Annotated in this window: 51 protein-coding genes and 1 pseudogene (1 of these 52 cut by a window edge); 11 read left to right on the plus strand and 41 right to left on the minus strand. The window is 41.5% G+C overall.

What is annotated here, in order from left to right:
• Window positions 1-418 carry the 5' portion of a large conductance mechanosensitive channel protein MscL gene (gene mscL, locus FTV38_RS03615; RefSeq protein ID WP_180021397.1) on the minus strand. Its footprint begins 14 nt before the window's first position, so the window shows 418 of its 432 coding nt (coding positions 1-418); its start codon is at window positions 416-418; its stop codon lies beyond the left edge, outside the window.
• Window positions 419-708: 290 nt separating this feature from the next.
• Complete coding sequence (gene typA / locus FTV38_RS03620) at window positions 709-2,544, minus strand: translational GTPase TypA (protein ID WP_111884800.1); 1,836 nt, start codon at window positions 2,542-2,544, stop codon at window positions 709-711.
• A 173-nt stretch (window positions 2,545-2,717) separates the two neighbouring features.
• Between typA and FTV38_RS03625 the strand changes: the two genes are divergently transcribed.
• From FTV38_RS03625 to FTV38_RS03635, 3 genes are all read left to right on the plus strand, one after another.
• Window positions 2,718-4,088 carry a uracil-xanthine permease family protein gene (locus tag FTV38_RS03625; RefSeq protein ID WP_180021399.1) on the plus strand — a complete coding sequence of 457 codons (1,371 nt, stop codon included), beginning with the start codon at window positions 2,718-2,720 and terminating at the stop codon, window positions 4,086-4,088.
• Between the two features lie 66 nt (window positions 4,089-4,154).
• A complete protein-coding gene (locus FTV38_RS03630) occupies window positions 4,155-5,189 on the plus strand; it encodes a methyltransferase (protein WP_180021401.1) in 1,035 nt (344 codons plus the stop codon).
• Window positions 5,189-6,652 carry an amino acid permease gene (locus tag FTV38_RS03635; protein WP_180021403.1) on the plus strand — a complete coding sequence of 488 codons (1,464 nt, stop codon included), beginning with the start codon at window positions 5,189-5,191 and terminating at the stop codon, window positions 6,650-6,652. The genes FTV38_RS03630 and FTV38_RS03635 overlap by 1 nt, the downstream gene beginning before the upstream one ends.
• 242 nt (window positions 6,653-6,894) lie before the next feature.
• Here the strand turns inward: FTV38_RS03635 and ligA are convergent, their stop codons facing one another.
• The 5 genes from ligA to FTV38_RS03660 form a co-directional block, all read right to left on the minus strand.
• Entirely contained in the window at window positions 6,895-8,928 is a 2,034-nt protein-coding gene (ligA, locus tag FTV38_RS03640; RefSeq protein WP_180021405.1) for an NAD-dependent DNA ligase LigA, read from the minus strand.
• A 98-nt stretch (window positions 8,929-9,026) separates the two neighbouring features.
• Window positions 9,027-10,079 carry a cell division protein ZipA C-terminal FtsZ-binding domain-containing protein gene (locus FTV38_RS03645; protein ID WP_180021407.1) on the minus strand — a complete coding sequence of 351 codons (1,053 nt, stop codon included), beginning with the start codon at window positions 10,077-10,079 and terminating at the stop codon, window positions 9,027-9,029.
• A gap of 1 nt (window position 10,080) precedes the next feature.
• Window positions 10,081-13,530: a chromosome segregation protein SMC gene (smc, locus tag FTV38_RS03650; RefSeq protein ID WP_180021409.1), complete on the minus strand. Its 3,450-nt coding sequence runs from the start codon at window positions 13,528-13,530 to the stop codon at window positions 10,081-10,083.
• Window positions 13,531-13,540: 10 nt separating this feature from the next.
• A complete protein-coding gene (locus FTV38_RS03655; protein WP_180021411.1) occupies window positions 13,541-14,236 on the minus strand; it encodes a GntR family transcriptional regulator in 696 nt (231 codons plus the stop codon).
• A 147-nt stretch (window positions 14,237-14,383) separates the two neighbouring features.
• The gene (locus tag FTV38_RS03660) at window positions 14,384-15,196 is read right to left on the minus strand and encodes a sulfite exporter TauE/SafE family protein (RefSeq protein WP_180021413.1); all 813 of its coding nucleotides are present in this window, start codon (window positions 15,194-15,196) and stop codon (window positions 14,384-14,386) included.
• A 29-nt stretch (window positions 15,197-15,225) separates the two neighbouring features.
• Between FTV38_RS03660 and FTV38_RS03665 the strand changes: the two genes are divergently transcribed.
• From FTV38_RS03665 to FTV38_RS03675, 3 genes are all read left to right on the plus strand, one after another.
• Window positions 15,226-15,981, plus strand: a complete 756-nt coding sequence (locus tag FTV38_RS03665) for a biotin--[acetyl-CoA-carboxylase] ligase (RefSeq protein WP_168378524.1) — start codon at window positions 15,226-15,228, stop codon at window positions 15,979-15,981.
• A gap of 22 nt (window positions 15,982-16,003) precedes the next feature.
• Complete coding sequence (locus FTV38_RS03670; protein WP_168378523.1) at window positions 16,004-16,732, plus strand: type III pantothenate kinase; 729 nt, start codon at window positions 16,004-16,006, stop codon at window positions 16,730-16,732.
• A 225-nt stretch (window positions 16,733-16,957) separates the two neighbouring features.
• Window positions 16,958-17,635 carry a hypothetical protein gene (locus FTV38_RS03675; RefSeq protein ID WP_180021415.1) on the plus strand — a complete coding sequence of 226 codons (678 nt, stop codon included), beginning with the start codon at window positions 16,958-16,960 and terminating at the stop codon, window positions 17,633-17,635.
• A 147-nt stretch (window positions 17,636-17,782) separates the two neighbouring features.
• On the opposite strand, the gene FTV38_RS03680 is transcribed toward FTV38_RS03675, so the two are convergent.
• Window positions 17,783-18,376 (minus strand): alpha/beta hydrolase, encoded by a 594-nt coding sequence (locus FTV38_RS03680; protein WP_180021417.1) that lies wholly within the window; start codon window positions 18,374-18,376, stop codon window positions 17,783-17,785.
• 283 nt (window positions 18,377-18,659) lie between these two features.
• Entirely contained in the window at window positions 18,660-20,063 is a 1,404-nt protein-coding gene (gene ffh, locus FTV38_RS03685) for a signal recognition particle protein (protein WP_078191163.1), read from the minus strand.
• A gap of 138 nt (window positions 20,064-20,201) precedes the next feature.
• Here ffh and FTV38_RS03690 point away from each other — a divergent pair, with 138 nt between their 5' ends.
• The gene (locus FTV38_RS03690) at window positions 20,202-21,011 is read left to right on the plus strand and encodes an inner membrane protein YpjD (protein ID WP_078191164.1); all 810 of its coding nucleotides are present in this window, start codon (window positions 20,202-20,204) and stop codon (window positions 21,009-21,011) included.
• Between the two features lie 150 nt (window positions 21,012-21,161).
• Here FTV38_RS03690 and FTV38_RS03695 read toward each other — a convergent pair whose 3' ends face one another.
• The gene (locus FTV38_RS03695; protein WP_067761877.1) at window positions 21,162-21,371 is read right to left on the minus strand and encodes a cold-shock protein; all 210 of its coding nucleotides are present in this window, start codon (window positions 21,369-21,371) and stop codon (window positions 21,162-21,164) included.
• 449 nt (window positions 21,372-21,820) lie between these two features.
• Here FTV38_RS03695 and FTV38_RS03700 point away from each other — a divergent pair, with 449 nt between their 5' ends.
• Entirely contained in the window at window positions 21,821-22,753 is a 933-nt protein-coding gene (locus FTV38_RS03700; RefSeq protein WP_180021419.1) for a tRNA-dihydrouridine synthase, read from the plus strand.
• A 56-nt stretch (window positions 22,754-22,809) separates the two neighbouring features.
• Here FTV38_RS03700 and FTV38_RS03705 read toward each other — a convergent pair whose 3' ends face one another.
• From FTV38_RS03705 to rpe, 9 genes and pseudogenes are all read right to left on the minus strand, one after another.
• Window positions 22,810-23,178: an SseB family protein gene (locus tag FTV38_RS03705; RefSeq protein WP_180005011.1), complete on the minus strand. Its 369-nt coding sequence runs from the start codon at window positions 23,176-23,178 to the stop codon at window positions 22,810-22,812.
• 62 nt (window positions 23,179-23,240) lie between these two features.
• Window positions 23,241-23,887, minus strand: a pseudogene (locus FTV38_RS03710) (NERD domain-containing protein).
• Between the two features lie 45 nt (window positions 23,888-23,932).
• Entirely contained in the window at window positions 23,933-24,415 is a 483-nt protein-coding gene (locus FTV38_RS03715; RefSeq protein WP_180005010.1) for a methylated-DNA--[protein]-cysteine S-methyltransferase, read from the minus strand.
• A gap of 37 nt (window positions 24,416-24,452) precedes the next feature.
• On the minus strand, window positions 24,453-24,770 hold the full coding sequence (gene sugE / locus FTV38_RS03720; protein WP_078191206.1) for a quaternary ammonium compound efflux SMR transporter SugE: 318 nt from the start codon (window positions 24,768-24,770) through the stop codon (window positions 24,453-24,455).
• Window positions 24,771-24,825: 55 nt separating this feature from the next.
• The gene (locus tag FTV38_RS03725; RefSeq protein ID WP_180005009.1) at window positions 24,826-25,143 is read right to left on the minus strand and encodes a multidrug efflux SMR transporter; all 318 of its coding nucleotides are present in this window, start codon (window positions 25,141-25,143) and stop codon (window positions 24,826-24,828) included.
• Window positions 25,144-25,443: 300 nt separating this feature from the next.
• Window positions 25,444-26,445, minus strand: a complete 1,002-nt coding sequence (locus FTV38_RS03730; protein WP_180021421.1) for a copper resistance protein B — start codon at window positions 26,443-26,445, stop codon at window positions 25,444-25,446.
• On the minus strand, window positions 26,432-28,414 hold the full coding sequence (locus tag FTV38_RS03735; protein ID WP_180021423.1) for a multicopper oxidase domain-containing protein: 1,983 nt from the start codon (window positions 28,412-28,414) through the stop codon (window positions 26,432-26,434). The genes FTV38_RS03730 and FTV38_RS03735 overlap by 14 nt, the downstream gene beginning before the upstream one ends.
• Window positions 28,415-28,460: 46 nt before the next feature.
• Entirely contained in the window at window positions 28,461-28,976 is a 516-nt protein-coding gene (locus FTV38_RS03740; RefSeq protein ID WP_180021425.1) for a hypothetical protein, read from the minus strand.
• Between the two features lie 613 nt (window positions 28,977-29,589).
• On the minus strand, window positions 29,590-30,276 hold the full coding sequence (gene rpe / locus FTV38_RS03745; RefSeq protein WP_078192356.1) for a ribulose-phosphate 3-epimerase: 687 nt from the start codon (window positions 30,274-30,276) through the stop codon (window positions 29,590-29,592).
• Window positions 30,277-30,879: 603 nt separating this feature from the next.
• Here rpe and FTV38_RS03750 point away from each other — a divergent pair.
• Complete coding sequence (locus FTV38_RS03750; RefSeq protein ID WP_078191173.1) at window positions 30,880-31,176, plus strand: DUF2218 domain-containing protein; 297 nt, start codon at window positions 30,880-30,882, stop codon at window positions 31,174-31,176.
• Between the two features lie 31 nt (window positions 31,177-31,207).
• On the opposite strand, the gene FTV38_RS03755 is transcribed toward FTV38_RS03750, so the two are convergent.
• The 9 genes from FTV38_RS03755 to FTV38_RS03795 form a co-directional block, all read right to left on the minus strand.
• Window positions 31,208-32,269, minus strand: a complete 1,062-nt coding sequence (locus FTV38_RS03755; RefSeq protein ID WP_180021427.1) for a M48 family metallopeptidase — start codon at window positions 32,267-32,269, stop codon at window positions 31,208-31,210.
• Window positions 32,270-32,283: 14 nt separating this feature from the next.
• The gene (locus FTV38_RS03760) at window positions 32,284-33,390 is read right to left on the minus strand and encodes a YjgN family protein (RefSeq protein WP_180021429.1); all 1,107 of its coding nucleotides are present in this window, start codon (window positions 33,388-33,390) and stop codon (window positions 32,284-32,286) included.
• Window positions 33,391-33,520: 130 nt separating this feature from the next.
• Window positions 33,521-34,366 (minus strand): S-formylglutathione hydrolase, encoded by an 846-nt coding sequence (fghA, locus tag FTV38_RS03765; protein ID WP_180021431.1) that lies wholly within the window; start codon window positions 34,364-34,366, stop codon window positions 33,521-33,523.
• A 28-nt stretch (window positions 34,367-34,394) separates the two neighbouring features.
• Window positions 34,395-35,786 (minus strand): C13 family peptidase, encoded by a 1,392-nt coding sequence (locus FTV38_RS03770; RefSeq protein WP_180021433.1) that lies wholly within the window; start codon window positions 35,784-35,786, stop codon window positions 34,395-34,397.
• Between the two features lie 125 nt (window positions 35,787-35,911).
• Window positions 35,912-36,730 carry a class I SAM-dependent methyltransferase gene (locus tag FTV38_RS03775; protein WP_218945800.1) on the minus strand — a complete coding sequence of 273 codons (819 nt, stop codon included), beginning with the start codon at window positions 36,728-36,730 and terminating at the stop codon, window positions 35,912-35,914.
• Complete coding sequence (locus FTV38_RS03780) at window positions 36,724-37,548, minus strand: undecaprenyl-diphosphate phosphatase (protein ID WP_180008558.1); 825 nt, start codon at window positions 37,546-37,548, stop codon at window positions 36,724-36,726. The genes FTV38_RS03775 and FTV38_RS03780 overlap by 7 nt, the downstream gene beginning before the upstream one ends.
• A gap of 12 nt (window positions 37,549-37,560) precedes the next feature.
• A complete protein-coding gene (gene tsaB, locus FTV38_RS03785; RefSeq protein ID WP_180021435.1) occupies window positions 37,561-38,226 on the minus strand; it encodes a tRNA (adenosine(37)-N6)-threonylcarbamoyltransferase complex dimerization subunit type 1 TsaB in 666 nt (221 codons plus the stop codon).
• 162 nt (window positions 38,227-38,388) lie between these two features.
• The gene (locus FTV38_RS03790) at window positions 38,389-38,919 is read right to left on the minus strand and encodes a gamma carbonic anhydrase family protein (protein WP_180021437.1); all 531 of its coding nucleotides are present in this window, start codon (window positions 38,917-38,919) and stop codon (window positions 38,389-38,391) included.
• A gap of 35 nt (window positions 38,920-38,954) precedes the next feature.
• On the minus strand, window positions 38,955-39,563 hold the full coding sequence (locus tag FTV38_RS03795; RefSeq protein WP_078191182.1) for a CoA pyrophosphatase: 609 nt from the start codon (window positions 39,561-39,563) through the stop codon (window positions 38,955-38,957).
• A gap of 126 nt (window positions 39,564-39,689) precedes the next feature.
• Here FTV38_RS03795 and FTV38_RS03800 point away from each other — a divergent pair, with 126 nt between their 5' ends.
• On the plus strand, window positions 39,690-40,238 hold the full coding sequence (locus FTV38_RS03800) for an NUDIX hydrolase (RefSeq protein ID WP_078192366.1): 549 nt from the start codon (window positions 39,690-39,692) through the stop codon (window positions 40,236-40,238).
• Window positions 40,239-40,305: 67 nt separating this feature from the next.
• On the opposite strand, the gene FTV38_RS03805 is transcribed toward FTV38_RS03800, so the two are convergent.
• The 6 genes from FTV38_RS03805 to FTV38_RS03830 all read right to left on the minus strand — a co-directional run bounded on the left by FTV38_RS03805 (window position 40,306) and on the right by FTV38_RS03830 (window position 48,655).
• Window positions 40,306-42,321, minus strand: a complete 2,016-nt coding sequence (locus FTV38_RS03805) for a hypothetical protein (RefSeq protein WP_180021439.1) — start codon at window positions 42,319-42,321, stop codon at window positions 40,306-40,308.
• A 22-nt stretch (window positions 42,322-42,343) separates the two neighbouring features.
• Complete coding sequence (gene filE / locus FTV38_RS03810; protein WP_257228639.1) at window positions 42,344-43,675, minus strand: putative pilus assembly protein FilE; 1,332 nt, start codon at window positions 43,673-43,675, stop codon at window positions 42,344-42,346.
• 32 nt (window positions 43,676-43,707) lie between these two features.
• Window positions 43,708-45,372, minus strand: coding sequence for an OmpP1/FadL family transporter (locus FTV38_RS03815; RefSeq protein WP_180021443.1), 1,665 nt, complete (start codon window positions 45,370-45,372; stop codon window positions 43,708-43,710).
• 12 nt (window positions 45,373-45,384) lie between these two features.
• Window positions 45,385-46,584, minus strand: coding sequence for a hypothetical protein (locus tag FTV38_RS03820; protein WP_180021445.1), 1,200 nt, complete (start codon window positions 46,582-46,584; stop codon window positions 45,385-45,387).
• Between the two features lie 60 nt (window positions 46,585-46,644).
• On the minus strand, window positions 46,645-47,478 hold the full coding sequence (locus tag FTV38_RS03825) for a C39 family peptidase (RefSeq protein WP_180021447.1): 834 nt from the start codon (window positions 47,476-47,478) through the stop codon (window positions 46,645-46,647).
• Window positions 47,479-47,674: 196 nt separating this feature from the next.
• Window positions 47,675-48,655, minus strand: coding sequence for a DUF6160 family protein (locus FTV38_RS03830; RefSeq protein ID WP_180021449.1), 981 nt, complete (start codon window positions 48,653-48,655; stop codon window positions 47,675-47,677).
• Between the two features lie 255 nt (window positions 48,656-48,910).
• Between FTV38_RS03830 and pabB the strand changes: the two genes are divergently transcribed.
• On the plus strand, window positions 48,911-50,251 hold the full coding sequence (pabB, locus tag FTV38_RS03835) for an aminodeoxychorismate synthase component I (protein WP_180021451.1): 1,341 nt from the start codon (window positions 48,911-48,913) through the stop codon (window positions 50,249-50,251).
• Window positions 50,252-50,370: 119 nt separating this feature from the next.
• Here pabB and hisC read toward each other — a convergent pair whose 3' ends face one another.
• The 7 genes from hisC to FTV38_RS03870 form a co-directional block, all read right to left on the minus strand.
• A complete protein-coding gene (gene hisC / locus FTV38_RS03840) occupies window positions 50,371-51,468 on the minus strand; it encodes a histidinol-phosphate transaminase (RefSeq protein ID WP_180021453.1) in 1,098 nt (365 codons plus the stop codon).
• A 181-nt stretch (window positions 51,469-51,649) separates the two neighbouring features.
• Window positions 51,650-52,951 (minus strand): histidinol dehydrogenase, encoded by a 1,302-nt coding sequence (gene hisD / locus FTV38_RS03845; protein WP_180021455.1) that lies wholly within the window; start codon window positions 52,949-52,951, stop codon window positions 51,650-51,652.
• A gap of 203 nt (window positions 52,952-53,154) precedes the next feature.
• Window positions 53,155-53,856, minus strand: coding sequence for an ATP phosphoribosyltransferase (gene hisG, locus FTV38_RS03850; protein ID WP_180021457.1), 702 nt, complete (start codon window positions 53,854-53,856; stop codon window positions 53,155-53,157).
• Window positions 53,856-55,112, minus strand: a complete 1,257-nt coding sequence (gene murA, locus FTV38_RS03855; RefSeq protein WP_078191193.1) for a UDP-N-acetylglucosamine 1-carboxyvinyltransferase — start codon at window positions 55,110-55,112, stop codon at window positions 53,856-53,858. Before murA ends, hisG begins: the two co-directional genes overlap by 1 nt.
• 6 nt (window positions 55,113-55,118) lie before the next feature.
• A complete protein-coding gene (gene ibaG, locus FTV38_RS03860; protein ID WP_078191194.1) occupies window positions 55,119-55,370 on the minus strand; it encodes a BolA family iron metabolism protein IbaG in 252 nt (83 codons plus the stop codon).
• Between the two features lie 135 nt (window positions 55,371-55,505).
• Window positions 55,506-55,838, minus strand: a complete 333-nt coding sequence (hpf, locus tag FTV38_RS03865) for a ribosome hibernation-promoting factor, HPF/YfiA family (protein WP_078191195.1) — start codon at window positions 55,836-55,838, stop codon at window positions 55,506-55,508.
• Between the two features lie 168 nt (window positions 55,839-56,006).
• Window positions 56,007-57,461 (minus strand): RNA polymerase factor sigma-54, encoded by a 1,455-nt coding sequence (locus tag FTV38_RS03870; RefSeq protein ID WP_180021459.1) that lies wholly within the window; start codon window positions 57,459-57,461, stop codon window positions 56,007-56,009.
• Between the last annotated feature and the right edge of the window lie 210 nt (window positions 57,462-57,671).

Consider the following 57,671-nt stretch of genomic DNA (forward strand, 5'->3'; position numbering starts at 1 on the left):
TTAATTCATCACGAATTTCACGTAGCAATTCGATATCTTCTGGTGTTGCTTCTGGAGCTGGCTCTTCAACTTTTTGACGGCGCACTTTGTTCATCAATTTCACTAACCAGAATACGACCCATGCCAAAAGCAAGAAGTTGATTAAGATAGTTAAGAAGTTACCGTAAGCCAAAACATTAAGGCCTGCATCTTGTGCAGCTTTGAGCGTGGTGAGGTTATTTGGATTATCGCCTAATACAACGAACCAATTTGAATAATCAACGTCACCACCAAGGATCCAAGAAATAAAAGGCATGATAATGTCTTTTACCATGGAATCGATGATTTTACCGAAAGCACCACCAATGATGACACCGACAGCCAAGTCCATCACGTTGCCTTTTATGGCAAATTCTCTAAATTCTTGAATAATACTCATGTGATCTCCAGAAATTTTTTCAGCTTTAATTTTGTGACGAAGTATACATTATATCTGTATAACTATTTCCACCTAATTTACTTGGTTTATATTAGATTCTAAATACCATGTATAAAAATTCACACAAAACATTTTTGATTTTGGTAATACATTCTATTAAAAAGGATTTATCAAAATTATACATGTCGAATTAAATGAATAAAGTCATTCAATTTTTGCATTTTTATTCAAAACACCCATGCATAAAAAAACCGCTAACCTAAGTCAGCGGTTTTTTTGAAACTGTAAAATTAACCGTTACGGTTACGTTTACGTTCGTTTTCAGTCAACCAGCGTTTACGGATACGGATTGACTTAGGTGTTACTTCAACTAATTCGTCGTCTTCAATGAATTCAAGCGCTTGTTCAAGCGTAAATTCAATGTGCGGAACAAGAGTCAACGCATCATCAGTACCAGAAGCACGTACGTTAGTTAGCTGTTTCGCTTTAGTTGGGTTAACAGTCATGTCGTCTGAACGTGAGTTAATACCAACGATCATACCTTCATAAACTTCTAACTGAGGTTTAGCGAATAGACGGCCACGGTCTTGTAAGCTGAATAGTGCATAGCCCAAGCAAGTACCTTGAACCATAGAAATCAACACACCGTTTTGACGTTTCGCAACAGTACCTTGTTTCATTGGACCGTAGTGCGAGAAGCTTGAAGTCATGATACCTGTACCTGAAGTCATTGTTAAGAATTCAGAACGGAAACCAATCAAACCACGTGAAGGAACAGTTGCTTCAATACGGATACGGCCTTTACCGTCAACTTCCATATTGGTCATTTCACCTTTACGGTGACCCATTTGTTCCATTACAGCGCCTTGGTGCTGCTCTTCAACGTCAAAAGTTACGTTTTCGTATGGCTCTTGTTTTTCACCATCAATTTCTTTGATGATTACTTGTGGACGTGATACGCCCATTTCGAAGCCTTCACGACGCATGTTTTCAATAAGAACTGAAAGGTGAAGCTCACCACGACCAGACACTTTGAAACGGTCAGGACTGTCAGTATCTTCAACACGTAATGCTACGTTGTGAATCAATTCGCGATCTAGACGTTCACGGATATTACGTGAAGTTACGAATTTACCTTCTTTACCAGCAAACGGTGAGTTGTTTACTTGGAAAGTCATCGATACTGTAGGTTCGTCTACAGAAAGTGCAGGTAAAGCTTCAACTGCTTTTGGATCACAGATTGTGTCAGAGATATGAAGTTCATCAATACCCGTTACACAAACGATGTCACCAGCAGAAGCTGATTCAACATCGATACGCTCTAATCCATGGTAACCCATGATTTTTAAGATACGACCGTTACGTGTTTTACCGTCTTTGTCGATTACAGTTACAGGAGTGTTTAATTTCACTGAACCACGTTGAATACGACCAACACCGATAACACCTACGAAGCTGTTATAGTCAAGTGAAGACACTTGCATTTGGAATGGACCGTCAACGTCAACCGCTGGTGGTTCAACGATGTCTACAATTGTTTCGAACAATGGAGTCATGTCTTCAGCAAGTTCTTCTGGAGATGGACCAGCCACACCACGAAGACCTGAAGCATATACAACTGGGAAGTCTAACTGTTCGTCAGAACCACCAAGGTTGTCGAACAAATCGAACACTTGGTCAATTACCCAGTCTGGACGAGCGTTTGGCTTGTCGACTTTGTTAATAATTACGATTGGTTTCAAACCACGTGCGAACGCTTTTTGCGTTACAAAACGAGTTTGTGGCATTGGGCCTTCTTGAGAGTCAACAAGAAGAAGTACGCAGTCAACCATTGACATTACACGTTCTACTTCACCACCGAAGTCGGCGTGTCCCGGGGTATCCACGATATTAATACGGTATTCAGTGTTAGTACGCTTGTCTAACCATTTGATTGCAGTGTTTTTTGCAAGAATGGTAATACCACGTTCACTTTCAATAGCGCCAGAATCCATTACACGTTCGATCTCGCCTGCGCGATCGCCAAGAGCACCTGATTGCTGTAAAAGTTTGTCTACAAGAGTAGTTTTACCATGGTCGACGTGCGCGATGATGGCAATGTTACGGAGAGTTTTAATATCTGACATGTGAATTCGATACGCCTAAAGTTTGAGGGCAAATTATACAGAAAAAATATAGATTTTAGTAGTGACAGTTTATTGACAATCGCATTTTTTTTGACGACTGGCACGCTTTTGGTTTTGTAAAGCTGTGTAAACAGATTAGAATAGCGCCACCTAGCCTTAATTTTCAGTGCCGCATGTCTGATTTAAACCAATCTCCCGAAGCAAAAGATCAACTCGATTTAGTCTATGGATTGAATGATCGACCAAAACCTTTTATTGCTTTTCTCGCTGCGTTCCAACATTTATTGGCCATTATTGTCCCAATTGTGACGCCGGGTCTGCTGATCTGTTTGGCACTTGGTGTGTCAAAAGAAGACACCAATATGATTCTGTCGATGTCATTGGTGATCTCTGGTATCGCAACCTTTTTACAATGTAAAAAAGTCGGCCCATTTGGTGCAGGTCTCCTGATTGTACAAGGAACCAGCTTTAACTTTATTGGTCCTATTATCGGTATTGGTTCTGCAATGGTTGCGGCAGGTACACCTGTAGAAGCAGTTATGGCATCTATCTTTGGTGTGGTGATCGCGGGTTCATTCATTGAAATGGGTGTGTCACGAATCTTACCTTGGGTGAAAAAACTGATTACCCCATTGGTAACAGGTATTGTGGTGCTATTGATTGGTCTGACTTTAATTAAAGAAGGCCTGATCAGCATGGGTGGTGGTTATCAAGCCATGGGCAATAAAACATTTGCCAATGCAGACAACCTCATCATGTCATGTACCGTTTTGGCACTGATCATTTTATTGAACCGTGTGCGTATTACATGGGTAAAAAGTTCTGCCATCCTAATTGCCTTAGTCGTGGGTTACATCCTTGCAGGCTTTATGGGTCATTTAAACTTTGATGGTTTAAAAGATGCGCCACTGGTTCAAATTCCAACACCGATGCACTTTGGCCTGAGCTTCTCTTGGAGCTTATTCATTCCAATGGCATTTATCTACCTTGTGACATCTTTAGAAGCGATTGGCGATATTACCGCGACTTCTAAGCTTTCAAATCAAGCTGTAGATGGCCCTGAATGGATGAAGCGTATTAAAGGTGGTGTATTGGTGAATGGTGCAAACTCATTCCTTGCCGGTATCTTTAACACGTTCCCAAGTTCTGTATTTGCGCAAAACAACGGTGTTATTCAGTTAACAGGTGTTGCAAGCCGCTATGTAGGCATTTGGATTGCTGCCTTATTGGTTATTTTAGGCTTACTTCCTGCTGTTGCAGGTGTCATTCAGGCGGTTCCACAAGCCGTACTTGGTGGTGCTGTGATGGTGATGTTCGGTGCTGTGGCTGCCTCTGGTATTAATATTTTGTCAGGCATTCATTTAGACCGCCGCGCACTATTAATCATTGCGATTTCATTGGCATTGGGTCTAGGTGTTGCACAAGTACCACAAATCCTTGAACATCTTCCTGAATTGTTCCGTAATATCTTCAGTTCAGGCGTTGCCACTGGTGGTATCGCTGCCCTTATTTTGAATATTGTTCTTCCTGAAGTGAAGAAGTAAGTTCATTTGTCAAAGAACACTGCCTAGGTTCCGCCCTAGGCAGTGTTTTTTATGATGGAGAAATCTATGGATCTCACAAGTGAAGTCGTTATACGACAGATCGATTTATTACAAGATCGCGTGCTTTTCGTAAATGCACCGACAGATGACTTACTCAGTCAATTGAATGACAATATTAAGCCATCGATTTGGTGCTGGAATTTTAATGATTTTCAGTACTTTCAAAATCAACAGTCAAACGTCCATTTTGGTGTCGATTTTCCTGAAGGTCAGTTTGATCAAGCGGTTATTTTTGTTCCGAAATCAAAAGAACTGCTAAATTATTTATTACACAATGTCGCAAGTCATCTTGCTCAAGGTGCATCTATTTTCCTCGTGGGTGAGAAAAAAGGCGGTGTTGAACGCGCTGCAAAACAATTACAGCCCTTTGGTAAAACACTAAAAATTGATAGCGCGCGTCACTGTCAAATGTGGCAAACCCTATTGGAAAAAACTGTCACACTGAAGCCACTGCAAGATTGGGTGCAAAAATATCCAGTTGAAACCCCAAATGGTGAGCTTACGATTTGCGCACTGCCGGGTGTCTTTAGCCAGAACCGTTTAGATGTGGGTACGGCTACCTTATTGCCTTATTTATCACAGATGACTTCGGGCAAAATTGCAGATTTTGGCTGTGGTGCGGGTGTTATCAGTGCTTATTTAGCCAAACTGAATCCTAAAAATCGTATCTTTGCCATGGATGTAGATGCCTTTGCACTAGCGTCTACACAAATGACATTTGAACAAAATTTGCTTGAACCTGAACAACTTGAGATTAAAGCGGTCACAGGAATCGAGGATGCTCCATTATTTTTACATGCCATAGTCAGCAATCCACCCTTCCATCAAGGGATTCAAACCGACTACAATGCCAGTGAAAATCTATGCAAAATTTCGCGCAGACATTTAAAGTCTGGGGGCGAACTTTGGATTGTAGCCAATCGATTCCTCAATTATCCGACTTTAATTGAGCAACATTATGGTCAATGTACAATCAAAGCCGACCAACAAGGATTTAAAGTCTTGTTTGCGAGCACGCAAAAAAATCTTAAGGAACAATGATGAGCGAAACTCAAAAACCAGCTCAGCTTCAGCGTAAGTTGGGTGCTCGCCATCTCAACATGATTGCAATTGGTGGATCAATTGGTACAGGTTTATTCCTTGCCTCAGGTGCAACCATTGCCAATGCAGGCCCGGGTGGCGCCCTGCTTGCATACTGCTTAATTGGTATAATGATTTACTTCTTGATGACCAGTCTAGGTGAGCTTGCAACACATAATCCAACTTCGGGTGCATTCTTTACCTACGGCACAAAGTATGTCGAGGGTGGTTTCGGCTTCGCTTTGGGTTGGAACTATTGGTATAACTGGGCAATTACCGTGGCATTTGAATTGGTTGCTGTCCAATTCATTATGAAATTCTGGTTTCCAGATATTCCGGGCTTCTACTGGAGTGCGATTTTCCTCGCAATCGTCTTTGCCATTAATGCGCTGACCGTAAAAGGCTTCGGTGAATCCGAATTCTTCTTCTCGCTTGTTAAAGTGCTCGCAATTGTTGCCTTTATCATTATCGGCCTGTTTATGATTGGCAAAATCATGCTGACACCGGGCGTAGAAACATTTGCCAACTGGACCAAGGGTGAAGCCCCATTTGTCGGCGGTTTATCTGCCTTGATTGGTGTGGCCATGATTGCCGGTTTCTCTTTCCAAGGGACTGAAATGGTTGGTGTGGCTGCAGGTGAATCGAAAGATCCTGAAAAGACCATTCCTATTGCCATCAAGCAAATTTTCTGGCGGATCTTGTTGTTTTATATCGTGTGTATTTTCATTATCGGCACACTGATTGCCTATGATGACCCACGTTTATTACAAGCAGCATCTACTGAAAATATTGCACTATCACCATTTACCTTACTGTATGAAAAAGCAGGTTTTGCTTTTGCTGCATCGGTGATGAATGCGGTGATCTTGACTGCGATTTTATCAGCGGGTAACTCTGGTATGTACTCCTCTACTCGTATGCTGTTTGATATGGCACGTAAAGGCAGTGCGCCGAAAGTCTTTGGTCGCTTAGATGCACGTGGCGTACCGATGAATGCGCTTTATGCAACAACGGCGATTGCGGCACTGTGCTTCTTAACCACATTTATCGGTGAACAAGCGGTCTTTAACTGGTTACTGAACATGTCAGGTATGTGTGGCTTTATTGTGTGGCTCGGTATTGCAGTTTCACATTATCGCTTCCGTAAAGGCTACTTGGCTCAAGGCAATAAATTGGAAGATCTTGCTTACCGTGCAAAATTCTTCCCATTTGCACCGTGGTTTGCCTTTATTTTGTGTGCCATCGTGGTCCTTGGTCAGAACTATCAAGCCGTTTTAGATGGTGAATGGTTGGCCGTTGTTTCTACCTATATTGGTATTTTCTTATTCCTTGCCATTTGGTTCGGTTATAAGTGGAAACACAAAACTAAGTTGGTTTCCTATCAAGAAATGGATGTAAAACCAATGAAAGTTGATCAAGAATAATGTGATCACTAAATAAAAAAAGCAGCCTAAGAGCTGCTTTTTTTATGGCTAAAATTGTGTCTCAATACATTCACGCTTTAACAAAATATTTCGTGAGTAATGTTGAGGAATGCTGTCTGATCTATCACCAACAACTGACACGCTCACTCAATCATGTTAAGCACCAAAAATAAAAACGCCCAATGCAATGCATCAGGCGTTTGTTCAAAAGTAACTACGTTTTCAGGTTTGATTTTCAATACTTAAGAAGCATTATGCTGTTGTACAAAGGCAATAAACTCGTCTTCGCTCATCACAGGTACACCCAGCTTTTCAGCCTTTTCTAATTTAGAACCTGCCTTTTCACCTGCAACTACACATTTGGTTTTACCCGAAACACTACCACTGACACGTGCGCCTAAGGCTTGAAGCATTTGCGTCGCTTCATCACGACCCATGGTACTCAATGTCCCTGTAATCACCCAACTCTCGCCATTCAGCGGCTGACGACTTGGTGCAACGGGTGCATCCCAATGAATCCCAGCTGCCAACAAACGATCAACCACTTCGAGGTTATGCGGCGCTTGGAAAAAATCGACAATCCATTCAGCGGTAATATCACCAACGTCTGGCGTTTTTTTCAAGGATTCGAGATCTGCATGACGAATCGCATCAAAGGTTTGGAAGGTATTGGCGAGCATGCGTGCCGTGGTTTCACCCACGCCTCGAATACCGAGTGCATAAATAAATGCACCTAGTGTCGTTTTCTTACTGTTTTCAATAGAATCGATGAGGTTTTGAACCGACTTTTCACCCATTTTTTCAATGGTCAGTAATTTTTCACGATGCTCAGGCAAGCTATAAATATCAGCAACATCTTTGAGCAGATCCAAATGTAAAAGAGATTCCGCCCAACGGTCGCCTAAGCCCTCAATGTCCATAGCTTTACGCGATACAAAGTGACGAATCGCCTCAATACGCTGTGCAGCACAGTACAATCCACCTGAACAACGTGCCAAGGCTTCACCTTCTGGCATCACCACTGGAGATGCGCAGACTGGACAACATGCAGGTAACTGAACTTCTACCGTATCTACAGGACGGAATTCAGGCCATACTTTTTCCACTTTTGGAATCACATCACCGCTACGGTAGACACTGACCGTGTCTCCTACACGTACATCTAGGCGGTGAATTTCACCAATATTATGTAGAGTGACATTGGAAACCGTTACGCCACCGACTGCCACAGGGTTTAAACGCGCGACTGGGGTTAAAGTCCCTGTACGCCCCACTTGCCAATCAATATTTTCAACTGTCGTCAGCGCTGCGACTGCAGGGAATTTATATGCCGTTGCCCAGCGTGGTTCACGACTTAAAAAACCCAATGTTTGCTGCTGCTTCAGGCTATTTACCTTAATCACCATGCCATCAATTTCAACACTCAGGCTTGGACGATCAATGATCATTTGCTCATACGCAGCTTGTACGTCCTGAATGCTGTCACAAATAAAGTGACGTTCACCGACAGCAAAACCAAACTGCGTCAGCCATTCTAAGCTAGCAGACATGGTGGTTTGACCATGATGTGGTTCGCACTGTGCAATGCCATAAGCATAAAAAGCCAATGGACGTGAAGCCGCAATTGCAGGGTCGAGTTGACGTAAGCTTCCTGCTGCTGCATTTCGTGGATTGGCAAAGGTTTTTTCACCATTGGCTTCGTTTTCAGCATTGAGCTTTTCAAAGCCTGACTTTGGCATCAGGACTTCACCACGAACTTCAAGCAGACTTGGAATATTGGTCTGTGTAGAAGTCAGTACTTTAGGCAAATTACGAATGGTTTTTACATTTTGGGTAATATCTTCCCCTGTTTCACCATCGCCCCGTGTCACACCACGGATCAAAATACCATTTTCATACCAAAGAGAAATCGCCAGCCCATCAAATTTTAATTCGACATCATATTCAATTTTTTGATTCGGTAAGCGCTCTTCTACGCGGCGTGCAAAGCCAAATAAATCTTCTGCATTAAATACATTACCCAATGACAACATGGGTACTGCATGTGTCACCGACTCAAATTTGGAGAGCGCTTTACCACCCACTTTATTGGTCGGGCTATCGGGTTGAGTTAGCTCAGGATATTGCTCTTCAAGCGCTTTTAATTGGTGAAAAAGTTGATCATATTCACTGTCCTCAATTTCTGGCGTGTCCATGACATAGTAGGCATGGTTATGCTTCGCCAAGAGTTGAATCAGTTGTCGCATCTGTGCAACGACAGTGGATTGTTGTGTCATACATTCACCATAAAAAAGGGCGGTTCATACTCCGCCCTCAAATTTCATTATCTGTTGCTATTATAGAAACCCACTCGGTGAGTTTCAATCAAAGACGCTTAGACTTCGATGGCTTGACCTTGACGATAATCAATCGCTTGATGACGCCAATGTTCACGCATCTGCGGTGTAAATTCTTGGTTATTTTGATCATACACAGTACCGTCAATTTCACGTGCAATTAGACGTGAAATGCTGTCCATAGTATCAAAGGCATTTTGTACATCGCTGTGTGGAAGCGCCAAGAAGAAGGCCAAACCTTTTACTTCTTCAGTCGATAAAGTTTCAAGATCAAAACCTTGCGCAGCGCCATCATTATTCATTTGTAATACAGAGAATAATAACTTTGTCCCTTCTTCATCATAGCGATGGAAACAGGCCATTTCGCCAAAACGCAGACCGTACTTCAGCAACACTTTTAATGCTTTTTCACCTGACAAGGCACGGCTATCCGGGAACACATTTAAGGCGATATAAGTTTCCGCAGTTGCTAAAGCACTTTCTTCATCAACAATTTTTTGTTCATGTAAATGAGCATCCAAAATACTGCTTTCTTCATCAAAATCGCTAATTTCAGCTTTTTCAATTGCACTATTTACACTAAATTCTGGTGCTTTTTCTGCAGGAACAGCGTCAGCCTGAACATTCGTCGCAGGAGTCGCTGCGTGATTGGCATCGGTGGCTACAGTTGCAACCGTTGCAGATTCTGTTGTTTCTGTAGACAATGTATTGTCTTCTGTTGCAGTTTGAGCTTTTTCAACTGAAACGGGATCCGTCGTAGTCGTCTCAGTCTTTGCCGTCGCCTCAGCGCTCTGCTCTGCTTGTTCCGTTGCCGTTGCTTCTGGAGTTACATTCGCTTGAACAGCTTCAGTCGTTTCAACCGCTGTGACTTTTTCCTCAGCCAAAGTCGGCTCTACACGTTGCGTGGTTTCAGGTGTATTTAACTGATTTCGTACATGGCGCGGAATAACAGGTTGCTGACTATCAGGGTCAATATGTAATTCGGTGTCGAGTGATGGCGCTGCATCCGCAGGTTTACGAAACATCATTCGAATGCCCACAACCATGATAATTACAGCGATTACAATCCCAGCTATAGTGGTGATTTCCATGTTATGCCTCCGCAGCTAAACCGTATTCTTTGGCCTGCTCAATATTCACAGTCACTAATTTTGAAGTTCCTGGTTCTGGCATGGTCACACCAAGTAAGTCAGTTGCCATTGTCATTGCCAGTTTATTGTGTGTAATGTAGATAAATTGCACTTGTTCTGAAAGCTCTTTTACAAGATTACAAAATCTTCCTACATTTGCATCGTCTAAAGGTGCATCGACTTCGTCTAAAACGCAAAATGGCGCAGGATTTAGGCGGAAAATCGCAAAAACCAAAGCCAATGCGGTCAATGCCTTTTCACCACCCGATAATAATGCCAAAGAGCTATTTCGTTTACCCGGTGGTCGTGCCATCAGTTTTACACCCGATTGCCAACCATCTTCAAGGCTTAAACTTGCTTCACCACCATTAAATACTTTCGGAAACAACTCTTGAAGTTCAGCATTAACCTTATCAAAGGTGGTCATAAACAGCTTTCGCGTTTCCTGATCAATGCTTTTCATCGCGGCTTGCAGTTGCTCAACAGTCTTTTGCAAGTCATCAATTTGGTGGCTTAAATCATCAAAGCGTTTAGAAACTTCAGTATATTCTTCTGCCGCAGCCAAGTTGACTGCACCCAATTTATCAAACTGCTGCTGCGCTTTTTCGAGTTTTTGCTGATGGGATACCACATCAATGCTTAAACCTGTCAGCATTTCGCTGTTCATTTCTTTCAATTGTTCTGAATAATGCTGCAAATCAGACTGCGCGGATTGCCAAGCTAGACGCTTTTCTTCCAATTGCGTACGCAATTTTTCATCTTGCTGTTGATGTGAATGGCGTTGTTCAGTCAATGTCTGTTGTTTACTCTGAACATTATTCAGTTCAAGCTGCCAGTCATTCCAGGTTTTTTGTAAACGTTCAGTGACTTGGGCTTGCTCTGAATACTGTGACTCAAGCGCAGGCAATTCTAACTGTACCGGATCGACAAATTTCTTTGCTTGTTCCATCTGTCCAATAATTTGCTGAGTTTGCGCTTTCAAAAAGACCGTGTCTTTTTCTAATAATTCAATCTGTTGTTTCGTCTGTACAGACTGACGACGCACGATTTCCAATTCTTGCTGACTGTGTAGTGCCACTTGCTGAGCACTTTCCAGCGCTAGACTCAATTCCTCAACTTGGAATTGCAAGGTTTTATAATTGGGCAAGGCTTGCTCAAGCTTCATCGTCAGCGCATGCAGATCTATTTCCAAATCATCTTTTTGCATGGCATCTTCTTCAAGCTGTGCTTCAAGTTGCTGCAATTGATCTTCTAACTGCTGCTTTTGTAATGCAAAAGCCTGATGGGAACTTTGTACCTTCGCAATCGCAACATCAGCATTTTGAATGTCTTTTTGCCAATTTTTTAATTGGCTATGTTGCTGTTGCAGATTTTGCTGTAAAGCTTGTACGGCATTTTGCAACTCAGGCAATTGGCCTTCTAGTTGCGTTAGCTTTGGCTGCTGCTCTGCAAGTAATTCAATCAATTCATCCAAGCGAATACGGTGGCTCAATGCACCTTGCCCTGCTTGGCTGTCCTCGTCATAGTCTAGACCAATCACCCAATCCACACCGACATGATAACCATCGAGCGTGAGTATCGACTGACCAACAGCCAGTTTAGCCTGATGACTCAATGCCATCGTCAATGTTTCAGCAATCGCGACCTGCTGCCAGATCGAAAGTTGTGGTGCTTCAATCCACGTCGCCAAAGCGTCTAATCCAACGATTTGTGCTGCTGTGTGATAACTGCCTTTGACCTGACGTGCAATACTGTCTTGAAAATTATCACTGTGTCCCAAGACTTGAGCACTCAGCCATTTAGACAAAAATTTCTCGACCAGTTGCGCATGCTGTTTACCTTGCGTGCTCAACTGCAACTGCTGCATTAAATGTTGACGCTGGCTTTGCTGCTTTGGACTGGCTTTAATCATCAATTGATTTAGGTTTTTCTGCTCGGACAACAGCACCTGTATTTCTGACTTTAACTGCAGCACCGTATTTTTGTGCTGTGCCTGCTGTTCTTGTGCAGCTGCAAGCTGTGTCTGCGTTTCGGCAATCACCTGCTCTTGTTGCGTAATTTGTTGTTCGAGCTGTTGCTTATCTTGCTGATACTGCTCCAACTCATCTTGCTGCGCCTGATGCTGAATTTGACCTCTTTGCTGTTGCAGGGTCTCACGTTGTTGCTCAATACGACCAATATTTTTGGTCAATTGTTCACTCTGCGCCAACATCTGTAGCTTTTGCTGTTGCTGCTTTTCGACTTGCCCACGGCATTGTTCAAATTGTTGAACCGCTTGTTGATGCTGAGCTTTTAAATCGGCTAATTGTTGAGTCTGATCTTGACTACTGCTTTCTTGGCGCTGTAACTGCTCAACAAATCCATCTTGCTGTTCTTGCAGCGTTTCCAGTTGTAACTCTAATAGCTGTAAACGTTCTTTGGTTTGGGCTTTTTGCTTTTCAAGCTCCACCAAACTTGCCGAATTTTGTGCAAATAAACCCTGCTTTTGCTCCAGCGTCATTTTCAACTCAGACAGTTTCTTTTCCGCCTGTTGCCATTCACTTTGTAATGGGGTGGACTGTTGAATAAGCCGTTGAAATAAAGCACTGGTGGAAGATAAGTCATGCTCTAGAGTATTCAGCTCAGAACGCACCAGTTTGAAGGTTTCCCCGAGCTCATTCATCTGAAGCGTGTATTCTTGCTGTAAACGCGTGCTTTGTTCACATTGGAAAGACAGCACTTCGATCTTAATAGTACGAATTTGGGTTTCTAATTCTTTATATTGCACCGCCGTTTCAGACTGACGCTTTAAGGTTTTCAACTGAGACTTCAGTTCTGATGCAATGTCTTCGAGACGTTCTAAATTTTGAGTGGTGTGTTCTAGATGGTGTAAAGTTTCACGACGACGAGCTTGATAGCGAGAAACCCCAGCGGCTTCTTCAATATACACACGCATTTCTTCAGGTTTGGCATCGACCAAACGGTTGATCATGCCCTGTTCAATAATCGCATACGAACGCGGACCTAAACCGGTACCTAAGAAAATATCAGTAATATCACGACGGCGGCATTTGGTGCCGTTGAGGAAATATTCGGATTTACCATCACGATTGACCTGACGGCGAACTGCCAGTTCAGTATAGGCATTATAAGCACCACCTAACTTGCCATAGGTGTTATCAAAACGCAGTTCAACACTCGCCATTCCGACTGGTTTACGCTTTGCCGTTCCGGTAAAAATAACATCTTGCATGGTGCCACCACGCAATTGACGGGCACTGGATTCACCCATAACCCAACGAATGGCATCAATCACATTGGATTTACCACAGCCGTTCGGTCCAACAACCGCACTACGGTTGCCTTCAAATTTTAGAGTTGTGCTATCGGCAAAAGATTTGAAGCCGGAAAGTTTTAAACTGCTTAAACGCATAATGTCCTGATCAGCGGCGTGAACGTCTCGCCCACGCTAATTCGATTTGTTTCATCCGTGTTAGTGATTCCAACACAAGGTTGCGTAAGTGTCGACAAAAATCTTCCATAAATAAAGTGGCTTGATGTGATTTTCTGATTAAAACTGCATCAGTCACCAATTTAAACAAATCAAAAGATTCTTGTATTTCACGTCGTGAAATATTCAGTGTCAGGAAATAACTACGTCTGAGTGATGGCAACAATTCTTGGTAATAACGCATCAGGTAGGTATTTCCCACCATTTCATGCTGACGAGCCATGCCCTGAAAAATCAGATCATAAAACTTTTCGGTATTGCCTTGGCGAGTTTCTACGTCTAATTGTTCAAGTAATAACTGAATACGCTCAGCTTCATGGCTACGCCACGTTTCCGCCATACGATGCACAATTTGACCCAACAATAATGCTGCAATATCAAATAATGAGCGCACTTGTAAAGCCGACATTTCAGAGACTAAGGCGCCACGTCGCGGGTAGATTTCAATGAGTTGGGTCCGTTCTAAAATCAATAAAGCTTCACGAACAGAGCCACGGCTCACATCCAATTCGGCCGCGATTCTGAGTTCCTGAATACGCTCGCCTTCGACCAACTCACCGCGAATGATTTGTTCACCGATGTGTTTGGCAATTTGTTCTGACAAACTGTCCGCTTCTTGTTGTTGCATACTGTTCCTATCTTTTTTTTATAAGATGCAATGTTCAGATTTACACTCAATCTATTTGCATTAGAAACGATAAGCAACCTAATTGAACATGACATTGTCTGACAATCTTGTGTCAACAAAGCCAATTTTGTCAGTCAAAACGGACAATCAAGCGCCAAAGGCTTGCACACCTTGGTAAATAAAATAGCAACCAACTGTTGTTAATAAACATGCAAAACAACGCTTTAGCATAAATGGCGACAACATATGAGCCACTTTCGCACCCAATTTCGCAGTGATGAAGCTCATTACACTAATCCCGATAAATGCATAAATATGGATATAACCAATGGTATTGGGAACCACGATATCGGCTTGATGACCAAACCACATAAAGCCGAGTGCCCCAGCAATCGCAATCGGTAAACCACATGCAGCAGACGTTGCGACTGCTTTTTGCATAATGACGCCATTTTTATTCAAATACGGGACGGTTAAGCTGCCACCACCAATACCGAAGATCGCAGAGGCAATCCCAATGCCACCGCCTGCTGCCATTTGCATGGCTTGTGAGGGTAAATGTTTATTCGGATCGACAGGTGTCGCAGCACCGCGAAACATTTTAAAGGCCACCCAGACTGCAAAAAAGCCGATTAACAGTTGCAAACCCTGCCCTGAGAGATAATCTGCAATGCCTGCACCGAGAAATGAACCGATCACCAAACACGGTGCCAAATTCCGAAAGACATTCCACAGCACTGCACCTTTTTTATGATGAGCCGAAACCGAACTGAGTGAGGTCACAATAATCGTGGCCAAAGACGTGCCTACTGCCATGTGCATAATCACACTGGGGTCATACTGAAGTTGGGTAAAGACGATGAATAAAATCGGTACAATAATCAGGCCACCGCCAACACCAAATAGCCCCGCAGCAAAACCAGCGATTGCACCAATCAGTAAATATATGATTAACTCCATCAATATTATTCCACAACTCTCAGATTCAAATGGATTTAGAGACCAGACACTTACAGCAATTGCTGAGCACAGTACCTCAACCGCCTGAAGTTTTATTACTGAAGCCCATTACTACATCGACCAATGACGATGTCCGTGAGATTGCCAAAAAAGGCATTCAGCATGTTTTGGTATGCAGTGAACAACAGACTCAGGGCCGTGGGCAACGCGATCATCAATGGGTCTCACCCGTTGGTAATATCTATTTAAGCACATTGCTGAATTTACAGACAGCAATAGATGGACGGCTTGCACTTGAAATTGCCTTAAATATCTTGCAAATGCCAAGTTTGCAAAATCTCCCTTTACAAGTGAAATGGCCCAATGACCTATATAGCCCACAAGGCAAATGGGGCGGGATTTTGATTGAACCGATTTCGCCACATCAAGCGATCGTCGGCGTGGGCATGAACTTATTTCCGATTCCATCTGCAGGAATTGAGCAACGTGCAACCTCGTTATCTGAACTCGGACTTCCCTCGCCAAACCGTTTGCAGTTAATTGCTGAACTATATGCAGCGATTCAACTTGCAGGTGAATGGTTCGATCATAACTGCTACAACCTCGCTGCACGATTCAACCATTATGCTGCATTTATGCAACAGCCCGTTGAACTTGAACACCTGCAAGGCAAAAGCCAAGGTCGCTTTCTCGGCATTGAAAATGATGGTTCGATCAACATCCAAACCTCGCAGCGCTTAGAAAATTATTTCCAAGGCCGCTTACGTTTAGCAGATCAATCATAAACAGGATTGCAAAGGCCTACTGATGAAAAAATTATGGCTCGATGTCGGTAATACACGGCTGAAATACTGGATTACCGAATACGATCAAATCATAGAGCATGCTGCGGAACTGCATTTACAGTCGCCTGCCGAACTACTTCTCGGTTTGATCCAACACTTTAAAAGTTTGGACTTAGATCAGGTCGGGATTTCTTCAGTACTCGACAAGAAAAATAATGATCGGATTCAAAAAATTCTTAAATTTTTAGCCGTTCCTGTCACTATTGCCAAAGTACATGCCGAATATGCGGGCTTACGCTGTGCATATGAAGACACCAGTAAATTCGGGATCGACCGTTGGCTGCAAATGCTGGCTGTGGTCAAAGACCCTACACAAAAATACTGTGTCATTAGCTGTGGCACGGCACTCACCATTGACTTAACGGATGGCTTACAACATTTAGGCGGCTATATTTTGCCAAATTTGTATTTACAACGTGATTCGCTCATCCAAAACACCAAAGGCATTAAAATTCCAGATGCCACCTTTGATGAGCTGTCTCCTGGTAAAAACACCATAGACGCTGTTCATCATGGCATCTTGCTCAGCTTGGTCAGCACCATTGAAAAGGTTCTCGACAAATATCCAAGTCAGTTGATTTTAACCGGTGGCGATGCTGCGCTATTTGCACGCTATTTAGAACAATATCAGCCAGCTGTCGAAGCAGATTTGCTGCTTCGAGGCCTACAAAGTTATGTAAATGGCGTGTAATTTAGCCATTTTTTGATAGCAAACTGTGAAAGCGTGATGACCAATGGTGATCACGCTTTTTTATTGATGGTCATTTCATATAAGCGTGGTTACAAATTGTATCGCGATTCATGACCTTTTTTCGTCCAAGGAATTACAATAGCCTGCGATGATCGACAGATACATCAGCAACTTTATAATTTAAAAATGTCTTTCAAGATAGAATATAAGACGAAGAGTATAGATATGAAATTTAAAAATTTACTGGGTTTAAGCCTGCTCGCCTCTACATTATTCTTCGGCGGTTGTACCACGACACAAAATCTAGCCAACTCTAAAATCCCTGCCGAAATCAAATCACAGCTCAGCACCTCTGAAGCAGTTTTGGGCTATTTTGGAGATGAAGATAATCCTGATTACTGCGGCTGCGTATCATATATTGACTCAAGCTATTACATGACTCCAGTCAAAGACGGCTATTACCGTGTACTTTTAGGTCGTAATGCGACAGGTGATTTTTTAGTCCAAGATTTTTACCAAGAAACCAAAACCCCTCAATCCTCACCTGCTTGGGTCAAAGATCCGATGAAACTATTTAGTTTCAGTGGCAGTGACATTGAAGGCCCAGTAACGCTTTATCGCAAAAACGGCAAAGTAGAATCAACCTTTGTGAACCAAGATGGCGTGAGCATCCACGGCGAAGAGTTTTATCCAACAGGACAACGTGGCGCAGCGTATAAAGTCGATGAAAATGGCAATGATGCCTATCGCTTATGGTATGCCTCAGGAAAAATTGCGGCTGAATATGTGGTCGATACCGACGGTGAATATGTTGGTGGCTATAAAGCTTGGCAGGAAGATGGTCGTGAAGCCAATGACGACATTGACGACATTCGTGAACGTGTTGCTTTAGAACTCGACTGATCTTTCAACAGTTCGAACAAACAAAAAAGGCGCAGATTGCGCCTTTTTTCTCTTCAATTGCACCAATTGCATGATTGCAATCTCAGTCTTCACTAAATATCTTATCTACAAAACACGCGATCTATTAAACACGCGCACAGAACCTAGCTAAGCCGTTAAAATCGGCTTTAACACGTGCCACAGTTGTGGAATCTCAGAAAAGCCATCCTGTGCTGTGAAATGCCCCGCTTCTTTCACCTCATAAATTTGTGCATTTATAAAATTGCCCAATTGGATCGCAACCGGCGGCGGCACGATAGGATCATTGGATGAAATCAAGCTGATACAAATCGGCATATAGGTCTGTAAAACACCACTATCCATTTTTGCACGTTGAATAAATGCGGTTAATTCAGGTTGTGTCGGTAAACTACTTTTAAAACCCGATACAAAAACGCCCGCTTTAATCCGTGTGCCATGCTTTTCAAAATATTGATTGAGATAATGCAGCGTGGTTAAACACCCCAAACCATGTGCAATCACAATGGTATTTTCATCCAAATCAGGCATTTGCAACGCTAGAAATTTCTGCCAATGGTCAAAATCAGGTTGTGCCGCATTTGCCATCACGATGCGTCGAGAATAATGTCCTGCTTCTTGCAGCTTTCGTCCCAACCAAGGAAACCAATGATCATTCGGCGATGCATCATGACCATGAACAATATAGATCTTTTGGCTTTCTGGCGTATGCAGTGTATTCATGATTTGATTCTTATTTTAGGTGATTATTTTTAGTGAAGCTTTCAATTTGCAGTTCGGCAAATTTTCACCTCTGTTTTAAACCTGTCACCTACACGCTCTCAATGTCAATTTGGCATCTTTTTGTAATGATTTAGCTCAGTTCGGTATCTATCTGCTGGTATAGCAAGATTCCTTCATCCAGTACTTGCTATCAAATGTACCCTACCACTTTACTTGAACGCACAGTCTCGTCAAATTGCAGCCATAAAAAAAGGCGCAGAAAGCGCCTTTTTTTCAGTCCAAATTACTTCGGATCTTTACTGCCAAACAATGGACCCATGCCACCGCCGCCAAATTGTTTTTGCATATTGCCTAATGATTTCATCATTTTTGCCATACCCGTTGGGTTGGCAAATTTCTTCATCATTTTCGCCATTTGCGCATGTTGCTTGATGAGTTTATTCACTTCAGCAACATCCATACCACAGCCTGCTGCAATACGTTTTTTACGGCTTGGATTCATCAAGTCTGGGTTACGACGTTCTTTAATGGTCATCGATTGAATAATCGCTTCCATTTTCTTCACTTGCTTTTCAGGATTTGCTTGTGCAATTGCATCTTGAATCCCTGAGTTGCTCATGCCTGGAAGTTTATCCAGGAAGCCCATCATGCCGCCCATTTTGTTCATTTGTTCAAACTGCATCAGCATATCTTCAAAGTTGAAGCTACCGCCTTTTTGCAGTTTTTTCGCCATTTTTTCGGCTTTTTCTTTGTCGATTTTACGTTCAACTTCTTCGACCAAAGAAAGTACGTCACCCATACCCAAAATACGCTGTGCGATACGTTCAGGATGGAATGGCTCTAGGGCATCGAGTTTTTCACCCATACCCAAGAATTTAATCGGCTTGCCAGTAATAGCACGAACAGAAAGTGCCGCACCACCACGTGCATCACCATCCGTTTTTGTCAGGATCACACCTGTTAAAGGCAAAGCATCATTAAAGGCTTTTGCCGTATTCGCCGCATCCTGACCGGTCATGGCATCAACCACGAACAATGTTTCAGTCGGCTTAATCGCTGCATGCAGCTCTTTAATTTCATCCATCATTTCGTCGTCTACATGTAAACGACCTGCTGTATCGACAATCAAGACATCAGCAAATTGAATTTTTGCTTGCTCGATCGCACGATTTGCGATGGTAATCGGTTTTTCGTCTGCGCTAGATTCAAAGAAAATCGCGCCAACTTCACCCGCAACTGTTTGTAGCTGTTTAATCGCTGCTGGACGATAAACGTCGGCAGACACCATTGCTACTTTTTTCTTTTGACGTTCTTGTAAGAAACGTGCAAGTTTTGCCGCAGTGGTTGTTTTACCCGCACCTTGTAAACCTGCAAGAAGCACAACAACTGGTGGTTTTGCCGCTAGGTCTAGGCTTTCATTCGCCTCACCCATCATTTTGGTCAATTCGTCATGAACGATTTTGACGAAAGCCTGCCCCGGTGATAACTGAGTCATCACTTCTTGGCCTAATGCTTCTTCCTTAACTTTCGCGATGAATTCACGAGTTACAGGTAACGCAACATCGGCTTCAAGAAGTGCCATACGTACTTCGCGTAACGTATCTTTAATATTGTCTTCGGTTAGCTGCCCTGAGCCAGTAACATTTCTTAAACTCTGCGTGAGTCGTTCTGTTAAGGTATCAAACATTGCAAAATCCGCTTAAAATAGCCATGAGCAAAAAATTGTTTCTTAAAATAGAAAATTTATGCATAGAATGCTATAGGATACTTTAGTTCTTGCAGAATTTATATAAATGAATATTCAACATCCTGAAAAAGGTTTGACATGATCAGTCTCCCCTTGGTTTACACGATCCTAGCATTAATCGCTTATACCACGTCTTTTTGGTATTTATTCAGCCATTTAATGTCTAAACGTGCGCCGAACCATTGGTTTATTGGTGTTGTACTTGGTTTAGGCATGTTATTGCATGCAGGTGTTTTATATAACGACATGTTGACGCCTATGGGTGTGAACTATGACGTGTTCAACCTGATGTCTTTCACTTCAGGTCTCATGCTATTGCTCAGTGTGTTATTTAGTACCTATCGACCTGTGCTGGCAATGAACCTGTTGGGCATTCCTGTGGCAGCGACAGGGTTGATTTTGGGCTTCGCATTTAGTCGACAAAATCAATTTATAGAACAACATTCGCTGGGTTTAGACATCCATATCATCTTGTCACTTTCCGCGTATGCCGTCCTACTGATGGCAACAATTCAAGCGGTTATTTTGCGTTTACAAGACCGTGAACTAAAAAACAAGCAGAAAAAGCGTGTATGGGTGAGTCTGCTTCCATCCTTCCAAGCCATGGAATCTTTGCTATTTGATTTATTGATTGCTGGATTTGCACTACTGACCGTGGCGCTTGGGTTTGGTTTCTTTACCATCGATAACTTCTTTGCACAGCATTTGGCGCATAAAACTGCCTTTAGCATTATTTCATGGTTCGTCTATGGAGCTTTGCTTATTGGACACTATCGATTTGGCTGGCGTGGTCAAAAAGCTATTCGCTTTACCATTATTGGTTTTTGTCTTTTGGCAGTCGGCTTTATTGGATCTAAGTTTATTTTAGAAATGGTTTTGGGCCGCTAAGTCGACGATGAAACGATTTAATATTTTATCAAAAAGTAAGTTTTATCAAGAAGGGAGCTACGGCTCTCTTTTTTATAGCTTGATTATTCACATAAAAACAACAGGCATAAAAAAAGCGCTATACAGCGCTTTTTTTTCATTACGTCTAAATTATAGAGCAACGATGTTTACAGCATTCGGGCCTTTTTGACCTTGAGCGATGCTGAAAGAAACCTTTTGGCCTTCTTGCAAAGTTTTGAAGCCTGAACCAGTGATTTCGCTGAAGTGAGCAAAAACGTCAGGACCGTTGTCTTGTGCAATAAAACCGAAACCTTTAGTTTCGTTGAACCATTTAACTGTACCAGTAACTGTATTAGACATAATAATACCTATTAATTTGTTGATTTAGCCATTGGATGATGACTGACTATAACTTGGAAAATAATAAAGAATTGAACTTCATTTCTGTAAAAAACGAAGGATTATGACTAACACTGCGATACTTAAAGAAAATTTACGAAACAATACTTTTTTTCTAGTTGCAGCCATCATACATGAAATCTTAAAAGATTCAAGCACAGTATATGTTGTTGATTCCATTAAAAAACAACAGTATAAGCCATCTTCTTATTATTACTATCCATATGTATTTACTCATTTTATTGTTAAAGTTTTATGTCAGTCAAGACTTTACGACTTTGGTCCTAATTTCACCAAATAGTTACATAAAATCTTGTCATTTCGTATTCCGCGTCACCATAAGCACAAAACCTAGACATCCCTTTCAAAACCACGTATAACTCCGTTTTTCAATTTTTGGCTGTGTGACCGTGAAACTTGTTCTTGCGCCGATGGAAGGCTTAACCGACCCAATTATGCGAGATGTGTTGACGCATGTGGGGAGTTTTGACTGGTGTGTAACCGAGTTTATCCGTGTCACGGACTCTGTCCTGCCCGATCATATTTATCATAGCTATTGTCCTGAACTAAACAATGAAGGCAAAACTGCAGCAGGAACACCGGTTCATGTACAGTTCTTAGGTAACAATCCCATTATGCTCGCGGCAAATGCTGTACGCGCGGTAGAACTTGGTGCCCCTGCGATTGATATGAACTTTGGTTGCCCTGCAAAAACCGTCAACCGCCACCGTGGTGGTTCAGTTCTGCTGGATGAGCCTGAAGTGGTGTATGAGTTAGTCAAAGCTGTGCGTGATGCTGTTCCGAGTCATATTCCTGTATCAGCAAAAATGCGTTTGGGTTATATGGACCGTAACTTCACCATGGAAAATGCGCATGCCATCGAAGATGCAGGAGCTGCATGGGTTACAGTCCATGCGCGCACCAAAGCCGATGGTTACACCCCGCCTGCCTTTTGGGATCAGTTGCAACCCATTCGTGAAGCATTGAAAATTAACGTGATTGCCAACGGTGAAATTTGGAACAATGCCGATGCCAAACAGTGCCAACTCGAATCAGGTTGTGAAGACCTGATGATTGGTCGTGCTGCAGTCACCACCCCTGACATTACACAGTGTATCCGTCGTAATACCGATGAGCCGCTGATTACATGGCATGAACTACTTGGCTTACAAATTCGTTTCTTAAATGGATCGTATAAGAAAGAAATGAATATGGTCGGTCGTTATAAACAATGGCTCGGCATGATGTCGAAGCACTATCCAGAAGCCAAAGTCCTTTGGGATGAAGTAAAACGTGTCAAACCACTCGATGAAATCGTGGAAAAACTCAAAGCAGGTATGTAAGTTTTAAAACACATATCTCAGCGTAGCCGCAAAGCCTTTGAACACACCTACAGTGTTCAAAGGCTTTGTTGTTTAGCAAACTCTAAAATTGCGTCGATCTCATCTGCCAAAAACTCTTTCGGATGTTCCGAAGTCGGGTTCATCACCAAGCTTGCGCCTTTGGTAATCGCAAATAATTTTTCAGCACTGATCATGACAAATTCTGCATCTGCGCCAACATCCTGTTGAAGCATCGCAAGACTCAGAAAGAATGGAATGGCTTGCTCGCCCTGCTCCGTTTCCATCAATTGAAAATGTAAATGCTGCTCAGCATCACGCTCACCCAAACAATACACTTGGTTGGCTAAAAGTTGCTGATAAAAGTCTTGGTATTGCTCAGGATGATCTAAAGTCGATTCATAAAGATGTTGAAGCGTGTCGTTCATTGTTATTGTCCGTCTATTTTTATCAGTCAGATACTGTTCACAATCCACAGCATACAGGAAGTTTATGAATTATGCCGTTGATTTAAATCTTCAACGTGCTGTCGATTTGTTTTCCACGATTTTTCTAAAATTTCTTTTTCTAAACGCAACTGTATTCGTTTAAGTTTCATTTCAGAGATCACGGGTTGCCGAAAAGTTTGAACATAGTCCACCCAAGCTGTACCCCGAAAAACATTCGACGGCATCTCTGTTTTAAACACCACTTCAGGCATAAAAACAATCACAGAATGCATATTGTCTTTATCCAGTATATCGCTCAACACCTGTTCTAACACTTTCATATGTTTATAATTTTGGTGAATCGGATTTTGAAATTTAAAACTTTTTTTATAAATCTTTTGCGTCCATTGTTTTTGTCTTTCGCTCCCAAAAATCCAGCCCTTATAGTTTTTAGTTTCAATCACAAACACACCAAAAGGTTTAAAAGAAGATGATCAATTTGAGTGGTAGCTCCCTCGCCATCTGGTAAGGTCAAATCATTTAACAATATATAATGGTCTTTCAAATAAAGTTTGACATGAACGGTGACAGCAAACTCCCCCATTTTCCCCTTTAAATATGGTTTAAATGCTTTGATTGCCCCCACAATCAGTAACAATGGAATTAGCCACCAAAACGTCGAAATGAGGGGTGCAAAAATTTGAGAAATATTCACTAATTTGATTCATTATTTTAAATAAGTATATTTTCTATTTTATTGTAATTTCTCAATTTTTAACAATATTTCTTTATTTTCTAGACCGCCCGCAAAACCCACTAATTTTCCATTTGCCCCCACAACACGATGACAGGGTGCAATAATTGAAATTGGATTTTTACCATTGGCTGCACCGACAGCACGTACGGCTTTGACATTGCCGATCTGCTCTGCAATTTGTTTATAACTGCGAGTTTCTCCAAAAGGAATTGTCAGTAAAGCTTGCCAAACTTGTTGCTGAAATTCGGTACCTTCAAAGTCTAGCGGCAAGTCAAATTGCTGTCTTTTACCTGCAAAATATTCATTTAATTGCTGTGCAGTTTTGAGCAAAATCGGGTGTTGCCGATCTTCAACCAAAGCCGCCAATCGCACACGATTAGGGTTTTCATTTTCCCAAAGGACAGCCACCAATGCGGTTTCATGTGCAACAAGTTTTAATTGTCCAACGGGTGAATCTAAAAACTGATAAGAAAGTTGCATGACATACTCCAAGCTCAAAATCGCAGCACTTCATTATTCAGGAGGACGATAATTTCATCAAGACCAGTCCTGAAATAATCAGGACCGCAGCTAGCATGCGCATGGCATTGGCAGGCTCACCCAATACAACGATGCCGAGGATAAATGAACCCACTGCACCAATCCCTGTCCACACCGTATAGGCTGTACCCAACGGTAAGGATTTCATTGCATAAGACAATAAAGCGAAACTTGCGATCATGAAAACGATGGTCAAAATACTTGGCGTCAGTTTGCTAAAGCCTTCAGAGACTTTCATACAATACGCCCAAACCACCTCAAGCAATCCCGCTACAATTAATAAAACCCAAGCCATATTTTTACCCATAAAAAAAGCACAGAGGTCAATGACCGCTGTGCTTTAAAACATATTAACTTGAAGATAATTTCATCAAGATTAGACCAGAAATGATCAGTACTGTGGCTAACATCCGCATAGCAGTTGCAGGCTCACCGAGTATAAAAATCCCCACGAGGAATGAGCCAATCGCACCGATTCCTGTCCAAATGGTATAAGCCGTTCCTAGAGGCAATGTTTTCATGGCATACGCCAATAAACCAAAGCTCAGGATCATAAAAAATAAAGTGACTAAACTTGGGCCAAGTTTTGTAAAGCCTTCTGAGAGCTTCATCGAATAGGCCCAAACGATTTCAAAAATACCAGCGAATACCAGAACAACCCAGGCCATGATGCCTTCCTCCATATTAGTAGAGTCAGGTCGTCCTGACGATTTTTCTTACTGGCTTTGAACAAAGATGTAAGGGAGGTCGTTCCTCCGAATATTGTCTCAGTATAGCAAATATGCTGACTTTTAGTGCAGTCTTTACATTTTTTGACCAAATTCAGGGCGTTATTCAGTTGAGTAAAACTCTAGTGCAGATGATTTGCGCCAAAACATAGCATGTCTGTTCAAAGGACAGATTCAGAAATAAAAAAGGCATCACCAAAACCTGTTGATGATGCCCTCTTTATTTGGTCTATTCGCCGATTAGAACTTCAGACGTACACCTGCGCCATACCACCATTGTTTTTCACTTCCAGTTTCAGCTTGCCATGCCGTATGCTGATTTCCTTTTTCATAGCTGTAAGCAACATCGATAAATGGCATCAACTTTTTATTAATTTCATAGCGTGTTTCTAGCCCTAGCCATACAGCACTGAGTCCTGTTTTTTGTGCATAGGCAGAATCATCACTCAGCACCACATCTAGGTTCAGATACGGTTTTAAAATCAATTTTTGCGTCAGCAGCAGATCACGTTCGGTTTCTAAAGAAAAACTGACCTGTTTTTCTGCACCAAGATATAAATAAGCATCGGTTTCAAAGAAATAAGGTGCCAGACCATGCAGACCCACCGCAGCATCTAACTGTTCCTTGTCCGTCACTTGATGTTCATCGACACGATAACGTGCGCCAATTTGCGCATCCCAAAAGTCAGAGATCATACGGCTATACATCACTTGAGCCGCATAATCAGCGTCTTGAGATTCTGCTTTATCGGCATGTAGTTTGATGAAGAGCTTATTTTCATCGGTCCCGATTCGACTCTCAATTTCAGTCTTTAAACTTCCACGACCATCGGCATTATTGAGCCATCGACTGTCGATCTCAGTCGCTTGATAAATCTGTCCACCATGTTCACGCTTATGATCAACAGGATGCTGCGCAGAAGCAGCACGTGACGCAATAGATGATACATTTGCATGTTCTGCATGTTCTGCATGTTCTGCATGTTCTGCATGTTCTGCATGTTCTGCATGTTCTGCATGTTCTGCATGTTCTGCATGTTCTGCATGTTCTGCAGTATGCTCCATCTGGCTCGATTCAATCGCTGTTTGTATCTCTTGATGCGACGAATCATGTGAGGAATGCGACTCATGTTGAGCTGACGTCGGCATGCTGTGATGTGCATCTTGCGCCATGGTCATTTGAGTGACCGATGCCAAAGCTAAACTTAGAACCGTATATGTGCATGGTTTAATGATGCGCATGAGACACCTCCTTTTGCGGTACAGATGCCGTTTTCGTATTCTCTGCGACCTTTGCGACCACAAGTTTATTCATCATCCCTGCAGACATGTGATACAGCAAGTGACAATGAATCGCCCATTCCCCTAATTCATTGGCCGTTAACAGAGCCGTCACTGTTTTCCCCGGCGGCACAATCACCGTATGTTTATTTGGCATTTCAGAAGACATTTGCCCATTTTCCAATTGCATAAACATGCCATGTAAATGCATCGGATGCGCCATCATGCTGTCATTGACAAATTTCAATCGAATTCGCTCACCATATTTCACCTGCAGTGGTTCGGCTTCACTGAATTTTTTGCCATTCATGGTCCACATGTAGCGTTCCATCGTTCCACCCAAATGAATAACCAAATCTTGCGTCGCTTCACGTGTATCAGGCTGCGGGGTTAACGCTTTTAAATCACTATATTGCAAGGCCTTATCACCGACAGGTGTTGAAGCATTGGCCCAACCCATAACCGTTGCTGAATTTTCAACTGCATGCATCTCTCCTTTAGACTGTGCATGATCCATCGCTGCATGCGTATCATGTTTCATGGATGAATCCATTGAAGAGTGGTTCATTGATGAATGATCCATCACACTATGATCCATATTGGCATGCGCCGTATCTGACATGTTCTGTTTATGCATCTCTGGATGTTGCATAGCAATATGTGCAGTCACTGGGGAATGGTCCATGTCATGTCCCATAGCGGCATGATCATGTACTTGATTCGGCTGAATCTTTGACTGATTTTCAGTATGCGCGTTGTGCTCATGAGCATTCGCTTGCTGGATTGCTGAAGTTTGGGTTGAGCCTGTAGTAGTATGTCCCATATTGCTATGATCCATACCTGACATTGAACCATGGCCCATATCTTCCATGGTCAACAAAGCGCGTGGTCGTGCTTTTGGCATACGAATGCCTGAGTGCTGAGGCTGTGTTTCATCATGTAAAGTGCCAATCGCAAATCCTGTCCGATCAATCGATTCAGCTTCAATCTGATAATGCGCAGACTTAGGCTCTACGATCACATCGTAGGTTTCCGCTGCACCAATACGGAATTCATCAACATCGACTGGTTTGACCGCTTGACCGTCTGCACTGACCACCGTCATTTTGAGCTGAGGAATACGCACATCAAAAAACGACATAGCCGCAGCATTTACAAAACGAAGTCTGACTTTTTCATTGGGCTTAAACATCCCCGTCCAGTTCTGCTGTGGTGTTTTGCCATTCACTAAAAACGTATAACCCGTGACATCAGACAAATCCGTTTTCAGCATACGCATCTGATTCCACATCGAACGGTCTTGCCACGTATTTTTAAAACCTGTTCGTTGAATCTGCGTCCATACATCTGAAACTGTTTCACGCTGATTTTGATAGTATTCGGCAGACTTTTTCAGATTTGCCATAATCTGAGCGCTAGATGATTCATGAAAATCCGACAGCATGACCACATAATCACGTTGCGTCTGTTCATGTGCTGCAAGTGCTTGTTTGCCTTTCGGATAAATCACTAAAACGCCATACAATCCGTCTTGTTCTTGGCCTTTGGAATGCGCGTGATACCAATAGGTTCCGCTTTGACGGACTTTAAATTTGTAAGTAAAGCTACCGTCAGGCTGAATTTCATTGAAACCATTAAAGCCGGGTACACCATCCATTAAACCGGGCAGCAATAGACCATGCCAATGCACTGAGGTATTTTGTTTTTTGAGCTGATTATGCACATGGATGACCGCATCATCGCCTTCTTCAAACTCCAGTAATGGTGCTGGAAACTGACCATTGACGCTGATTTTCTTGACCGCTTTACCAGTCAAATTGATGGTCTTTTCATCAATATTCAGATGATATTCTTTAATGGCTGCAAACGCCCACGTTGGTGACAGCAGACATACCCCGAGCACGAGGCCTGATTTAAATAAATTAGACATGACTTAACCTTTATAAAATAACGAAAAAACGTATTTAATACTCAGGTTAAGCTTGCGGAGGTCTTAGAATTTCTTGCCAAAAGCCTTTTAAATGCTGTCCAGCAAAAATGAAACGAGGGGGTTCTGCATAGTGATGCACATGGAAGGTCTGCAATGCGACCAAGGCGCTATCGACATAAGAGGTACTGATTTGGCAATGTGCGAGTGTACAGTCCTGACAGTCTGTACTTTGTGTTGTTGAATGATGCACCTGACCATCTTGCAGTGCAGATGGCGAATCTAAAGATTGATGACAATCCATTATTGAAATGACTTCAGATGTCGTCTGCTTGCCATGATGTGCTGCATGCTCAGGAACAGCTTGCCGCTGATTTTGATGGCAATTTGCCATTTTAAAATGCGAAGGATCAGTATGTGCTGCATGAACTGATGCCTGATGGGCATTCGCAGTCATCATTTGTTGATGTTGAAAATTTTGCTGTGCACTGACCACGCTGCTCCACCCCATGACAAACGCCATGAGCCAAGCAAAGCCAAGATGCTTACGCAAAAAATTGAACAATTTAGTATCCTAATTCAACCCAATGATGCACTGTGACAACATGTCCCGAATAACACATCCTTAGAAACATCACGCGATCAGCTCAGCCGAAATCTGCATGAAACACCATGATGAAGTTATTTACGATTCAAATGCAATTACATGACATTCGTATCAACATGACATGCAGCTGGACCGATTTATCCATCATGAAAAATACATTCAGAAATATCTAAAAGCATTATCCAGTGCGATCGATGATGTGTTTTGCCAGTCGCAGCTTATCTCAATAGTTGCTAACAGCATAATTAATTGTGCAGTTATTCACAACAGTTTAAATTTATTGCGCTATCATAAAAATCAGCGCATATCGTCCAGTTAAAACATAAAAGTTATTTTTTAAACTGATTAATTATTTACCACAGATTAATAAATACACAATATTTCAAATACTTTGACCCATATAAAAAGGACTCAATTGAGTCCTTTTTATACTTAATACGTCTAATTATTAAACCATTGATGCACAATCGTTTATAATTTATTCAAGTTATCCATATACTTATCTACACAGATATCCATACGGTTATCCATATAGTTATCCACAAGCCATGAATAACTTATACCCAAAGGCTTAAGCCTCTTGAGCATGCACTTTTGCCAATTCAGAACGCATGTCATCAATCACAGCTTTATAATCAGGCTTACCAAAAATCGCTGAACCTGCAACGAACATATCTGCACCAGCTTCAGCAATGTCACGGATATTGGCTGGGGTAACACCACCATCCACTTCTAAGCGAATATCACGACCTGAAGCATCAATAATTTTTCGTGCTTGACGCAGCTTTTCTAAAGTCATTGGAATGAACTTTTGACCGCCAAAACCAGGGTTCACACTCATCAACAAGACTTGGTCAACTTTATCTAAAACGTAGTCTAAATAATGCAGAGGTGTCGCAGGGTTAAACACCAAGCCCGCTTGCGCACCCCCAGATTTGATTAACTGTAAAGAGCGGTCAATGTGGTCAGTCGCTTCTGGGTGGAAAGTGATGATATCTGCGCCAGCTTCCAAGAAATCACCAATCATACGGTCTACCGGTGAAACCATAAGATGAACATCAATTGGCGCTTTAATGCCATATTTTTTCAATGCCTTACAAACGCCCGCACCAAAAGTTAAGTTCGGTACATAATGATTATCCATGACATCGAAATGAACAACATCTGCACCTGCTTCTAGAACATTTTCAACTTCTTCACCTAAGCGCGCAAAGTCTGCTGACAAAATTGAAGGTGCGATTAAGAATGGCTTGGACATGAAAAACCTAGCTTTGAAAAGGGAGTGATTGACGCATTATAGCAAATTGTCCCCCTATTCGCTGCCCATGCCCTTAGTCGATTTTTCGATGCCGATGATTGAGATCTCTCTAATAAAGAAACCTAGGATGAACTGATGTTACGCAGTAACATCAGAAGCGAAATTGGTTCAAATAAAAGAACGATACGCGGTAACGTCATCCGCAATTGTTTGAGACAGCACGACTTCTCATCAATTTTTTTTTGCAATACTTTAAATAAATAGACGCTAGAGAGCGAGTTTTGCGGTGAGGAGCATTGCTCTGCAAGATGGTTTCGTTGCGAAGCTTCGCTTCTCATTTTGCCTAATGAGAAACATCGTTTCGTAAGAGTACCTCCAGCCGAAGGCTAATCCCTTTATTTAAGCCCTAGATGTAAGACTCCGTCGAATTGACTTAAATATCATTTTAAAAATGCAAAATTATTTTTTGCGTGCGTAACATCAGTGATTAATATGAATAAAGACCACTGCGGTAGAAACACAGCGTTGCATTTTTAGACTTAACGGGCATCTATGTACTTTGCTAAGTTAAAGGACTGACGACTTAATAATAAAATTGCATCTATGAAAAGTTCAACACACATCACCACCGCCCAAGCAGCACGTGTTGCTAAGCGCTTAGTTAATCATTGGAAACATAAATTTGAAGTCAATGAACAGATCATTGGAGAAAATACTGCATTCAAGATTCAACTACCCTCCGCAGAGGTCAGCCTTCTACCACAAGCTGCATTTTTAGATGTAGTAATTTCAGCCCAAGATCCAAGTGCAAATCTAGATCAATTGGAACATGTGGTTTTAGATCATTTAATCCGCATGGGACAAGAAGAACTCAGTGCAACATGGCAACGCGAACCGTAGTCTACGTCGCCATATTGTCAAAGCCTTTCACTCAATGCTGATGTGATTGATAATTTCTAACTGCATCAATACGAGCTTTCGTCGCTGGATGTGACTCAAAGAAGTCTGTCCAAGATCTCTGATCTTTGGCAGTTTCATCCCTTGTACCTTTCTCTTTTGCTGTTTCACCATCAGCTTCATCTTCCATACGTTGTAAGAAGTTTGCAAAATGTGCCGTTGGAATTTGATGTTTTGAAAGTTGTTTTAGGGCATATAAATCTGCTTCTGATTCAAAGTCTCGTGAGTAACTCGCACCCACCGCAGCCACTGGCAAACTGGTGAGAATGTCAGAGCCATCCCCTGTAATCATCAACAAAATAATACTGATGCCTAAACCTGACAAACTTTGCTGCAAACTATGGCGTTGAACTAAATGCCCCTGCTCATGTGCAAGCACACCTATGAGCTCATAATCATTTTTCGCTAATTTAACCAACTCATCTGTCACGATAATGGTGTTATTGGGTATCGCCAATGCATTTGCACCGATGCTACCACCACCGCGGAATAACAACTTCGCAGGACGATTTTCAGCCACCAATTGTTGATATTCTTGTTTCAGTTTGTCTTGGCGTGCTTGTGGCAATTTTGTGGGTTCAGTCATATCGATAATATATTTTTCCGCCTGATCGCCCCAACTCGTTAAAGCGGTCTCAGGCAGTTGATTGGCCACCACATGTGACGCCGCAGGTATGCCCCATTTAATCAAGACAAAAGCAAAAGCCACCACAAAAATCACACTAAAAATGATTAGAGAAGGTGAACGCTCTAATTTCCAAATCGAATGCCAACGCGACTTCACATCGAGATTAAACCACTCCGGCAAGGGTTGATGAAACTCTAAACGAGCATCGTCCTTTAACTCGATCACTGGCTGAATATCACCTAACGCTCCAATCAGCGTCATATCTTGATAGGTGTAATGCTGCGTTTGTTCTAGGTCTTGACCATAACGCACAATCACGGCATGTTCCCCATCTGCGCTGATTTGAGCAACAAAGGGTTTTGACACTTTCCCATCATAATAGGTTGCATTCACTACTGATGTTTTCATGTAATTCACCTGTGTTATAAGGAAATATCTAGGTCAAAAATATCGGATAATTCTTCAGCAATTGCATTGTGATCTTGCTGCATTTGATTTTGTAATTGGTCAGGATCATCGACCAACATTAAATGCAAAGATTCCGTCTGATATTTATATAGTCGCACAACTGCCCATGGTGTCAGTAAACCGAGGCTAATCACTTTAGCCAACCAATTACTCAAGACAATCCATGCATAGCGCCATTGATTACAGTCCGTATGAAACTGACTGCGGCTCAACGTGGTGTTATTCCAAGTGGTAATAAAAATACGTGCAGCTGTGAGTGGCCAAATAAACATATAGCCAATCAAATACATACCAAAAATAATGAAGACATAAGATGCGTCATTTAAACCATCTGAACTACCAAACAGTATTGCAAAGATTACTGCCAGCAATGCACCAAAGCCCATAAACAGAAATAAAGGCACATACATGGCACGCATATAATCGCCCCACGTATTATTCAGATTAAATTTCAACTGCCCCAGATACAAATGATTCAGACATTCACGTTTATATAGCCAGACCGCAACTGGTGTAAACAATCCAAGGGTAAAGACAACCACCGCAAGACATTTGACAAAACACCAATACGCGCTTTTATTCGTCCCAGAAAAAAAGAATCGGCTATTACTAAACTTACTGTTACGGGCACGGAAGCGAATCGTAGATCGAATGAGCCAAGGAACCGCAAAGAAGATTAGGACAAAGCCCGCTAAGAAAGCTTCCCAAGAATAATTTATAGCAAAAGAGAAACCACCATAGACCACTAGCGCAATGATTCGCCCGACTAAAATTTTTGTAGGCAAACCGGTAAAGTCAAAACAACGCTGAAACACCCAAGTATTACCGTAAAAATACCGTAAACGGCGGACCTTTGCCCAAGGCGCATAAAGTCCAAGCGTGACAATCGTCAGTAAGATATTCACAATCCAAATACCGAAATATTCAGACGCATTACCTTTAAACCTAAAATGATAATTTCTTCCCAAAACATCAGCCTGTTCTGTCTCACCAAATAGACTCGGTGGATTCATCACGGGCAGCTCTGGCGGAAGCGGCGTTTCCATTTGTGAATTTTGCATAAGTACCCTAAATTATTTTTTTTGGTATGTCGAATTTATTCATTTGCATGGCAATGCTCATCACCATGCTTTATTTATACGTATATCAAAGCAAGCTATGCCTCAATATTTTTAACTACTGGCTTTTAGATTAATGAACTACTGTTTGCAATTGGACAGCGTGAAATTGCAAATGATCATCCATAAAACTTTGAATAAAATAATAACCATGATCATAGCCTGCATGTTCACGCAGTTCGAGTGGCTGCCCAACTTGCTCACACGCTTGCTGAAACAACGCCGGATTTAACTGGCTATAAAATTGATCATCAATGCCTTGGTCAATCAAAATGGCTTTAAACAAAGCCCCTTTGGATTGCACTAAAGCTGTAGCATCATGCTGAAGCCACTGCTGACGGTCTGAACCTAGATATTGACTAAAGGCTTTTTCGCCCCAAGGACACTGACTCGGCGCACAAATCGGTGCAAAAGCAGAAACCGATTTAAACAGGTCAGGATGCTTCAACGCTAAAGTTAATGCACCATGACCGCCCATACTATGTCCGAATATGCCAATCGCACCCTTTTGTACCGGAAATTCAGCCTGTACCAACGAATACAATTCTTCAGTGATAAAACGTTCCATTTGATAATGCTCGGCCCAAGGTTGTTCCGTTGCATTAATATAAAAGCCTGCGCCTTGCCCAATATCCCAATGATCGCCTTGCGCCACCTGTTCCCCACGTGGAGAAGTATCAGGGCTGATTAAAATCAGGCCGAGCTGCGCAGCTAAACACTGTGCATGCGCTTTAATGGCAAAGGTTTCTTCAGTACAGGTTAATCCCGCCAAATAAAACAATGCAGGACACGCTTGGCCTTGCAAGGCTGCTTCCGGCAGAAAAATACCGAACTTTGTTGGGGTTTTTAGACTTGAAGAATCCAATTGATAAATGCGCTGCTCACCCGCAAAACAAGTATTTCGTTGTACTAATTCCATGATCTTTATCCTAAACTTTTTTAATCTTTTAAGGCGTAACCGTCGTAGCCGGTGCAGTAGTTGTCGGCGGGAACAATCGTTGTTCTAATTGAGGCAACATTAATGCCATGTTTTTCCCCATAGACCACTGTGGTTCAGAAGGTTCGAAACCTTGCGCTGCTTCCCATTTCGCTACAGTCGCTTTGGTTTCATTAAATGCCGCTTGAATACTGGTCTGCTCACGCATCGCCTGATCAAAGAACGCACGGCCAAAATAGGTGTATTCAGCTTCATTCGAACAGCCAAAAGACTGACGATCTGCTGCCGATGCAGTAATGATTAAAGTATTATCATTTTGTAGTGCTGGAATAAAACTGCCTGAATAACATGAAGAAATCACAATTACACGCCAACGAATTCCGGATGCATCCAAGGCTTCTTTTAACCATTTAGGATCGACTTGCGCCAAATCCAAAGGTGCATTTTCCATTTCAAAGACATTCGGTAAACCATGTGAGGTCATATATAAAAATAAGACATCACTTTCTCGGTTCATCTGTTGACCAATACGACGCAGCGCCAACTCCATACTGGTTTTAGATGCCAGCGGAATTTCAGTACGCGTTGCGGGGTTATTGATAAGCTCAACCGAACGCCCATAGGTGCCAAAACGTGTATCAAACTGTTCTTTAATCCGTTCAATTTCCAGTTTAAAGACATCTTGATAACTCGCACCTGCCACCCCTAAGAAGTACCAATGGGATTGGGCAAATTCACCATATTCCACTGCATCCAAGGATTTATTGAGTAAACGGCTTTGTGCATAGAAGGCATCTTCAGCAAAGCTTGGAGGAACTTCTTCAACTTTCCAAATCGGCTGATCTTTGACTGAGACTTGCCACACGACCAAAGTAAATAGCGTCGCACCCATAATCAGTGCACGCTCCCACCATGGCCATTTCAGCTCACGTGAAAACACCCAAACGACAGCCAAACTTTGCCAAACAAATAGAATAATGAATAACGTTGGAATGTAGTCATACAGAAAGTATGGGAGAAAATCGAGATCTCCTAAATATTGAATCAAACATTGAAACAACATGATGTGCGTATCAAGCACCAACCAAAGCAATGCAGGGACCAACATTAACCGTGGATTATTTACACGTTGTGATAGGAAAATCCCCACAATTAAAGCAATAAATGGCCACAATGCATAACTTATAAGACCTTGAGCGTTAAATTCACCAATACGCCCCGTGCTCAGCCAACTAAATAAACTGTTAGCACAACCACCTAAAATCCCCCAAAACACCAATTGTAAAATCGATGGACGAACGATTTGTAAAGAACGACGAGACCCAAAAAATAACCACATCCCCGCAGTTTGGTTGCTTTTAAAATCATGCCAAAAATTGATGGAGGGTTTGAAATCAATCATAGAGTTCTAATGGTGGCCTTGGCTCGCTTAATTGCACAAATAATTTTATGCCTGATGTCGTTTTTAGCAATGCTATTTTTTAACTATATAACAAATCTTTGAACAATATTGAAGCAAATATCATTTTAAGTCACAAGATCATGTTGGAAATATGCATCAAAGCGACAAGCATCACCTTGCCACTGATGTTGCGGCTCTTGATTCGCTAAAAAAACCGCCAATCGTGGACGTTTAACCACGACACGTTTAGCAATTTTTTGTGCTAAATCCAGTAAATTATCACCTAAATCCATTTCACCATCTTCAGGTAACAGTAAATGCAATAATTGCATTTGTTTTTTGACCTGAGCTTGCTTTTTGACGGCTTGCTGGTTTTGATCTCGCTGCGGAAACATCGGATCGAGATAAACCACGTCAAAGATTTGATTGGTCGTCGATAAATGTTTCAAATAATCTGCCGAATCTGAAAAGACCAATTCAATTCGAGCCACAACCGAACTTAAAAACGCATCTTGCTGCGCACGTTGATGTGAGTCTTCCAATAGGGTAAATAAAATCGGATGACGTTCCACAAGGGTCACATGAGCACCCAAATGTGCCATTAAGAGACTGTCGTGCCCTAGCCCTGCGGTTGCATCTACAAGCTGTGGTTTTTCAGCCAAATTACACGCACGTGCAATCATCTCAGACTTTAAGGATGCTCGCTTTAAACGCCCCACTTCTGCTTTCCAATCGGGTTGCATCTTCATGCCATTGGCCGCTAACCACAAGCCATCTGCATCGACACACAAACTGAGTTCAGAGTTTAAACGTAAAAAACGCGCGTTTAATTTTTCAATCAATTCAATATTTACAGATACACCACGTGAAGAAAGCACAGCAGAATACTGCTGTGCTTTCTCATGAAACTCTTGTTCTGTGTATAAGCGGATTTCGCTTACCATAATTTCCAGCCTGTAAATGCGAACAATAAAATCAATAAACCTGAAACAATTCGATACCACGCAAAAATCATGAAATCACGTTTTGCCACATAAGCAACAAGCGCACGAATCAAAAGTAATGCCGAGACAAATGAAACGATTAAACCAACGGCAATCACAGTCCAATCTTGAGTGCCTTGAAATACATCATAGCTTTGATATAAATCCAGTAAACCTGCACCGACAATAACCGGAATACCCAAAAAGAATGAAAACTCAGTGGCTGCTTTACGAGAAACACCTAAGAACATGGCACCAATAATGGTCGCACCTGAACGTGAAGTCCCTGGAATTAAAGATAAAACTTGAATTAAACCAATCCAAATCGCATCTTTAATGGTTAAATCTTCTACTTCTTTGGCACGCACCTGCGGTGGATTTTTTTCGATCCAAATAATGATCAAACCACCAATAATCAACCCCATAGCAATCGCAATGTTATTGAACAGCAGTTCTTTCACCGTCTGACCAAACGTCAAACCAATCAACACGATTGGAATCGAAGCGAGAATTAAGCCAAAACCTAAACGGCGACCTTTTTCTTCACCAGTCACCATACCGGTTGCTGCACCCCACAGGCGGCCCCAGTATTCATAAATCACCGCAGCAATCGCACCCATTTGAATTGCGATCACGAAAACATCACTTTTTTCTTTGGTCCAAAAGTTCATTAATTCTGAAGCCAGAATTAAATGCCCTGTACTTGAAATCGGTAAAAATTCGGTAATACCTTCAACAATACCCATGATTGCCGCTTTGAGCAGCAGTAGAAGATCCATATATAACCCTAATTATGGCTTGCCTTGTTCTGAAATTTTCTTCCAGGCGTTATCTCGTAAATATACGGGCAATGCAAGTTCAGCACTCACCCATGCTTTTCTTTGCGCCGCTACGCGGGCAATAGTAGCAATATCTTGTGCTGTTGCACTTAAGTCTTTGTATTGTGTTTGTTCTGATTGAATGAGCTCACTACCAGAACCCACGACGGTAAATTTGATCTGTGGTGTGGCATCTGCGTAGCTTAATAGTTGTTCTTCATCTACAACCTGCATAATGCCATTGGCATCGAGATGATAGCTTGCGATATACACTTCTTGCATGCGAGCATCAAGGACTGCCGTTACTTCAGTCAAACCATGTACACGATGCGCCGCTTGAGCCAAAGCTTGCAAAGTTGATACTGGAACAACAGGTATATCATTGGCCCATGCCAAGGCTTGTGTTACCGCTGCATTAATACGAACACCACTAAATGAGCCAGGCCCACGACTAAATCCAATCGCAGTTAAATCAGCTAACTCAATAGCAGTTTGATTAAGCCCTTGCTCAATCATTGGGAGAATGATTTGCGTCTGCGCTTTTGCCCGTAAATCGAGTTGAAAATAAAGCTCTTGAGTTTCATCTACAATCGAGACGGAACACTGCTCATTGGCAGTTTCCAATGCCAGTAATTTCATGCGCAACCTTAATTAAATTTAATCTTAAAAAACGTTGAATATGATACTCCACTCCATCGCAGTTCGCGAGATGTTCCACCTCAGACTCAGCGCTTTCTGTATTTAAGCCATAAAAAAGCCTGGAAAAACGTCGAGGCTTTTTTGCTTACCATGTATAACGTTCTAAAGTTCAGCGACTTCGAGTTGAGTAAAATGTTTAAAATGAGCGGCATAGTGCATGGCACTCATTTTTAGACGTGCTTCGGCTTGCTCATCTAAAGTCTTGACGACTTTACCCGGTGAACCCATCACAACAGAATTATCCGGAATCACCTTCCCTTCTGGAATTAAAGCATTCGCACCAATGATGCAATTTTTACCAATCACAGCATGATTTAGAACCACGGCATTGATTCCGATCAGACTATTATCACCTACGGTACATCCGTGTAGCATGGCTTGATGCCCAATCGTGACATAATCACCAATGATCATTTCAATGCCCGCATCGGTATGCAGCACCGCATTTTCTTGTACATTGGTAAAATCACCCAGTTTGATACGACTGTTGTCACCTCGGATGACGGCTCCAAACCAGACATTCACTTCTCGGCCTAATTCAACTTGGCCAATGACCGTTGCATTTTCTGCAACCCAACCATCCCAAGGTTGATGTGTGGCTTTCGGGCTATATCCTTGAAACTTGTACAACATGATCAAACATCCTATTTTGACTTTCTAATAAAGGTTTAAGGCTCACGGCCCAAATGAAATGAAGGAGAATTTAATAAAAAAGGCCATTCTTTTTGATAATTCAGACCATATTGAAATAAGGAAATCAGCATCCGTGCAGTCAAGCCCCATACGATTTCGTTTTCGACTCTTAAACTAGGGAAATATAGTGATTGCTGGGCAAAACGAACTTCATACGGCGTTGGCGGTGTTTCTAAAAGCTGTCTTAATGATGCAAAAAAAATACGGTCAATTTCAGTGGGTTGAGGTATCAAATTTACATCAGGCGGGATCAACCCTACGATCGGTTTAACCAACATCCCATTCCGAGCTTTTTGCATCGGTAAATCACCCAAAAGCTGCACATCAAATGGATTTAGAGCAGTTTCTTCTTGAGCTTCTCTTAAAGCCACCACGATATTACTGGTGTCTTGAGCATCACGTTTGCCACCGGGAAAGGACACTTCACCTGCATGATTATTCATATAGAGTGAGCGGCGGGTCAATAAAATACGTGGATTATCTTCTTGGGTAATCGCAATCAATACAGCAGCATGCGCGGGTTGAATACGCTTAGAAAAACGTAAACTTTGCTGCAATCGCTGAGTCAATAAACCCTCATCCATCCACATTACATCCTTATAATTATCTTATTTTCATCATAGCTGAATTTCGGCCAAGCTGGTTAGAAATGATGTCAAAGTTTTATTTTTAAGTTATTCTGACGGTTCACACAATCCATGACGATGAATATGAACTTTTGCTCAAACTGCGGACAAAAAACAAAAGAAGCGATCCCGCTTGGAGATCATCAGATACGCCGTATTTGTACCGCATGTGGGTTTATTCATTATGTGAATCCTAAAGTTATTTGTGGTGCTTTAGCCGTTTGGGACAATCAAGTTTTACTTTGCCGTCGTGCGATTGAGCCACGTTATGGGCTATGGACATTACCCGCTGGCTATATGGAACTCTATGAGACAATGGAGCAAGGTGCAGCGCGTGAAACTCGCGAAGAAGCCGAAGCAGAAGTCAACATTGAGCAACTATATTGCATGTATAACATTCCCCGTATTGGGCAAATTTATGCCTTGTTCAAATCTGAACTAATCAATGGTGAATTTGGTGCGGGTGATGAAACCATTGAATCACGATTGTTTAGTGAAGAAGATATTCCTTGGGATGATTTAGCCTTTCCAAGTGTGGAAAGAACGCTGCGGCATTATTTTGCTGACCGCAAAACAGGTCAGTTTGAAATGCATCTCGAAACCCTTGGTACGCGACTCGATCACACTGGTTAATTTGCTGCTCTCAATATTAAAAAAGCCCATCACTGATGGGCTTTTTTATTTTACTCATATTTGACGATTATTTTGCCTTGATGGTGTAACAAGGGGCCAACTCTAAAGAGATATCACCACCGCTTAACTTCGCCGTTTGAGCCGCAGCAGTATCATTTGGATTTTTTAAGCTATAAATATAACTAAAGCTGGCCAAACTATTCCCCCATTTCACCACTTTATTATCCGAATCTGTCAAAGCAACGCCAGAGGGACGTGTGCCTGCATTGGCATTGATCATATTGTGTAACTGCACTAAAGCACCGCCCACAACCATTGAGGTGTCCGCTGAAGTTTTCACACTTGAGTTCATTCCAATTAACGCACCATCAAGCGTGTGGAAATATGGATCAGCTAAAATCATACGAATCGAAATGGTATTGGGATTAATATTCCCTTCAGGCGTAAAGGTACGGGTTGTCGTTCCGATACGGTATTGCTGTACACCTTTGTCATCTTTCATTAACAGTGGATCGAGCACATCTTTTCCACTACAGCCTTCCGTCGCGTGTGTAGACAAATCGACAATTTGACTATCTTGACGAGTAAATACATCATCTGGCACGCCAGATTTTATATTTGTGCGAATATCACCATTACGGTCAATCACCACACCCAATTTCACTGTTTTGATCGAGGTATCGGTAAATTTAAAGGTTAAATCTGCATATAACGGGAAGATATAATTTTGTCCAGCAGCAACATTTTCAACAGACTTAAAGACTTTTTTGTCTAAATACGACAGCGGATAGAGCTTGTATAAATCCATCGTGCCTTTAAATTGCACTTGGTTAATGTTTTGCTCCCATAGGCCTAATTTTTTCTTATCATCGGCCGTCAGAACATAATCGTCTTTTTTACCCATCAAAGTTTTATATAAACTTCCACCCGTACCGACCACCATTTTGTCAGCAAGTAGCGTCCCTTGTTTAATAATCAGCGGACCAGAGTTTGCTTCTTCCGCATCAAAACGGAAACCCAGTATGCCAGGTTTATCAATTTGCTTTGTAAGCGGATCAATCCAATTATCCTGTGGCGTTGCTGTTAAACGTGTTGGTCGAACCTGCGTCAAGAGTAAGACATTCACACCACCAATGGTACTCAACTGTTGATCAACTTTGCCCTTCCACTGTAAACCACTACCAAAAGTCATGCCTTGGCGGTCAGTCATTAACATGAAATGACCAAATAAATTGACTTTTGAACTATCGGTCGGCGAACATTCATTTTTGTCACAGCCGACCAGTCCATTTGAACCACTGGCATTGGTAATCACGTCATCAGTTGAAAACAACGCAAACTCTGGCTGGTAAACCGCAGCCGTTGAGATATTCATGAGTTTTGAAACTAAGGTAAATGCATTTTCATTACTGACTTCGGACAAGTCTAGCCAAGGTGTAAACAAGTCATTAAATTCCGTATCTGAACTGATACTGAAATCTGCTGTCGCGACATTTCGAGTGATTTGATCAATCAATACTTTATCTGCATTGTTGATATAAACCGCTTGGATATCTGTAGCTGTAACTGCGCTGTTATTTTTCAAAGCCAAGGCTTGAATAATTTTAGCTAAACGCATGGCCACTTTAACCGTTGCGTCGGTATTTGAAATCGTTGCAGCAGGTTTACCCGCGATGCCAGCTGCCAAATCCAATAAGGTCAAGCGTGGAGGTGTCGTACCACTGGCTACATTGGAAATTTGCTTCAAATCTACTTTACCCAAATCAATTCGACGTGATTTTTCACCTTGGACAAAGAAAGTTACGGTATCGCCAATCTTACAAGCACCTGTCGAAACACCTTCTTTTAGATCAAATAAAGTAATGTAGGTATTTTTAACGTCGCTCGAACAATTAAAATTCAGACCTTCAATTGGATAATCTAAAACGAACTCAACACAGCCTTCGGTATTACTTTTACAAGTACCATTGGTTGTACTGGTATCATAAATTTCAGGATTCACATTTGCACTTTCACCGCCACAGCCACTGAGCGCTGCAACCAATGCCGTTAAAGCAAACGGTAATAAAATTTTATTTTTCATCCTAATTCTCTTTCTTATGTCCTTAACGGATTGCTGTTAATTTAAGTTGGCCTTGATTGGTTAATACGCGGCCATCGACGTCTATTGCTGTTGCTAAAGGCGTTAAGAATAAATACTGGCTACCTTTAGGCACTTGAATCACGCCTTCTATTTTTTCATGGTAAAGATGATCCGCTTCACCTTGGTTATTTTTGAATCCACCTGCGCCTTCCATGACACATCCATTTTTGTCTAAAAATACCGCAAATGGCCAATAAAATGTAGGATTTTGTACTTTGGATGCAAATGAATGTATACGAATATTTTGTAATGGTGATTTTAGTTTTACGACTTCGTAGTCAAATTCGTCCGACAATGGTGCTCGAGGCCATAAATTAATATCTTGAGCCAAGTCGAGCTCTTTGGCTTTCTTCATTTTTTTATTCGAAAAACATTGCTGACCTAAACCTTGAATGGTGTCAGCTTGTGAGACTCGATAATACGATGTGGCCAAAGTGATCGGCCCTGTATCTTCGGGTTGATTGCGTTTAAATAAATTATCAATGACGGAGCGACTGACACCTTTTTCACGTTCAATGGTTTGCATCCGCGTTTGCCCCATCTTGCTGTCAATAACGCCTTCGGGCATGGTGTAAAAGCGCTTTTTGCCTTCTAAGTTAAACTCTTTATCTTCAAGATATTCATTATTGACATACTTTTCACCAGCCATGGTCGAAAAGCCTTGTTCTTGTTTTACCTTAGCCGCTTGTTTTGAAGGATTATTTTCTAAGTTTTCACCTGAAGATTGTACGGCTTTATCAGTGCTAACAACTTTCTCAGCAAGGATCTTTTTTTCGACGATAGGTTTATCTTTTTCAGCCTGAACTTTGGCCTGATACGGAGCACTAGGTTGGGTTAGCTCTGATTGCTGTAACTTTTCGGTCCATGTGGTTGAAGGTACAACTTTTGTTGAAGTACCTGACTCTTGTACTGATTTTTCAGATTTGGGAACGTTATCACCTGAGACCTCTTTAATTTTATCGACTGTGACAGCTTTATTATCATCCCGTTTTTCCGGCTCACGTGTACTTAAACTCTGAAACTTCACCGGTTCAGCAGCCTGTGCTGTTGGACTCGTTTGACGTGTCATCGGTGTCTTGGTTTGAGACGGACTAATGCTTACAGATGGTTGAGTAATTTGTTGTACAGGTTGAGAGTCTATCGTTTTAGCAGTTGGACTTTCTTTAGGTTTCTTTGCTGGTTTTTCTTGCACTTGTACCACCATTGGGCGCCCATCTGGCCCAATAATGGTATGAAACGCTCCAGCGTTGGCATACGACACTTGCACCACAGACAGTGCAAGTAACGTTTTCATGAATAAAATCCTTTTCATTCTGTTTGCTTATCCTACCAACGAGTTCTGTAATTTAATCCTAGGATAGTGATTTTCGTATCGGTTTTTACATTCAGTCCAGCATATGGGTTTAAAAGTAAATTATTCACACCGGTTAAGTTTGCAAGACTACTAGTATTCGCTGGAATGTTATCTTTACTGCGTAAAAAGCCGATTGATAAATCTAAATCCGTATCTGCATCAAAACGATATCCAATCCCCATACCAAAGAGCTGCGCACCATTAATCGGGACCATGGTATTTCGCTTACCATCAGGAATAGACGTACTCCTTGGTTCATAGCCTGCACGTAATTTCAAACGATCTGTTGCAGAATATTCAATACCAATACCCCAGTTCCAAGGCGATGTAAATTTCAAAGGTAAGGCCAAAGAATTATCAGTCACATTTTCAGATAATAATTTTGCAATTTTCAGCGCTGAAATTTGACGGTCGAATTCAAAACGGAATTTGTCCCAAGCACGATAATCAGTCCACCCCACATCAAAATTGATTTGTAAATCAGGCATAACCTTATATTTGATCCCGGCCTGTACGTGCTGTGGATATTCAAAATCCATCGAAACCAAACCCGACTCCGAGTTAGGCACGGAATTTGGGAAACCTAAAATTGCAGCTAAAATTTGACCTGTTGGTGATGACATTAATCCCTTAATCATCTCCTGAGGCGCTTTTGCATTATGAATGCGATAACGACCTTTCATGCGCATTTTCGCTGCACTTTGGTACACCATACCAAAACTAAAATCTTCGCGTGGCTCCCACAAAACCCCTAAGTTGTAACTTGGGCTCAGTGACTGCTCTAAAGCCAATTCCATCTGACCAAATTTGCCAAATGGATTCATCCCTTCTTCGGTATTACACATCCCCAATAGCAAGATGTCGGTAATAATGTCCGAATTTTCCTTAAATGGTGTACAGACGACTTCATCAATCATCCTTAACATGCCGATCAATTCATTGGGAAATCGCAGGTCAGATTTCAATCCAATGGCTTGATAGGACATCCCCACACCACCACCAATCGATAGCTCATCACTGACTTGATAGCCTACTGTTGGCGATAGATAAGTAATACGCTCTAGAGCAACTTGTTGTCCCATGAAATTACCTGGGTTACCATTTTCAGCACCAAAACCCGCAATCAAAGGTGCATAAACAGCTGATGCGAATGTTGCTTTAGAACCCGGTGGATTGTAGGCAATCCCCATCGTTGGCGCGGCAATGGGTTGTCCAGCACCAAAATCCACCATCTTTTTTAAGACAGGTACATATAAGGATGCATATTCAACATCACCAGCAACCTTATCTTTAAAGTCCGTACAAATATCAGCCGTCACTTCAGGGCCATCATTACAGACTAATGGATCATCTGAATAACCAAAAACGTTATAACCCGCAGGAACGGTAAATTCACGTTGAATATCAAAGTTTGCAATGATCCCCTGCATATCGGTTTGCAAACCTTCAATTTTGGTTAATGCTGCAGGGTTAAAATGCACGGCACTAATCCCCGGAGGATCAGCAGTTACTGCATTACCTAATGCAAGTGACCTTACATCAACTGAAAGGTTGGTACCCAATTGTGCAAAAGCAGCACTAGAACAGCCCGTTAAAACGATCGCACTTACAAGTGGGCTGAGTCGAATTTTACGCATACGACAGCCCTCTTAACGAAGTTTTTTTCCGAAACCTAGGATATCCAACGGGAAAGACAACCCTAATGACACATCTGGTGCATCTTCAGTTAAACCTAGCCCCACCGTACCGTTCACAATCGTATCTGGAGATACACGTACACCTAATGAAATCGCTAGAGTTGAGCTGGTTTGGTCTGCAGGTGAATAGGATTCGCCACTGCTATACGTAAATTCAGCGCCGGTATTGAAACTTTGTTGATATGACATGGTGAGGGAAACATCGTAATTAAACGAGTATGCAAAACCGAATGCAAAACCGCCACTAATTCCCGGTTCAAATTCTTCAATGACACGCGTACCACGACGTTGGTTTAAACCAGTTTCTTTGAAACCATAGTTGGCTGAGACAGATGCAAACAACACAACGGGGTCAATATATTTACGCGTACTCGCACCGATACCTGCCGAATAGTAACCTTTACCTGTTGCTAGATCATTTACTGCATTGACTTCGTATGGACTGTCACCTGTTTTCGTAGACAAATTACCAAATAAAATCAGTGGTAAACGACCTTGCTTCAATGGGAAGGGTTCCCAACGTGCGCCTAAAGAAATATCCCCTAAACCCGCGGTTGAAGTATCTTTTAATAAATCAGTTTTCGCCACTAAAGGCACAGATGCAGAGAATGTCAAATTATCCATTACACCGTATTGCACGGTAAATGTATTGGTCATTGAGTGTGTTGCATTCTCTTGTACACGGAGTTGATAAAGTTGGCCTTGTGCCATTTCCATATCAAGTTGAGTATCACGGTAATAGGTATAATCGATATCGTAAAAAGATGATATTTCACCTTTTTTAATCAATGAATACTGACGTTCATTCGAGCTAAATACTTCCTGTAAGTTAGCTTCTTGACTTGCATCACCCTCTTGCTGTTGAAGTGCTGTCGATGCCTTTTCAGTGGCAGTAGCACTTTCTACTTGTGGTGCCTCAGCTTGTACTGGCTCTTCAACAGATTCATACTGTCCAATTTCTGGCTCGGCAGCAGCTTCTTGTGCAGTATCAGCTTGGGTTACAGCAGCAGGAGATACAGACTCTTCTACGACTGTCTCTTGTTCAACCGGATCATATTCTCCAAGGCTTGGCTCTTCAGCTGCATAGGCAACCCCCATCACCACCTGAATACTCATGGCTAGTATTGTTTTGTTCATCCATTTACGATTCATGTTCCTTCCCACCGTTTTTATTTTTTTAATCCTGACGCTTAGTTATACGCATTCATCTAATTATTTACTCTTATAGTAAAGCCTTAGAAAGTTGTAATTCGATTTACCATATGACTCCGACTCTTCATTCATATTTTTATCAAGTCGTATCGTAGATGCCTTGTCTGCAATTTTTTCCATGTAAAACTGCGGATATTGAATATCAACCAATGCATAACGGTTCACGGTTGCATCTTCAACATGTCGCAAGTCTGAATCTTGCAAAGCCAATAAATTTTTACGTTGCTCAGGCGCAACATTGATTAAGAATAATGTGTTGTTTTCCCATATTTCTTGGAATCGAACTTCATCGAAACTGATATTGCCCAGTGCTGGATCTGCAACATAAACACGCCCATCTTTATAGGCTTTAAAAACCACAAAATGTTTAAAACCAGCATATGAAATGGGAACAATCGCAGGCTGACCTTGCTTAACTAGATCTGAAAACTCCCCTTTGTAGCCCCCACTTTCTAGCCCGACAGCAGCGACAAAACGTTTCATGTCTAATAAGGAGAAACTTCGACGTTCGATAATTTTTTCAGTTTCACCAAATTTCAGCAAACCATTCATGGTCTGTTGCTCAGTTAGCTGTGTCCCTACATAACCATTTAATAAAGTCGTTAAAGCTGCTGAACCACAGCTATAGTCATAGGCTTGCCGAACGATGCCTCGAAATTGATCTTCAATGGCAGGTTTAATTTTTACAGTTTCACGGTGCATCCGAGTAAAGGAATCATTTCGTGAATCCAATGTTTCGGTATAGTGAACTGTTCCCACTGGCTTTTCTTTTAAATCAAAGGACTCTTTGGCAAAGTAATACATCAATGCCGAGCCTACAGCTATCTCTAACATATCTTCTAACTTTTAGTTATCGGCAATGATGTGCCTTTTTTCATTATTTTTTAGAGCTAAAGCTCTACATCCATGTATTATGCAAGATACCTTTTTTTTTATAAAAAAACAGCATTTTTTATGCTTTATTGGGTCATTCCGCATGTTTTTGTAAAAAAAAGCGCGTGATCAACACGCGCCTTCTTTGTATTCTAAATTACTTACTAGAAATCGTAATTACAGAACCTTGGTTATATACACCCATATCTGGGCTGTAGAATGTTTGTAAGCCTTGAACTTCGATATCACCAATTGAACCAGCATCACGGCTACCTAAATGAACACCTTTCACATAGTTATCAATTGGACCAGAGTTGCTTACCATTTGAATATAACCATTGCTTGTGCCGTCTTTACCATACACACGTACATCTTGATTAATGGTTAAGTCAGTTTTACGAGCATCAGCAACTTTGATGCTCTCAATGAAGATCTCACCCGCTGCACGGTTAGCCGCACTTGTGCCATCGCCCGTACCTGCTTTAGTTGATGCATCAAGGATACCTAGATTTTGAATTTCTAAGCCACCAACCATAGTGGTACTCAGTTTAATCATTGCACCTTGTGGAGCAGCACCTAACTGAACATTCGCTGTCATTGGACCCGTTTTTAGAGAAAGGCCTGATAAAATTGCATTGTAGTTGGTATCAACACCACCACGACGAATGCCTGTAGTACCCGCTGTACCAGATGCTGTTACACCAATTTCACCAATTTTGATATCTAAACCAGAAACATCAGCTGCGATATTAATGAATGCACCATTTGCACCTGTACCTGCATCTGTATCAATACGTAAATCAGCTAAATTACGAGAAGCTAAAAGATAAGTACCGTTATTTCCATAGTTTGCACCAATGATGATACCTTTGTTCTCTAATGCATCACCCTTAATACCGTTACCTTGAATAACGATCGCACCAGCAGTACTTGTACCACCCTTAGCTGTATCCGTTAAACCGTCGTTATCGTGAATGAAAAGTTTTTCGATTTCAATTTTTGAAATACCAATCCCGATGTTAATACCATCTTGACCAGTAGTTGAACTAAGTGCAGCATCATCCATTGCCTGCATAGCCATAGCATTCGCACTAAATGCGATTGAAGAAACTAGAGCTAATTTAGTGAAATTTTTCATACGGTACTCTCCCAAGAGTATTTATTTTTTTTGATTTTCAACCACTCGATTTATTCAGCTGTAATATTATTTTGTGACAACTGTTAAATCTTTCCTTGAGTCGTTTGCTCGCTCGATTAAATTATATCCAAGCTGAAATTTGTTCAACTGTCGTTGGTCGCAATCTAATTCTTACCGATAAACGGTATTTGCAAACCAAATGAATTAGGAATGGTATAAAATCCATTTTAGTCTTTAAATTTAATTTCTCTGTTGATGCAAAAACCGATTTCTTTAAAAAAATTTATTCTCAAACAAAATGTTAGTGCTCCAAATATTTTGCAAGCGCTTGCACCCTTGTCACATGTGATTTTTTTAGAAGATCAAAACCAACCTGTTATTTGCTTTTTGGCAAATCAATATCAGCAATTTAAGAATGATGAACTTAAAACTTATGTCCGTACTAATTTAGATCAATATGCGGAATGTGATACTCAGCCCTTGCAAAATATCGCCTTCCAAGATTTATGTTCAAAATTAGGCAGCGGTTTTTCTGGGGGCTGGGCTGGTTTTATTAGCTATGATTATGCAACGCAGCAACAGATTTCCTTGCACGCCAAAGCCCAACCTCGCTTGTTTTTAGGACAATTTTCCAGTTTTTTAAAATTAGAAGATGATGGTTGGTATTTTTATAGTTCTGATCATTCTGCAGCTAAGATTTACGACTACATTGATCACCTAATTCAAACCGAGATCGCTCAAGATCGATTTAAATTAACGCAAAAATGTACTGCAAGATGGTCCAAGTCAGACTACACAAAAGCCTTTGACCAAGTTCAGGAATATATTAAAGCGGGCGATTGCTATCAAATTAATTTAACCCAAGAATTTACAGCTCAAGCAAACGGTTCACTCTTAGATACCGCTCAAGAATTTTGGTCACTGACTGATGCACCATATTCAGGCTACTTACGTATTGATGATTTTGAAATTTTAAGTTGTTCGCCTGAACTTTTTATAGATTTTAAGCCTGAACGCAAAATGATTACCAAGCCAATCAAGGGCACGATGCCTCGCTATGAAGATCCAATTTTAGATGAGCAGTCAAAACAACGGTTAAAATCATCTGAAAAAGACATGGCTGAGAATGTCATGATTGTCGATTTACTGCGTAATGATTTGAGTGTTTATGCAGAAACAGGTTCTGTAAAAACACCTAAACTTTTTGATATTGAAAGTTTTAATCAAGTGCATCACATGGTCAGTGAAGTTGAAGCCGTGCTGAAAACAGATGTAAACCCTTTTGAGGTTCTGATGTCGGCACTGCCGGGCGGTTCGATTACCGGCGCACCTAAAATCCGTGCGATGCAAATTATTAATGAACTTGAAGGTGCTCCACGCGGTGCCTATTGCGGCTCAATGGGTTATTTTAATCACGATGGCACGGGCTCTTGGAATATTTTGATCCGCTCTATTCAAAAATACCAAGATCAGGTTTCTCTTTGGGCGGGCGGCGGAATCACCATCGCGTCAGATTGCGATGCTGAATATCAAGAATGTTTTGATAAAGTCGAAGCCATGCTGGATTTGTTAAATACCTGGCATAAACCTGAATAACAAAAAAGCGATTCTATTGAATCGCTTTTTTAATGAATCACTCCCCTTGCGAAGCAGTGCTTCTCACCTTTTCAAAAGGAGGGTTCGGCTAGATTTACATTTCGCGGAGATTGCAAAGATTAAGCCAAAATATCGTTTTTCAAAGTATCTACAAGGCGCTGATTTTGTTCATCTGTACCAATGGTGATACGAAGGAATTGATTAATCCGCGGCTTATTAAAATAACGCACGATAATTCCGCGTTCGCGCAAATCAGCAGCCAACTCACTTGCATCTTTATTAGGCAATGATGCAAAAATAAAGTTTGCCGCAGACGGCAATACCTTAAAGCCCAGCTCAGACAGCTGCTCTACAAGCTTTTCACGGCTCGCAATCACCTTGGCATTTTGCACTTCAAAATACGCTTGATCCTCAAATGATGCCACGGCTGCTGCAATCGCAAAACGGTCCATCGGATAAGAGTTAAAGCTGTTTTTTACCGCCTCAAGCGCTGCGATTAAATGCGGCTGCGCAATCGCGAAACCGACACGCAAACCGGCAAGTGAACGCGACTTAGACGTGGTTTGACAAACTACAAGGTTTTCATATTTGGCAACCAAAGCCACAGCAGATTCCGCACCGAAATCGACATACGCTTCATCAATCACAACCACTGAATTTGGATTGGCTTGCAACACTTCCTCAATTGCAGACAAACCTAAAGCAATGCTGGTTGGTGCATTCGGATTGGTAATAATGATGCCGCCATTCGGCTGTTTATAGTCATCCACCACAATTTCAAAGGCATCATTGAGCGGTAAAATTTTAGTATTGGCCGCAATGCCAAAAAATTGGCTATAAACCGGATAAAAACTGTAGGTAATATCTGGATACAAAACCGGCAGCTCTTGCACAAAAAAGGCTTTAAAAATGTGCGCCAGCACTTCGTCCGAGCCATTGCCGACAAAGACCTGCTCAACAGGTACATGCTGCTGTTTTGCAATCGCTTGCTTTAACTCAGACGCATCTGGATCTGGATATAAACGTAAAACATCAGCAGAATTTGCCAACACTTTTTGTACTGCTTCCACCACTTTTGGCGATGGCGGATACGGATTTTCATTGGTATTGAGTTTTAAAATATTTTGGATTTTAGGCTGCTCACCCGGTGTGTACGGTTCTAATTCACGTACATCAGGGCTCCAAAAACGCATTTGTTCAGAGGTAATATTTGGCATTTTATTTTGCTCTTTTTCACCCTCTCCTAACCTCTCTTGCACTTCGCTTTAAAGGAATCCTTAAAGCTCGTTCAGGGAGAGGAATATTCATTTTATGAGATTTCCCCTCTCCTTTCAGGAGAGGGTTAGGGAGAGGTTTATAGTTTTGGAAAACTAAGTTTTTCACCTAGTCTATATTTTATTACTGATAACGATATCTCGCAGATCGCGCATGCGCATCTAAATTTTCCTGCTGTGCTAATGTATCAGCCGTTTTCGCTAAACTTTTCACACCATCTTCAGAGCACATAATTAAACTTGAGCGCTTTTGGAAATCATAAACACCGAGCGGTGATGAGAAACGCGCTGTACCAGAGGTTGGCAACACGTGGTTTGGACCTGCACAGTAATCACCAATCGCTTCTGGTGTATAACGTCCCATGAAGATTGCGCCGGCATGGCGGATATCTTCAGCCATTTCCTGCGCTTGATCTAAGCACAGCATCAAATGCTCAGGTGCAACTTGGTTAATCAATTCAGCGCCTTCAGCACGGTCTTTGACTAAAACTAATGCACCACGGTTTTCAATTGAAGTGCGCGCAATATCCGCTTTTGGTAACGCTTCTAAATGCTTTTCAATCCATTGCTCAACTTGATCTAAAAGTTCTGCATCTGGCGTAATAAATACCGCTTGAGCCACAGTGTCATGTTCCGCTTGTGACAATAAATCCATTGCCAGCCATTCAGCATTGTTTTGACCTTCGGCATAGACCAAAATTTCGGATGGCCCTGCAATCATATCAATACCGACTTGACCAAATACTGCACGTTTTGCTGCAGCAACAAAACGGTTGCCCGGGCCAGTAATTTTGTCCACAGATGGAATAGTTTCTGTACCATAAGCCAATGCTGCAACCGCTTGCGCGCCGCCAATGGTAAATACACGGTGTACGCCGGCTAAGTAAGCTGCTGCCAAAACCAATGGATTCAAATCACCATTCGGCGCAGGCACCACCATAATAATTTCAGGCACGCCAGCAACATGCGCAGGTACAGCATTCATCAATACAGAAGACGGATAAGAAGCTAAACCGCCTGGTACATAGATACCTACACGGTCCAGCGGTGTGACCTTTTGACCAAGGGTATTTCCTAAAGCATCAACATAGGTCCAGCCGTCTTGCTTTTGTGCTTGGTGAAATTCACGAACACGGTTCGCAGCAAGTTCTAAGGCTTCACGCACTTCTGAACTTAAACCATCAAATGCTGCTTTCAGCTGTTCTTGTGTCAGCTCTAATTCTGAGAATTGATGCGCTGGATGTCGATCGAACTGCTGTGTCAATTTAAGAACATGAGCATCACCATGCTGACGAACATCAGCAATGATTTGGTCAACGGTTTTTAAAAGTTCTGGATCATTCACAGTTTCAAAAGCCAACAAGTCAGCAAAAGCTTGCTTGAAGTTTTGATCTTGAGTCGATAAACGTCGCATCAATTTACCCACAAGGTAATCTATTGGAAAAGATTAGTTTACCTGTTTTACAGCAGCTTGTGGACATCTATCGCATGTGTTCATGTGGAGTTTTATTGAAAATAACTTTCGTTAAAATTAGTGAAAATACAGTTTTATCATTATTTTTTAGTTTTCATAAAAAAACCGCCCAGATTTGAGCGGTTTGGTCAGCATAGCGCTAAGAATTTAACGACTTATGCTTTTTTTGCTTGCTCGCGTTCTTCCACGGCTTTTTCTAGCTGTGCAAGAATTGGATTCAACAAAGTTTGTTTACGTTTAAAGCTTGCCTTGTTCACGATTAAACGTGAAGACACTTTACAGATTTCTTCCAAAGGCTCTAAACCATTGGCACGTAAAGTATTCCCGGTATCCACAACATCGACGATGTAATCACCTAAACCAACCAATGGCGCAAGTTCCATAGAACCATACAGTTTGATCACATCAACTTGCTCGCCTAAGCTTGCATAATATTGACGGGTCAAATTGACGTACTTGGTTGCAATCTTTAAACGACCTTTCGGACGAACCATGCCGACTTTACCAGCCGTCATTAACTTACAGTTGGCAATTTTTAAGTCCAATGGTTCATACACATTTTGTGCACCATGCTCCATCAGCACATCTTTACCTGCCACCCCAATATCTGCAGCACCATTTTCAACATAAGTTGGTACATCAGAAGCACGTAAAATTAAAATACGTACGTGCTTATGGGTCGTTGGAAAAATTAACTTACGAGATTTATCCGGATCTTCCAATAAGTTAATGCCAGCTGTTTCCAACAATGGCAAAGTTTCTTTTAAGATACGTCCCTTACTTAATGCTAAAGTTAAACCATGATCAAAATTGCCCATTACGTCAAAATTGGGATCATCGTTTCTCATATCGCTCATTAACTTACTCGCTTAATTTGGGCACCTAAACCTTGTAACTTCGCTTCAACATCTTCATAACCACGGTCAATATGATAGATACGGTCAATCAACGTTTCCCCATCAGCGGCAAGTGCTGCTAAAACCAATGAGAAAGAAGCTCGTAAATCAGTTGCCATCACGGGTGCAGCAGATAATTTCTCTACACCTGTAACAACAGCATCATTACCTTCAACCTGAATATTGGCACCCATACGTGCTAATTCAGGTACATGCATGAAACGGTTTTCGAAAATCGTTTCAGAAATTGTGGCAAAACCACGACCAATTGCATTCACAGCCATAAGCTGTGCTTGCATATCGGTTGGAAATTCTGGGTGTGGTAAAGTCTGGAAACTAACTGCTTTCGGGCGTTTACCCATCATATCCAGTTCAATCCAATCTTCACCGCGCGTAACTTCCGCGCCCATTTCTTCAAATTTATCTAGCACAGACTCCAACAAGTTTGGATCAGTATGTGTGGTTTTGATTTTACCGCCAGTGATCGCTGCTGCAGCGAGATAAGAACCTGTCTCAATACGATCAGCAACAACGGCATATTCACAGCCATGTAGGCTTTCAACACCTGTAACAACCAAAGTATCTGTGTCCAAACCTTCGATTTTTGCACCCATCTTGATCAACATATTAGCAAGATCGGTAATTTCAGGTTCACGAGCCGCGTTACGAATGGTCGTTACACCGTCTGCAAGAACCGCAGCAGTTAGAATATTTTCAGTACCACCAACTGTGACCATATCAAAGACAACTTCGCCACCTTTTAGACGACCATCCACTTTGGCATGCACATAACCTGCTTCAACTTCGATCTCAGCACCAAGTGCTTCTAAAGCTTTTAAATGTTGATCTACAGGGCGTGAACCAATTGCACATCCACCCGGCAAAGACACTTTTGCACTACCATAGCGCGCCAATAACGGGCCAAGCACCAAAATAGATGCACGCATGGTTTTCACGAGTTCATATGGTGCAAATTGGTTATCTAAGCTAGAAGTATCAGCCTTAACCGTATCACCTTCATAACTGATTTGAACACCTAAACCTGCGATCAATTTCACTAAGGTGTTCACATCTTTTAGATTTGGCACATTAGTTAATGTAATAGGTGTATCCGCAAGGATAGTTGCAGCGAGTAATGGCAATGCAGCATTTTTCGCACCAGAAATACGAACTTCACCTTCGAGCTTAGTACCGCCCTGAATCAGAAATTTATCCATTAATTATTAAGCTCCGAATAAGCTTGCTTTGCGCCATTCTTCTTTGGTCATTGCACGAATTGTTACTGCATGTACTTCACCGCTGGCAATGTAGGAGTTCAAAGGTGCATAAACAGATTGTTGACGAGCAACAGGACGTTTGCCTTCAAATTGATCATCGACAATGCGTAGATCAAATTTGCCGCCTTGCCCACTAACTGCAACCTCAGCTTCTGGAAAAGCAGCTTTTAAAATTTCAGTGAGCTGTTCACTATTCATCACAAGACCCCATATAGGACTAACGGTGTAAAACCCGTCATTTTACTATAAATCTAAAAAATAATTCATTAGTCACATACATTATATATATAAAAAAAGAGGTTATAAAAAACCTCTTTTTGTACAATTTACAATCTAAACCGTTAAAGGCATATAAATGAGCTGCATTTTTCGATGTTTATGTAATTGTTTTTTTAATTTTTCAGACAATTTTTTGATCGAGGTATACATATCATCAGCGCACGCTTGTGCAAAAAGTTCTGTCCCAGGTAATCGTATAATCGCTTCCGCAATATGATTATCACTACCTTTTTTTGAACGTTTATCAACCTGATGATCTTTAGTCAGTTTGACTTGCATACTATTGACCTGATCTAAATGTTTGGTCATTTCCGCAAATTTAAGACGAATATTTTCTTCTATTGCTGGCGTAATTGTTAAATGATGGCCACGAATTGTAATCTGCATAATTCTATCCCTCACCTTCTTTCAGGACTGGAAAAGTTCAAGCCGAATCATCCAACTCAATATGCGAAGCATACATTTACACAATCAGATCATTTCGGCCATTCCTTATAAAAAAAGAGATTCATTATTTCGTCATAATGAACCTCTAGAATAGTCAGATTTTCAAATTTAGATCAACACTTTTCGCTCTGAAGATGATGGAATATGTAACGATTCACGATACTTCGCAACTGTACGACGAGCAACATCAATACCTTCTGCATTAAGCAAAACTGCAATTGCATTATCAGACAAAGGCTTACGTGTATTTTCTTCTGCAATCAACTTTTTAATTTTTGCACGAATTGCCGTCGAAGATGCTTCCCCACCAGACGATGTTCCAACATGACTTGAGAAGAAATATTTCAACTCAAATAATCCACGTGGTGTGAGCATATATTTATTTGTGGTTACACGGGAAACTGTGGATTCATGGAGTTCAACTTCTTCCGCAATATCTCGCAGGACCAAAGGCTTCATTGCCTCAGGCCCTTGTTCAAAGAACGCTCGTTGATGCTCCACAATACAGGTTGCCACTTTTAATAAAGTTTTATGTCGTTCATCAATGCTTTTAATGAAATTCTTAGCTTCAAGCATTTGATTACGTAAATATTGATTATCGTCACTTTGATCTGCACGCTTGATCATATTGGCATAGAAAGAATTCACTCGTAGCTTTGGCATTACATCAGGATTTAACTGTACCAACCAATGTTCATTCTTTTTTAGCACCACTACATCTGGAATTTGATAGTCTGAATCTTTATCTTCAAACTCTTGCCCTGGATGTGCTTTTAATGTTTTTAACAAACAAATGGCTAGTTTAAGTTGTTCCGTATTTAAACCCGTTTGCTTAATTAACTTAGGTAATTCATTGGTAATCAGCAACTCATAATTTTTCAATAATAAAATAGCTTCATATCGATATTCGACATGTTCAGGAAGATTTTCAACTTGTACCATTAAACATTCAGCGAGATTACGTGAACCTACACCTAAAGGATCTAGACGCTGAATATGCTTTAAAACCACCAAAACTTCGTCATCTTCGACTTCTTCTTCATAATCCATAGAATCTAAAAGATGCTGAACAGATTGGGTAATTTCATTTAAGTCACAATCTAAAAAACCTTTGTTATCTAAAGCATCGATAATACAGTGTGCAATTAGTTTATCGATCACAGAAAAGTGTAAAAGATTAACTTGCTCAAGCATATGTGCTTGTAAACTTTGATGCCCCTGCCGATTATCTTCGCGCTCTTCAAATTCAGCAGCACCTAAACTTGTAGGTTGATGCGTATAAACATCATCCCACTCCGTATCTACCGGTAACTCATCAGGCAAATGATCGGCATTTAATTCATTGGTTAAGTCTTTATTTTCCCTTTCTTCTTCTTGTAAGCTATTTAAACTTTCAACGGTATTTTGTTCTTCAACTTTCTCTAATAGAGGATTACTGTCGAGTTGGATTTGAATTTCTTGTTCTAATTCCAAACTTGAAAGCTGTAATAAACGAATGGCTTGTTGTAATTGAGGTGTTAATGATAAGGAATTGGCAACCTTTAACCCCATCGCTAATTTCATTAATAACTCCCCCTATAATTAACCGCACTTTATAAGCAATTTTTATGCCGTTTTATTTTTTATAGCATAATTTTGAACAGAACGCCCGATTTTTTGTCTTTTTTAGACACATTATTCAGCTAATTTATTCTTTTATTAGGAACAATTCGCCTTATAAATGAATTATTTAATTAGATATATTATTAATTTCACTCTATTTTCCTTTTCACC

Origin of the sequence: Acinetobacter sp. YH16044 (genome assembly GCF_013417145.1) — a bacterium.
Lineage (GTDB): Bacteria > Pseudomonadota > Gammaproteobacteria > Pseudomonadales > Moraxellaceae > Acinetobacter > Acinetobacter amyesii.

Coding starts and splice junctions, on each gene's coding strand:
- typA (WP_111884800.1), bottom strand. CDS start 2,544: ATGTCAGATATTAAAACTCTCCGTAACATTGCCATCATCGCGCACGTC.
- FTV38_RS03625 (WP_180021399.1), top strand. CDS start 2,718: ATGTCTGATTTAAACCAATCTCCCGAAGCAAAAGATCAACTCGATTTA.
- FTV38_RS03630 (WP_180021401.1), top strand. CDS start 4,155: ATGGATCTCACAAGTGAAGTCGTTATACGACAGATCGATTTATTACAA.
- FTV38_RS03635 (WP_180021403.1), top strand. CDS start 5,189: ATGAGCGAAACTCAAAAACCAGCTCAGCTTCAGCGTAAGTTGGGTGCT.
- ligA (WP_180021405.1), bottom strand. CDS start 8,928: ATGACACAACAATCCACTGTCGTTGCACAGATGCGACAACTGATTCAA.
- FTV38_RS03645 (WP_180021407.1), bottom strand. CDS start 10,079: ATGGAAATCACCACTATAGCTGGGATTGTAATCGCTGTAATTATCATG.
- smc (WP_180021409.1), bottom strand. CDS start 13,530: ATGCGTTTAAGCAGTTTAAAACTTTCCGGCTTCAAATCTTTTGCCGAT.
- FTV38_RS03655 (WP_180021411.1), bottom strand. CDS start 14,236: ATGCAACAACAAGAAGCGGACAGTTTGTCAGAACAAATTGCCAAACAC.
- FTV38_RS03660 (WP_180021413.1), bottom strand. CDS start 15,196: ATGGAGTTAATCATATATTTACTGATTGGTGCAATCGCTGGTTTTGCT.
- FTV38_RS03665 (WP_168378524.1), top strand. CDS start 15,226: ATGGATTTAGAGACCAGACACTTACAGCAATTGCTGAGCACAGTACCT.
- FTV38_RS03670 (WP_168378523.1), top strand. CDS start 16,004: ATGAAAAAATTATGGCTCGATGTCGGTAATACACGGCTGAAATACTGG.
- FTV38_RS03675 (WP_180021415.1), top strand. CDS start 16,958: ATGAAATTTAAAAATTTACTGGGTTTAAGCCTGCTCGCCTCTACATTA.
- FTV38_RS03680 (WP_180021417.1), bottom strand. CDS start 18,376: ATGAATACACTGCATACGCCAGAAAGCCAAAAGATCTATATTGTTCAT.
- ffh (WP_078191163.1), bottom strand. CDS start 20,063: ATGTTTGATACCTTAACAGAACGACTCACGCAGAGTTTAAGAAATGTT.
- FTV38_RS03690 (WP_078191164.1), top strand. CDS start 20,202: ATGATCAGTCTCCCCTTGGTTTACACGATCCTAGCATTAATCGCTTAT.
- FTV38_RS03695 (WP_067761877.1), bottom strand. CDS start 21,371: ATGTCTAATACAGTTACTGGTACAGTTAAATGGTTCAACGAAACTAAA.
- FTV38_RS03705 (WP_180005011.1), bottom strand. CDS start 23,178: ATGAACGACACGCTTCAACATCTTTATGAATCGACTTTAGATCATCCT.
- FTV38_RS03715 (WP_180005010.1), bottom strand. CDS start 24,415: ATGCAACTTTCTTATCAGTTTTTAGATTCACCCGTTGGACAATTAAAA.
- sugE (WP_078191206.1), bottom strand. CDS start 24,770: ATGGCTTGGGTTTTATTAATTGTAGCGGGATTGCTTGAGGTGGTTTGG.
- FTV38_RS03725 (WP_180005009.1), bottom strand. CDS start 25,143: ATGGCCTGGGTTGTTCTGGTATTCGCTGGTATTTTTGAAATCGTTTGG.
- FTV38_RS03730 (WP_180021421.1), bottom strand. CDS start 26,445: ATGCGCATCATTAAACCATGCACATATACGGTTCTAAGTTTAGCTTTG.
- FTV38_RS03735 (WP_180021423.1), bottom strand. CDS start 28,414: ATGTCTAATTTATTTAAATCAGGCCTCGTGCTCGGGGTATGTCTGCTG.
- rpe (WP_078192356.1), bottom strand. CDS start 30,276: ATGTCCAAGCCATTCTTAATCGCACCTTCAATTTTGTCAGCAGACTTT.
- FTV38_RS03750 (WP_078191173.1), top strand. CDS start 30,880: ATGAAAAGTTCAACACACATCACCACCGCCCAAGCAGCACGTGTTGCT.
- FTV38_RS03755 (WP_180021427.1), bottom strand. CDS start 32,269: ATGAAAACATCAGTAGTGAATGCAACCTATTATGATGGGAAAGTGTCA.
- FTV38_RS03760 (WP_180021429.1), bottom strand. CDS start 33,390: ATGCAAAATTCACAAATGGAAACGCCGCTTCCGCCAGAGCTGCCCGTG.
- fghA (WP_180021431.1), bottom strand. CDS start 34,366: ATGGAATTAGTACAACGAAATACTTGTTTTGCGGGTGAGCAGCGCATT.
- FTV38_RS03770 (WP_180021433.1), bottom strand. CDS start 35,786: ATGATTGATTTCAAACCCTCCATCAATTTTTGGCATGATTTTAAAAGC.
- FTV38_RS03775 (WP_218945800.1), bottom strand. CDS start 36,730: ATGGTAAGCGAAATCCGCTTATACACAGAACAAGAGTTTCATGAGAAA.
- FTV38_RS03780 (WP_180008558.1), bottom strand. CDS start 37,548: ATGGATCTTCTACTGCTGCTCAAAGCGGCAATCATGGGTATTGTTGAA.
- tsaB (WP_180021435.1), bottom strand. CDS start 38,226: ATGAAATTACTGGCATTGGAAACTGCCAATGAGCAGTGTTCCGTCTCG.
- FTV38_RS03790 (WP_180021437.1), bottom strand. CDS start 38,919: ATGTTGTACAAGTTTCAAGGATATAGCCCGAAAGCCACACATCAACCT.
- FTV38_RS03795 (WP_078191182.1), bottom strand. CDS start 39,563: ATGGATGAGGGTTTATTGACTCAGCGATTGCAGCAAAGTTTACGTTTT.
- FTV38_RS03800 (WP_078192366.1), top strand. CDS start 39,690: ATGAACTTTTGCTCAAACTGCGGACAAAAAACAAAAGAAGCGATCCCG.
- FTV38_RS03805 (WP_180021439.1), bottom strand. CDS start 42,321: ATGAAAAATAAAATTTTATTACCGTTTGCTTTAACGGCATTGGTTGCA.
- filE (WP_257228639.1), bottom strand. CDS start 43,675: ATGAAAACGTTACTTGCACTGTCTGTGGTGCAAGTGTCGTATGCCAAC.
- FTV38_RS03815 (WP_180021443.1), bottom strand. CDS start 45,372: ATGCGTAAAATTCGACTCAGCCCACTTGTAAGTGCGATCGTTTTAACG.
- FTV38_RS03820 (WP_180021445.1), bottom strand. CDS start 46,584: ATGAATCGTAAATGGATGAACAAAACAATACTAGCCATGAGTATTCAG.
- FTV38_RS03825 (WP_180021447.1), bottom strand. CDS start 47,478: ATGTTAGAGATAGCTGTAGGCTCGGCATTGATGTATTACTTTGCCAAA.
- FTV38_RS03830 (WP_180021449.1), bottom strand. CDS start 48,655: ATGAAAAATTTCACTAAATTAGCTCTAGTTTCTTCAATCGCATTTAGT.
- pabB (WP_180021451.1), top strand. CDS start 48,911: ATGCAAAAACCGATTTCTTTAAAAAAATTTATTCTCAAACAAAATGTT.
- hisC (WP_180021453.1), bottom strand. CDS start 51,468: ATGCCAAATATTACCTCTGAACAAATGCGTTTTTGGAGCCCTGATGTA.
- hisG (WP_180021457.1), bottom strand. CDS start 53,856: ATGAGCGATATGAGAAACGATGATCCCAATTTTGACGTAATGGGCAAT.
- murA (WP_078191193.1), bottom strand. CDS start 55,112: ATGGATAAATTTCTGATTCAGGGCGGTACTAAGCTCGAAGGTGAAGTT.
- ibaG (WP_078191194.1), bottom strand. CDS start 55,370: ATGAATAGTGAACAGCTCACTGAAATTTTAAAAGCTGCTTTTCCAGAA.
- hpf (WP_078191195.1), bottom strand. CDS start 55,838: ATGCAGATTACAATTCGTGGCCATCATTTAACAATTACGCCAGCAATA.
- FTV38_RS03870 (WP_180021459.1), bottom strand. CDS start 57,461: ATGAAATTAGCGATGGGGTTAAAGGTTGCCAATTCCTTATCATTAACA.